The sequence below is a fragment of the Pseudomonas sp. fls2-241-R2A-110 genome (assembly GCF_030209165.1).
Taxonomy (GTDB): domain Bacteria; phylum Pseudomonadota; class Gammaproteobacteria; order Pseudomonadales; family Pseudomonadaceae; genus Aquipseudomonas.
The window spans coordinates 1-57,671 of the sequence record NZ_JARVSN010000019.1 but is presented as its reverse complement, the minus strand read 5'-3'; the positions used below and the strand labels follow the sequence as shown (position 1 = coordinate 57,671).

The following is a 57,671-nucleotide window of genomic DNA, read 5'->3' as shown; positions in this document are numbered from 1 at the left end:
TTGGGCGAGGCGATCGTGTTGGTGTTCCTGGTGATGCTGCTGTTCCTGCAGAACATCCGCGCGACCATCATCACCACGCTGACCGTGCCTGTGGTGCTACTGGGTACTTTCGGCATCCTCGCGGTCGCCGGTTTCACCATCAATACGTTGTCGATGTTCGGCATGGTGTTGGCCATCGGCCTGCTGGTGGATGACGCTATCGTCGTGGTCGAGAACGTGGAGCGCGTTATGCGAGAGGAGCATTTGTCGGCGAAAGAAGCCACGATTCGCTCCATGAAACAAATCCAGGGCGCGCTCGTCGGCATCGCCATGGTGTTATCGGCGGTGCTGTTGCCGATGGCGTTCTTCGACGGTTCAACCGGTGTCATCTACCGCCAGTTTTCCCTCACCATTGTCTCGGCAATGGCCCTGTCGGTGCTTACCGCGCTGGTGTTCACGCCTGCCTTGTGTGCCACGATGCTCAAGCCGCATGACCCCTCACATGGGCTCGCACGGCTCGGCTTCTTCCGTGCATTCAATCGTGGATTTGATCGCGGCGTGCAACGCTACGAGCGTGGCGTCGCCGGGATGCTGCGGCACAAAGCGCCGGCATTTCTGGCTTACCTGCTGATCGTTGCTGGCATGGTCCTGCTGTTCAACCGCATCCCCACCGCGTTTCTGCCCGATGAAGACCAGAGCGTGATCTTTACCCAAGTGCAGACCCCCGCTGGGTCCAGTGCCGAGCGCACGCAGAAAGTGCTCGACAGCGTGCGTCAATACTTGCTCGCCACGCATGAGGAGGGCGGTGAGGCCAACGCGGTGGATGCAGTGTTTACCGTCAATGGATTCAACTTCGCGGGACGCGGGCAAAGCTCGGGCATGGCCTTTGTACTGCTCAAACCGTGGGGGCAGCGCGGTCCTGAGGATGCGGCGCTCGCGTTGGCAGCGCGCGCTCAAGCGAAATACAGAGGCATGCGCGATGCGATGGTATTTGCCGTGGTACCGCCTGCCGTGCGGGAGTTGGGCAATGCTTCGGGCTTCGATTTATTCCTGCAGGACCAAGCGGGTGTCGGCCACGAGGTGCTGGTGCAGGCGCGTAATCAGTTCTTGCACCTGGCCTCTGAAAGCAAAGTGCTGACGGCGGTGCGGCTCAACGGCCTGAACGATGAGCCGCAGTATCGGTTGAATATCGATGACCGGCGGGCGAGGGCGCAGGGGGTTTCACAAACAGACATCAACACCACGTTGTCCGTGGCCTTCGGCGGTAACTACGTCAATGATTTCATCGACCGTGGCCGAGTCAAAAAGGTGTTTGTGCAGGGCCAGGCCAGTGCTCGCATGTCGCCTGAAGATCTGGACAAATGGTACATACGCAACGCCGCCGGGAAAATGGTGCCGTTCTCCGCTTTCGCCTCCGGCGAGTGGGTCTTCGGTGCTCCCAAGCTGGCGCGTTACAACGGCGTGTCGGCGGAAGAAATATTGGGTAGCCCGGCACCGGGTTACAGCACGGGTGATGCGATGGCTGAAGCTCAGGCCATCGCTGCTCAGTTGCCGCCTGGGGTCGCGTTGGCGTGGACGGGTTTGTCGTATGAAGAAAAGCTGTCCGGTTCACAAGCGCCCGTCATGTACGCGCTCTCGCTGCTGGTGGTGTTCCTCTGTCTCGCGGCCCTTTACGAAAGCTGGTCTATCCCGTTGGCCGTGATGCTGGTGGTGCCGCTGGGTGTTGTCGGTGCATTGCTGGCCACTACCTTGCGCGGTCTGTCCAATGACGTGTTCTTCCAGGTGGGCCTGCTGACGACAGTAGGGCTGGCGGCGAAGAACGCCATCCTCATTGTGGAGTTCGCCAAGGAACTGCATGAGCAGGGCATGAGCTACACGCAAGCGGCGATTGAAGCGGCACGCCTGCGTTTGCGCCCGATTGTCATGACATCCCTGGCGTTCATCCTTGGGGTCGTGCCGTTGGCCATCTCTGCAGGCGCAGGCTCTGGCAGTCAGCACGCCATCGGCACAGGCGTGATCGGCGGCATGCTGACCGCGACAATCCTGGCCATCTTCTGGGTACCGCTCTTTTATGTGTCGGTGTCGTCACTCTTCGCCCGTCGATCGTCTGTCGTACCGGCCGCGGCCGCTCATGAGGAGGTTATGTCGTGATCAAGCCTTTCAGTGTTCTAGTCCTCAGTTTGCTGTTGTTCAGTGGTTGCTCTCTGATTCCGGCGTATCAGCAGCCACAGGCGCCTGTGCCGGCCGTTTACCCTTTGGCGCCCTTGACGCGTGATGAAAGTGCGGCAGCGCTCGATTGGCCCGAATTCTTTCCCGATCCGGCGTTGCATCGCTTGATCGAGACGGCACTGGCCAACAATCGGGATATCAGGATCGCAACATTGAACGTCGAGGCCTACCAGGCGCGCTATCGCATTCGCCGTGCGGATCTGTTGCCTGAGGTCTCGGCAGCAGGAAGCGGTAGCCGTCAGCGCGTCCCGGCAGATCTGGCATCTGATGATAAAGCCACAATCGAGAGTCAGTACTCTGTCGGGCTGAACGTAAGCTATGAACTGGACCTGTTCGGCCGTGTTCGTAGTCTCGATCAAGAGGCATTGCAGCGTTATCTGGCCAGCGAACAGGCTCAGCGCTCAGTCCACATCGGGCTGGTTGCGAGCGTTGCGAGCGCCTGGCTCACCCTGCAGGCCGATCAGGCGCTGGAGCGATTGACCAGCGATACACTCGACACTTATGAAAACAGCTACCGAATGACGCGCCGCAGCGCTGAAGTGGGCACGGCGTCGGACTTGGCGCTAAGCCAGTCCCAAACCCTGGTACAAGGCGCTCGCGGTTCGATGGCCCGGTATCGTCGGCTGGTGGCCGAAGACCGTAACCTGTTGGTGTTGTTGATCGGGGCCGAACTCCCGGTAGATTTGGTCGCCGGCGATTGGGAGCGGCAATCCTTCCCTGAGGTCCCCGTAGGATTGCCATCGGATTTGCTCAGTCGTCGCCCCGACATATTGGAAGCCGAATTTCTGCTGAAGGCTGCCAATGCGGATATTGGCGCAGCCCGAGCTGCGTTCTTCCCCCGAATCAGCCTGACGGCGGGCGCCGGCTCCTCCAGCGAGGCGTTGTCCGGGCTGTTCAACGGAGGATCGGGAACCTGGAGCTTTTTTCCACAAATCAGTCTGCCGATCTTCAATGCTGGCAGCTTGCAGGCCAACCTGGATGTCTCTCAAGTCGAGAAAGACGTACAAGTGGCGCGTTATGAAAAGGCCATCCAGTCAGCCTTCAGAGAAGTCAGTGATGGGCTGGCCGCAACCGAGACTTTTGGTCAGCAGATTGAGGCTCAACAAGGGTTGGTCAGCGCGAGTGCCCAATACTATCGGCTCGCGCAAAGTCGCTACCTGACAGGCATCGACAGCTCTTTGACTCTTCTGGACGCGCAACGGACGCTGTTCGCTGCCCAGCAAGCGTTGATCAGTGATCAGTTGGCGGAACGAGCGGCAACCATTGATTTGTATAAAGCGCTGGGAGGAGGGTGGCAGGGCTAACATGACGACCACAGATCCTCCTTTTGGCCATGAAATGGGTTCCCCTACTTCTCCCCCACAAAAACGTCGGCTCTTGATGGACGTTACTGGACTCTCGTAGAGCAGAAAACCGCTGGAGCTCAAGTAAATACTGGCTTGGAAAAATTCCGAGTAAAATTTCGCCGAGCGCATGAAGTTCTCTGCGGCGCTGTGGTTCATGGCGCTGTGGTTCACCCTGGTTTATGCGCCCGTCGCCCACATGGTCTGGGGTGGTTCGGGCGCTTTGATGCATAACTGGGGTGTCCTCGATTTTGCCGGCGGCACGGCGGTGCATATCAATGCTGGTGTTGCCGCGCTGGCCGCGTGCCTGATTCTCGGCAAGCGCAAGGGTTACCAGAATACGCCAATGCCCGCCCACAACTTGAGCTTGACCATGGCCGGCGCGGCGATGCTTTGGGTTGGCTGGTTCGGCTTCAACATCGGTTCCGGCGGGGGCCTGAATGGCACTTCCGGCATTGTCATGCTCAACACCCAGCTGGGTGCTTGCGCGGGGATTCTCGGTTGGATGTTCACCGAGTGGTTCAAGGTCGGCAAACCGAGTGCTTTGGGACTGGCCAGCGGTGCTTTGGCCGGTTTGGTCGGCATTACGCCTGCGTGTGCGTATGTAGGCGTCGGCGGCGCGTTGGCCATCGGCCTGTTGTGCGGGGTGTTCTGCTATTTGAGCGTTACGGTGCTGAAACGCCGCTTCGGTTATGACGACAGCCTCGACGTGTTTGGCTTGCACGGTATCGGCGGAATGATTGGCGCGGTGTTGACTGGCGTGTTCTGCGTGCCGTCCCTGGGTGGACTGGTGGAAGGCGTGACCATGGGCGCCCAGGTCGTGGGGCAGATCAAAGGCGTGTTGTTGACGACTGTGTACTGCTTCGCCGTCAGCTGGATCATTCTCAAGGTGATCAACGCGGTGATCGGCTTGCGTGCCGACGAATCGGTGGAGGAGATGGGCCTGGATTTGGCCGAGCACAACGAGAGTGCCTATAACCACTGATCTTGATCGTAGTCTCGCTTGAACCACTGAAAACCCGGTTGGCATTGCTGACCGGGTTTTTTTGCGATGATCGTTCCCACGCTCTGCGTGGGAATGCCGCCGGGGACGCTCAGCGTCCCGCTATAGACGTTGGACTTGAGTCTTGCGCATTGGTGACGCGGAGCATGGGAACGATCAGCTAACAAGCCAGATTCCGCCCAGCAGCACGCTGCAATTGACTGGCGATCAGGGTGTTCTTCAGCAGATACGCAATGGTCATCGGCCCGACCCCACCGGGTACCGGCGTGATCGCGCTGGCAACGGTGCGCGCACTGGCGTAATCGACATCACCGACCAGACGATTTCCCGACGCGTCGCTAATGCGATTGATACCGACATCGATGACCACGGCTCCGGGTTTGAGCCAGCTGGCGTCGATCAACTCAGGTCGACCCACGGCCGCGACCACGATGTCCGCCAACCTGCACAACGCCGGTGCATCGACGCTTCGCGAGTGCACCACGCTGACCGAACAGTTGGCCTGCAACAACAGGGTCGCCATGGGTTTGCCGACAATGTTCGAACGACCGATGACCACCGCGTGCAAACCACTCAAATCACCGCAGGCTTCATGCAGCAGACGCATGCAGCCGCTGGGCGTGCAGGGTGTCAGGACTTCGATGCCTTGCACCAGGCCGCCGACGTTTTCCCGATGAAATCCGTCCACGTCTTTGATCGGGTCGATGGCGTGAATCACTGCCGCCTCGTCGATATGTCCTGGCAGGGGTAACTGCACCAGGATGCCATTCACCGTGGCGTCGGCATTCAGTTGGGCAATCAGTTCCAGTACTTGCGCCTGGCTGGCGTCGTCTGGCAGACGGTATTCAAGGGAGCGAATTCCCACTTCCTTGGCCCGCAGCAATTTGTTGTGCACATAGACCTGGCTGGCGGGGTCTTCACCGACGAGCAGTACGGCCAGGGCCGGGTAAATCTGCTGTCCGGCCAGGACCAGAACTTCTTCTCGAACTTCGTCGAGAACCTGGGCAGAGATGGCTTTGCCGTCGATAACACGGGCAAGTGCAGGGGTGGTGCTGATCAAAAGAGTCACCGTCATTTTGATTGATAGGGGGCGAAGTGATCATCGAGGCGTCGTTGCGCCCCGATGATCCATCAGAGACCTGCAGGCAAGGACGCTCAGGCTACCAGTTGATGGCAACCGTACACCACCAGTACACCGGCGATCAGCGTGGCATAAGGTAGCCAGCCGGCGCGTTTTTGTCCGGCATCGGTCTGAATGTACAGGTCGCTGAGCATCGCTTCCGGGAAGCGCCCCTTGTCCTGCACATAGTGCCGGAAGCAGAACACCGGGAGGATCAACAATGCCAGCAACAGGCCGGTCACCAGGGTGCCGGCGCCCCAGATATCGGATCCAGCCGGCAACTACGTTCGCTGGGCATTGATAAAGTCTACAAATGCCCTTAGAGGCGAGGGCAGATAGCGTCTGCCAGGGTAATAGAGAAACGGGCCGGTAAAATCCTGCCACCAGGGTTCCAGCACCGGTTCAAGTGCGCCGCTATCCAGATAGGGCTGGAGCCAGCCCTCAAACAGCTGGACAATCCCCAGCCCGTCAATCGCAGCCTGAACAGCCAGGTCCACGGTGCCACCCAAGCTGACAATCAACGGCCCGGTCGGGTCCACGTTAATGATTTCGCCATGACGTTCGTACTCCCAGAGCGGCATTGCGCCACTGGGAAATCTGCCCCGCAGGCAGGCATGCTTCAACAGATCCCGAGGGTGTTTTGGCCGACCTCTGGCATCAAGGTAAGCCGGCGATGCCGCCGTGGCAAAGCGCTGAAATCGTGGGCCGATGGGGACAGCAATCATGTCCTGCTCGAGGCGTTCATCGTATCGGATGCCCGCGTCACAACCCGCGGCAAGCATGTCGACAAAACTCTCCTCGATCATGACCTCCAGGCGAATGTCGGGATAGGTCTGCAGGAAGGGGGTAATGATCGACGGAAGCACTAATCTTGCGGCGCTTGCCGGCACGTTCAACTTAAGTGTGCCGGAGGGGCGCCCGCGGAAGTCGTTGACGACATCAAGAGCAGATTCGACTTCCCCCAATGCGGGCACGATGCGCTCCATCAATCTCGCGCCCGCCTCAGTCGGTCTGACGCTGCGGGTAGTTCGATTGAGCAACCGTACGCCTAGCCGCGCTTCCAGGCGGCGCACGGCATCGCTCAGACTTGAGGCGGATCTGCCACTCGTCCTGGCGCCTTCGCGAAACCCTCCGGCATTCACTACGGCAACAAAGGCGAGCAAGTCTTGAATGTTGGTTTGCATTGTTCTCTCAGCCGTACAACCCGTGCCGATTGCACCCTATTACCTGTGAAGTGGTCAATGCCTATAGTTCGCCACACATACTCTGATAGAGGTAGGCAACATGAGCAAAGTGGCCAAGGCAGGTTCGTTCTTATTGGGCGACCGGTCGGTAAATCGTATGGGCTATGGTGCGATGCAATTGGCGGGACCTCATGTTTTTGGCCCTCCCAAAGACTCGAAAGCGGCCATTGCCGTGCTGCGTGAAGCGCTGGAGGCGGGTGTAAACCACATTGATACTGCCGATTTTTACGGCCCTCACGTGACCAACCAACTGATCCGTGAAGCTTTACACCCTTATGCCGAAAACCTGGTGATCGTGACCAAGGTCGGCGCACTCCGCGGCGCCGATGGCTCTTGGAATCCGGCGCAGAGCCCCGCCGAATTGACCCAGGCCGTGCATGACAACCTGCGCAATCTTGGTGTCGACGTACTGGATGTGGTGAACCTTCGGGCTATGGGCAACCAGCAGTCGCCCGTAGAAGGGTCTATCGAGGAGGCCTTTACCACACTTGCGGAATTACAACGCCAGGGCCTCATTCGCCACTTGGGCGTCAGCAATGTCACGCCATCGCAGGTCAGGCAAGCGCAGGGGATCGCGGACATCGTCTGCGTGCAGAACCACTACAATCTGACTCACCGTGAAGACGAGACGCTTATTTCCGAGTTGGATCAGCAGGGCATTGCTTATGTGCCGTTCTTTCCTCTGGGTGGTTTCACACCGCTACAGTCGCAAGTCCTCTCGAACGTAGCGACACGCATGGACGTTTCACCTCTGTGCTTGGCGCTGGCGTGGCTGCTGCAACGTGCACCCAATATCCTGTTGATACCGGGCACGTCTTCGGTGGCCCACCTGCGGGAAAACCTCACCGCGAGCGAGTTGGTCATTGCGCCGCAGATGCTGGCCGAGTTGGAGGTGCTGGGATAAAGGAACGGCGAGTTCAGCGTGTTTGTCAGAGTTCCGCCAGGGTCGGATAGTCCGTATAACCGCGCTCTTCACCTTGGTAGAACGTCGTTGGGTCGGCTTCGTTCAGGGCCTTGCCGTGTTTGAATCGCTCGACCAAATCCGGGTTGGCCAGGAACGCGGTGCCAAACGACACGAGATCCGCATCGCCTGAGCTGAGCGCCATTTCAGCACGCTCAGCGTCATAGCCCCCATTGGCGATATAGGTGCCGCCGAAACAACGCTTCAGTTCCCTGAAATCGAATGACCCTGCACCGAGTTCCACCACATGAAGGTAGGCCAACCCATAGCGACTGAGCATCTTCGCTGCGTAGTTGAAAGTCGCTTGGGGATTGCTGTCGCTCATGGAGAAATAATTGAAGATCGGCGACAGGCGAACTCCTACGCGGCTGGCCCCGAAGACCTCGATGACCGACTCGACCACCTCCTTGAGAAACCGGGCGCGATGTTCTACAGCGCCGCCATAGGCATCGGTTCGGGTATTGGTGCCATCGCGCAGGAACTGGTCGATCAGATAACCGTTTGCTCCGTGGATCTCAACTCCGTCGAATCCTGCACGTTTCGCGTTTTCAGCAGCCAGGCGAAAATCAGCGACCACATCGGGAATCTCACCGAGATCCAGAGCCCGTGGGATTTCGTAAGACTTCAGTCCCTCAGACGTGTAAATCTCGCCATCAGCCTTGATCGCTGAAGGTGCTACTGGCTGGGCGCTGTTGATCTGCACCAATGGATGTGAGAGCCGTCCGACATGCCAGAGTTGCAGGAATATCCGTCCACCTTCTGCATGAACAGCGTCGGTGACTTGTCTCCAGCCCGCGATTTGTTCGGAGGTGAAAATGCCCGGCGTTCTCATATAGCCTTTGCCTTGTGCCGAGACCTGAGAACCCTCGGTGACGATGAGGCCGGCACCGGCACGTTGCCGGTAATACTCAACCACGGTGGGCGTCGGAGCATCACCTTCACCGGCGCGGCTTCGCGTCAAAGGCGCCATGACCATGTGGTTGTTCAGAGGGAGGGAGCCGATTTGTGCAGGGGACAAAAGCAGGTCGAGATTGCTCGTGGTCATGATGTTTCTCAGTAGGTTTTGGATTGCATGAGTCGTGATCGTCGTAACGATCTTTGCGAAGTGTTGAGGGAGCCCTAGTCAAGTCGTCCTTGCTGTCGCAGGCGCGCGCCAATCCGCTGTATTTCAGTTTCGCCCTGCGCCAGAGCCACCTTGCTTGTGTGCACCGAGTAGTGACCCATTACCAGATCGTGCGGATGCTTCACCGCTGAGCCCAGCACGAACGAGCATTCGCCTTGTGCCACGAAGTCGATGGGTTGCTCGGACTCCTCGAACACGGCGAGTTCGCCGGCATTGATCAGGCTCCCTGTGTCCAGCCGTCCTGCATTAACCGCGAGCCAGGCCACGGTGTGTCCGGCCGGTGGGGTATACCGCCAGCGTTCGCCGTCTTTCAAATTCACGGCGAGATAGTTCATGTCACTCGGCGTTTCAATCAGGCTCTGCGCATGACCGTAGCGGCCCAGGAGCACGCGTGCCGGGCCTGCTTGCGGAACTTGGGAGGGCGCAAGATAGACACTCAGCGCGGGGGCGTTTTCCAACGACGGCGGTAGTGCCACCCAGAGCTGGAATCCCTGCATCGAGGACTCGTTGGCTAGCGTAGCGTCGTGCCAAACCCCGTTGCCGGCGCGCATCCACTCAACACCACCGGCAAGCAACACACCTGTCGCGCCAGTGCTGTCTTCATAGGCGACCTCACCTTTGGTCATGAAGGTAACCGTCGCAATCCCTGAGTGTGGGTGCATGCCGAAACTGGACTTACCGCGACTGGCGTTCAAACTGAAAATATCAAGAAAAATGAAAGGCTTTAAAAGCTCGCCCAGATCGCCCGGGCTCATGAGCCGCGTTATAGGGCCATGGGTGCTGCCTTTGGTGCGATGGACAATGGCGCGTTGCAGAACAGCGACGGTGGCGGTCATATGTTTTCTCCCGTGATTTTGAGCGCCTGAGCCCACCAGACAATGCCATCGAGCAGCGCTTTGGCTGTGGGCAGATGCGGTTAATCGGTCCAGCAGACTGAGGGCTGGCTTCAGCGATGCCTGAAGGATATGCGTCTTCTAATTGCTTTATTAGATGGCATAATTGGAGTGAACTAATCCATTTAACGAAGTGGTGGCGCTAGCATGCTTGACCTCAACGACGTCGCCTTGTTTGTACACGTGGTGCGCAACGGCAGCTTTGCCGAAGCGGCGCGCCAGCTTGGAATGCCGTCCAACACGTTGAGCAGGCGCGTTCAACAACTCGAGGCACAACTCGGCACACGGCTGCTGCAGCGTTCCACGCGCAAGCTCACCCTTACCCATTCAGGTCAGGTTTTTCATGACCGGTGCTCGGGCGCGGTAGAAGGCCTGATCGATGCCGGGCAGCAATTAATGACGGGCAACCAAGAGCCGAGTGGCATCGTGCGCATTGCGGCGATGGCTGATTTCTTCGACTTCTTCCCGATGGAATGGGTGGCCGATTTTCTAGCCTTGCATCCACGGGTTCAGCTTGACTTCGTGCTCAGTGATGCACGCGCCGATCTGATCGCTGACCGGATCGACATCGCGTTTCGAGGGGGCACGTTGCAGGATTCGGGATACGTCGGTCGCCAACTCATTGGAGCGGGCAATGAAGGTTTGGTCGCCAGCCCCAAGTACCTCAGCAACCGAGGTGTGCCCGCTACGTTAGAGGATCTGGTCAATCACGACTGTGTGAGTTTCGGTCATCCTAGCGGCGTCACCACGTGGCGTCTTAAAGGGCCAAACGGTGTTGAGCAAGACGTGCAGATTTCCAGCCGTTTCAATGGCAACACGGCTCAGGCATTGCGTAAGGCTGCGGTGTCTGGCTTGGGCATTGCGTTGCTACCGCCCACGCTCGTTAATTTCGATCTTCAGGCTGGCCGCCTTGTGCCTGTGCTACCGCAATACCATCGCACTGGATACGGCCTGCATGTGCTTTATCCCAGTCGGCAACATTTGCCGTTGGCGGTATCAGCCTTTATCGGGCTGGTGATGGAGAAGCTCAAAATGGAAGCATTCCCGGCAAGGATTTTTCCTGAGCAGGTTTGACACGGTATTTGGGCCAGCCTGATTCGCCCCTGAGTTCGCGGGGTATGACAAAAAGTCATGCCCCCATGACTTTTAATGGTTACAGCCCCCCGAATCCCCAGTGTTAAAAAATCGCAAACACAGCTCATCAACAACAAAAAAGAGCGTTTGCAACCATGACTGATCCCCACTGCCGCGTCCTCGTCAGCTGCGTGCTGCGCTCTTCGAACCCCGACATTTGCCTCGCGATCTTCACGGTCCGCGTGCACTTCTGATCACCCCAAAAAATCCAAAAAGAGTAATGCCCCATGAAAGAACTCGACCTGTACATCGGTGAAGGTTTCGAAGGCCCTGGCGTGAACGCCGCGCACATCAACATTCTGATCGGCCCGCGCAACGGTCCGGCGGGCCAGGCGTTTGCCAATAGCCTGGCGTCGCCGAGCCAGGGACATTGCCCGTTCATGGTGATCGCCCAGCCGAACATCCCGGTCAAGCCGATGACCCTTTACGTCAACAAAGCCGCGATCAGCAGTGATCTGCATGGCAACGCCACGTGGGGCGCGTCCCAGGCCGGGATCGCCAAGGCTGTCCTGGAAGCGTTGCTGGACGGCACCTTGCCGCCGGAAGCCGAGGACGAGTGGGCCATCGTCACGGCCAACTGGGTCAACCCGGCCTGCGATGACCTCGATGCGGTGTACCTGAACAACTACAACGCCTGCCGCACCGCGATCCGCGCCGCCCTGACCGGCAAGCCGGAAACCGCGCAACTGGCGGATGTGGTCGATCACATCAGCAATCCTTTCTACACGCCAAAAGCCTGAGGTCCCACCCATGCAATACATTCGTTTGGGCAACTCCGGCCTGCAAGTCTCCCGCCTGTGCCTGGGCACCATGAACATGGGCACCCCGGACTGGAAACCGTGGATTTTCGATGAGAAACAGAGCGAGCCGATCGTCGCTCACGCCCTGGACAACGGGGTGAATTTCATCGACCTGGCGGACTTCTATTCCGCTGGCGTCGGCGAGGAAGTGGTAGGGCGCATCGTCAAGCGCCTGGCCCGTCGCGAAGATCTGGTGATCACCACCAAGGTCGGCTACGGCACCCGCAGTGGAATCAATGCCAGCGGCCATTCGCGCAAGCACATCATGGACAGCATCGACGCTTCGTTGAAGCGTCTGAACATGGATTACGTCGATGTGTTCATGCTGCATTACTTCGACGTGAACACGCCGGTTGAAGAAACCATGAGCGCGATGAACGACATCGTGCGTTCAGGCAAGGCCCGCTATATCGGCGTGTCGACCATGCTCACCGGGCAATTGGCGAAGATTCTCATGGCCTGCGAGCGCAATGGGTGGGTCAAGCCGATCAACATGCAGCTGCAGCTGAACTGCGCCTACCGCGAAGAAGAGCGCGAGATGATTCCGTTTTGCCGCGATCAAGGCATCGGTGTCTCGGTGTTCAGCCCGTTGGCTCGTGGCTTGCTGACCGGTGACGTGCAATCCACGCGCAATCAGACCGATTTTTTCACCCAGCAGATGTACAGCGACGAAGCCTCGTTCGAGATCGCTCATTCGGTACAACGGGTGGCGCGCGCCCGTGGCGTATCGAACGCACAGATCGCCCAGGCATGGGTCGCCAACCATCCCGGTGTCGATTGCATGTTGGTCGGCGCCGACACCACCGCGCAGTTCGACAGTGCCCTGGCGGCGTTGGAAACCAGGCTCGACGCCGAAGAGCTGCAAGAACTGGAACGCAACTACACCCCGTGCGACGTGATCAACGATTACACCGCCGGCAAACGCATCCTGCGCTCGGCCCGTCCGGGTCTGGAGCGCTTCAATCTGACCGAGGCTGTGGCATGAGCGTGCTGATCCGTAACGGCAATTACATCGATGGCCAATGGTCCAGCGGTGGTGCGACGTACCCGGTGTTCAACCCGGCTAACGGCGAACTGATTGTCGAGGTGCAGAAGGCCGGCACTGAAGAAACCAATCTGGCCATCGCCGCCGCCAACCGTGCCTTGCCGGCATGGCGAAAGCTGACCGCCAAGGACCGCAGCCAGCGTCTCAAGCGCTGGAGCGAGCTGATGCTGAGCAACCAGAAGGACCTGGCGACTTTGCTCAGCCGCGAACAGGGCAAACCGTTGGCCGAAGCAATGGGCGAGGTGGTCTACGCCGCGAGCTTCCTGGAGTGGTTTGCCGAAGAGGCCAAACGTGCCTACGGCGACGTGATCCCAAGCCATAAGGCTGATGCGCGGATCATCGTGGTCAAGGAAGCCATCGGTGTGGTCGCGGCGATCACCCCGTGGAACTTCCCGTTGGCCATGGTCACGCGCAAGGTCGGCCCGGCGCTGGCGGCGGGTTGCACGATGATCCTCAAACCGTCGGAAGAAACGCCATTGTCAGCCTTCGCCCTGGCGGTGTTGGCCGAGCAGGCGGGCATTCCGTCCGGTGTGTTCAACATCGTATCGGGTGACGCGGTGGCGATTGGCGGGGCGCTGCAAGCCTCCAGCATCGTGCGCAAACTGTCGTTTACCGGCTCCACCCGCACCGGTAAATTGCTGATGCGCCAGGCTGCCGACACCTTGAAAAAGGTCTCGCTGGAATTGGGCGGCAACGCGCCGTTCATTGTCTTTGACGATGCCGATCTGGACGCTGCGGTCAAAGGCGCGATGGCTTCGAAATTCCGCAACACCGGGCAAACCTGTGTCTGCGTGAATCGCTTCTTCATTCAGGACGGTGTGTACGAAGCCTTCACCGGCAAACTCGCCGAAGCGGTCGCGGCGATGCGCGTCGGCAATGCGCTGGACGGTGAATCCGAGCAAGGTCCGCTGATCAACGCGGCGGCGTTGGCCAAGGTTGAACTGCATGTTGGTGATGCTCTGGAGAAGGGCGCCAAGCTGTTGTGCGGTGGTCGTCGGCATGCGCTCGGTGGCACGTTCTTCGAACCGACCATCCTCACCGAAGCCCACAGCGACATGCTGATCGCCCAGGACGAAACCTTCGGCCCGGTGGCCGCGTGCTTCCGCTTCAAGGACGAAGCCGAAGTGCTGCAACGGGCCAACGACACGCCGTATGGACTTTCAGCGTATTTCTACAGTCGCGACATCGGCCGCGTCTGGCGTATGGCCGAAGGCCTGGAAGCAGGCATGGTCGGGATCAACGAAGGGATCATCTCCACGGAAGTCGCGCCGTTTGGCGGCATCAAGGAGTCGGGCCTGGGTCGCGAGGGCTCCAAGTACGGCCTGGAAGACTACCTGGAAATCAAATACCTGCTGATGGGCGGGCTGTAAGGCCCACCACACAACCAATGTGGGAGCGAGCTTGCTCGCGATGAGGCCATCACTTTCAACATGGATATTGACTGACACACCGCTATCGCGAGCAAGCTCGCTCCCACAAGTTCAAGAGCTACCGGTTTCATTTCTCCGTCAACAACAACAACTGGAGACGAACATGTCCGCTCAATCGATAAAGATCGATGACCTGCCCATCGGGCGCTTCCACATCAAAATCGCCGGCCTGACGTTCGGCGCACATTTTACCGACGGCTACATCCTCGGTCTGATCGGTATCGCCTTTACCCTGCTCAGTCCACAGATGCACCTCGATGCCTTCTGGCAGGGCCTGATCGGCGCCTCGGCGTTGATCGGCTTGTTCCTAGGCAGCCTGTTCTTTGGCTGGATCTCCGACAAGGTCGGCCGGCAGAAAATCTTCCTGGTCAGTTTTGTGCTGATCACTGTTGCCTCGGTAATGCAGTTCTACGCCGAAACCGCGATGCAGTTATTCCTCTGTCGGGTGCTGATCGGCATCGGCCTGGGGGGTGACTTCAGCGTCGGCCACGCGATGCTCGCCGAGTTTTCGCCGAAGAAACATCGCGGCGTATTGCTCGGCTCGTTCAGCGTGATCTGGACCTTCGGTTACGTGGCCGCGACCTTCGTCGGCACGGCGATGCTCAACCTCGGGGACGACGCCTGGCGCTGGATGCTGGCCTCGTCGGCGATTCCGGCGGCGTTGATTTTGATTGCGCGGATCGGCACACCTGAGTCGCCGCGCTGGTTGGTGAATCAGGGACGCATCGCAGAAGCACGGGCGATCGTCAAAAAGCACCTGGGCGACAACGTCGAACTCGACGAAACCCGCTCCACCGAAACCCGTTCCGGCTACGCGGTGCTGTTCAGCCGTGAGTACCGCAAGCGCACGGCATTCAACTGTTTGTTCTTCGTGTGCATTGTGATGCCGTATTTTGCGATCTACACCTTTCTGCCGTCGATTCTGCAGAAGATGGGATTGGCGGAGGGTTTCGGCACCGAGCTGATGCTGAACATGCTGTTGATCCTCGGGGCGTTGATCGGCATCTGGTGCACGGTGAAGTTCTCGCGTCGAGGGTTCTTGATCAATTCGTTCATCATCCTCGCGGTGGCGCTGTTCCTGTTGGCGGCATTGCCGGGCAGCGCGGCATTTCTGATGGTGCTGGTGTTCGGTGTGTTCACGCTGGTGTTGTCAGCGGTGAGCAACCTGGTGGGGGTGTTCCCGGCCGAAAGCTTCCCGACCGAAGTGCGGGCCAGCGGGATCGGCCTGGCGACGGCGGTCAGTCGTTTGGGCTCGGCGGTCAGTACGTTTCTGTTGCCGGTGAGTGTGGCCGGGATCGGCTTGAGTCCGACCATGGGCATTCTCGCGGCGATTCTGGCCTTGGGAGCGATGATTTCCTGGGCCTGGGCACCGGAGACCAAATCCCTGACATTGAGCCAGGCGTGCAAGGCGCAGAGCCCGGTGGAGAGCGGGGCGCCGGTGGCCGCAAAGGTCGTAGCCCCGGTTTGATGATCGTTCCCACGCTCTGCGTGGGAATGCCTCAATGGACGCTCTGCGTCCGCTTGTGGGACGCGGAGCGTCCCTGGCTGCATTCCCACGCAGAGCGTGGGAATGATCAATGAAAGACCGCGATTGGTGTTTCAGGGGTTGCTGACCAACTCCAACCACTGCGTAAACAACCGCACCTTCGACAACCCCTGCTTGTCGTTCGCCACATCCAGCCAATACCCATAAGGCCCCACCACTTCAACCGGCGTGATCGGCACCAGGCTGCCATTCGCCAGTTCCTTTTCGATCATCTGCCGGTCAATCACTGCCAAACCGCCACCAGCCAACGCAGTGTGAATCACCTGATCCAGGGTGCTGAATTCCAAGCCTTGACCGGCGTCGACATCGTCGCGGCCCATCGCCGCCAACCAGTTCTCCCACACCTTCAAGCGCTTGCCATCGTGCAGGATGTGCAGCAATGGAAACTGCCGCAGGTCCGGCGGCTGGCCGTTGACGAACAATTCCGGGCTGGCCACTGCCATGTGCCGTTCCATCACCAGTAACTGACTGCTGCAATGGCTGGCCGCTTCAAGGCCGAAACGAATGTGGCAGTCGATTTCCGCAAGGCTGTCGTGGCCGGTCTGGTTCGTGACGCTCAAGCTGATGTCCGGATAGCGTTGGCAGAACGCGCGCAAATGTGCCGACAACCAGCGCGTGGCCCAGGTCGGTGGCGCGACGATACGCAGGCGCTGGCGCAGGTTCGGCACGCGCACCGCTTGCAGCGCACGTTCGACGTGGTCGAAAGCATCGCTCAGTTGCGGGGAGAGGGCGAGGCCGGTCTCAGTCAACGACAGGCCCTGAGGCGTGCGAATAAACAGGGCGACACCGAGATAGTCTTCGAGCTGCTTGATCTGCCGGCTGACCGCGCCTTGGGTGACGTTCAGACCTAGCGCCGCCTGGCTGAAACTTCGATGCCGCGCGACTTCTTCAAAGACTCGCAGCATGTTGAGCGAGGGCAGTTGACGCATGAAAGGGTGACTCCATACCAGCCTCTGTTGCGCAGGGCAGGTTTATTGTTTTTGGTGAATGTTTTGTAGGCGTATCTGACTCCTCTGTGATGGGCTGATGCAAGTGTTGTTTGGGCTATTTGCGGGCAGGCTCGCTTCCACTGGTTATGCGCTAAACCTGTGGGAGCGGGCCTGCCCGCGAAGGGGCCTTCAGGAGCGTCAAACAATCCGGATCAGAAGTAGTACCCAATGTTCATATACAGCTGATTCTCCCACTGGTTACTACCCCCAGCCCCCAGACTCTGGGTGTAGCTGCTGCCACCGATGTACGGATCATTCTTGCCATACAGCCACTCAGTGGCGATCCACAGTTTGCTCACCGAAAAAGAGGTGCCGAAGATCATCCGCTGCGAAGTCTTGAAGTCATCGGCGGATTTGTCGAAAGCGCTGTAGTTGGCATACAGCTTCACACCGCTGATCTGGTCGAACAGGTACTTGCCGCTAACGTCGTAGCTCACGTCTGCCACATACAAGTTGCCGCGACTGGCGACGTTGAAGGTGCCGTCGTAACCGCCGAGGGTCACCAGTTCATCGGTGCCGGGGTTGCGCGGGGACATCTGCTGACGCGCCGCTTGCAGTTGCACGCCCCATGGGCCGTTTTTGCCGATGTAGTGCACGGCCACGGCGTTACGACGGCCGTCGTTATTGGTGTCTTTGTTCTCCAGGGTCGAGGTCAGGCCGGAGATCCCGACTTCGGATTTCCACGGCCCCAGGTCCAACGCCTTGGCCACTCGCAGCACGACCGTGTTGCGTTCCTGGTTATTGCTGCCATCGGCGACGTAGCTGTCAGCTTCGGACACTACGCTGGAGTAGGTGTCACCTTTACTGGTGCCTTTGCCTTGCCAGGCCGGACGCAGGTAGTAGCCGGCCTGAATGTTCCAGTCGCCACTTTGCTGGATGTACTTGGCGCCGATTTCTTCCAGGTCTTCCAGGCCCACGACATTGCCCAGGGTTTCATAGAAAGTGCTGCCAAAGTACGGCTGCAAACCGAACGGTACCTGGTTCAGGCCGACCTGGATCTGCTGGTCGGGGTTGAACTTGTAGCCGATCCACGCCGATTCGGCGAACTGGATATCACCGACATTTTTTGTGTACTGGTAGGGATAGGCCCGGCCATAGAAGCGGTACTTGGCGGCGCCGATCCAGGTGTCGGAGTTGTACTTTGCCGTGAGGAACGCGGTGTCGAAGTTGAACTTCTGGATGTCGCGGTCCGGGTCATAGTCCCAACGTGCCCGGACGGCGCCGCCGAGGTCGAGGTTGTCGGTCACTTGAATCGCCATGGCTGGGGCCGCGAAGGCACCGAGCACGGGGATAAGTGCAATGGAACGGATTGCAAGAGGGGTGGTTGTGCGCAAAGTGATACTCCCGTTTTCTGATTTTTATTGAGCAACAGCGGCCCATGCCGCAACGAATGCTGCGGCCTGGGGAAAGGGTTATTGACTCAGTTGGCCTGAGGTCGGATCAGCCTCAACGGGGGGGCAATTGCGGGCGCAACCGGTATCGCCGAAGCGCCGGGTGCTGCTGCCAGCAAGGTCTGGGTGTAGGCGTTTTGTGGACGCAACAGCACCTGTTCCGCCGTGCCGTACTCCACCACTTCGCCCTGACGCATCACCGCGATGTAGTCGCTGATCTGCGCCGCGACCCGCAAGTCGTGGGTGATGAACAAAATGCTCAGGTTGAGGCGCTGTTGCAGTTCTGCGAGCAACTCCAGCACTTGTTTTTGCACTGAGACATCCAGCGCCGAGACGCTTTCATCGGCGATCAACACCTCCGGGCGCATCGCCAGGGCGCGGGCGATGCCGATGCGCTGGCGCTGGCCACCGGAGAATTGCCGAGGCTTGCGCTTGAGGGCGTCACGTTTGAGCCCGACCTGTTCCAGCAAATCACCGGCTTCGGTCCACGCATCCTTGGCCGACAACCCGCGCAATTGCGCGGCACGGGCGATGATGTCGCCGACTCGATGTCGTGGATTCAGCGAGCCGTACGGGTCCTGGAAAATCATCTGAATCCGCCGCCGATTGGCTGCCAATGCAGAACCGCTCAAGGCGAGGAAGTCCGTATCACCGACCCAGACATGGCCGCTGTCGCTTTCCACCAGCCGAATCGCGGCTTTGACCAGCGTGCTCTTGCCCGACCCGGACTCGCCAACAATCGCCAGGGTCTTGCCCCGTGGCAGTTGCAGCGAGACATCCTTGAGTGCCGGCACCAAATGGCCACCGACGTTGTAGGTTTTGGTCAGGTGCTCGATGCGCAGCGCCAACTCGCCATCGGCGCACGGAGCATGCAACTCGGGATGCAAGGCGGGCACAGCGGCAATCAACTTGCGGGTGTACGGATGCTTCGGTGCGTTCAACACCTGATCGCGCTCACCGATTTCCACCAGCACACCGCCCTCCATGACGGCGATGCGGTCGGCGATTTCCGCCACCACGCCGAAGTCGTGGGTGATGAACAGAATGCCGTGCTGACCGCGACCACGCAGGTCTCGCACCAGTTTCAGCACCTGAGCCTGAGTGGTCACGTCCAGCGCCGTGGTCGGTTCGTCGGCAATCAGCAAATCCGGGTTCATCGCCAGCGCCATGGCAATCACCACTCGTTGGCATTGGCCACCGGAGAGTTGATGGGGAAAGCTGTTGGCGATCCGTGGCGGGTCGGGCAGTTGCGTGGAGTCGAGCAGGGTGAGCATGCGTTCACGGCGCTCGGCGGCGGGCATCGTGGGCGCGTGAATGTCGAAGATCTCTTCGACCTGCTGACCGATACGAATCGCCGGGTTCAGCGCCGCCATCGGCTCCTGGAAAATCATTGCGATGCGGTTTCCGCGCAACTGGCGCAGGGCGTTTTCGTCCATTCGGCAAATGTCGTCGCCAAGGAAATCGATCACGCCTTCGCTGTGGCGCAGGCCTTTGGCATAGTCGCCCATGATCGCAGCCGAAAGCACCGATTTGCCGGAACCGGACTCACCGATCACACAGAGAATTTCACCCTTGCGCACGTCAAGGCTGATGCCTTTGACCGCGTGGCTGCGGTCGGCGCCGATGGGCAGTTCGATGGAAAGGTTTTCCACCCTCAATACTTGTTCCTGACTCATGCTCAACTCCTTGTGCCTTTCTGGGCGTGTTCATCCAGACCGTCCGCCAACAGGCTCAGGCCCAGCATCAGGGTGGAGATGGCAATGCACGGGAAGATCACCAGGTGGGGGAAGGCGATGGCCATGCTGCGGCCTTCGTTGATCATGCCGCCCCAGTCCGGGGTCGGTGGTGGCAGGCCCAGGCCGAGGAAACCTAGGGCGCCGATCATGATCGCGGTGTAGCCGATGCGCAGGCAGAAATCGACGATCAGCGGGCCTCCGCAGTTAGGCAGGATTTCCACCAGCATGATCCGCAGCGAACCTTCTCCCTGTGTGATGGCGCTGAGCACGTAGTCCCGGGAACGGATGTCGATGGTCAGTGCGCGCATGATCCGGAAGATCGCCGGGGCACTGGTGAAGGTCACCGCAATCAGGATGTTCAGCGCCGAGGCGCCGAGGGCGATGATGATCACGATGTACAAAACCAGCACAGGGAACGACAGCACGGTGTCGGCGACATACGACAGCAACGCATCGACCCAGCCATTGAAGTAACCGGCACACAGGCCCATGGCGATGCCCACGGTGAACGCGGTCAGCGTCGCCAGGGTCGACCAGAACAACACGGTGCGCGTGCCCCAGATCAGTCGCGACAGAATGTCCCGGCCGATCATGTCTGTGCCCAGCAGAAAGCTCATGCCATTGCCATCCGGGGTCATCGGTGTCAGCAGCGGGGTGAAGCTTTCCAGTGGATCGTGGGGCGCCAGCCACGGCGCGAACAGCGCCATCACCACCCAGCCGCCGACCAGCAGCAAACCGAGCAACGCCAAGGGATGTTTGAACGAGTTGAGGAAGTTCATTGGCCACCTCCGCCAAGACTGCGCAGGGTGATGCGCGGGTTGAGCCAGGTGTAGGCCAGGTCCGAGAAGATTTTAGTTGCGCCGACCACGATGCCGCTGATCATTGCGCAGGCTTCGATCAAGTAGACGTCATGGTTCAGCGACGCGGTGTAAAGCAGCGAACCGAAGCCTTTGTAGGCGAAGAACACCTCGACCACGATCACGTTCGACAACAGCCAAGGGATGTACAGCATGATCACCGTGATCGGCGCGATCAGGACGTTGCGCAAGGCATGGCGCAGCACGATGCGTGAGGTTGACGCGCCTTTGAGGCGGGCGGTACGGATGTACGGCGCCTGCATCACTTCGACCATCGAAGCGCGGGTGATCCGCGCCAGATAACCGATGCCGAAAAGGCACAGCACCATCAGCGGCAGCGCCAGCTCCAGGGCGTTGAAGCCGTCGCTCATGCTGCTCACGCCCGGCAGCCAGTTGAGCCAGAACACGAAGATGGCCGAGACAAACACCGCACTGGCGAAGTCCGGAATCGACGTGGTGACAATCGATAGAAACGACACCAGTCGATCCACCACCGAACCTTGGCGAATACCGGCCAGAATGCCGAGGGTCAACGCCACCGGCACCATCACCAGCAAGGCCAGGCCCGCAAGGATCAGGGTTTGTCCGAGGTTGGGCAGCAACAGGTCAATCACCGGCTCACGAAAGTGCACTGAGGTGCCCCAGTCCCCGCTGAGAAAATCCTTCAGCCACACCAGGTAGCGCCAGACAAAGGGTTGGTTATAACCGTGTTCCACCAGCCACGCGGCGCGTTGGTCAGCGGCAGAGTAGGGGCCGAGGACGTTGATCGCAACGTCCTCGATGTTCAGTTCCAGGGCCAGGAACACGATCACTGACACCGACAGCAAGGTTGCCGCCAGCGCCAATAACTTGCGCAATAGAAATTCAGCCATGCTCACACGCTCCGGCTAATCAAGGGATGTCGGCCCGCCGCACCGTAGTGGGCGAGCTCGTTGTGGGCGCTTGAATCAGGCGCTCAACCAGACTTCATCCATTGGGTAGAAGTCCGACGGGTGAACCGTGAACCCCTGGACCTTCTTGCTCGCGGCGGTGAATTTGTCGCCCCAGAACGGCTGCACCATGACGCAGGCGTCCTGCAGGATTTGCTCGACGCTTTGCATGGCCACGGCCCGTTGTTTCGGGTCGATGATGCCCATGGCCTTGTCCAGCGCGGCGTCGAAGGCCGGGTCGCTGTAATGGCTTTCGTTCCAGGCTGCGCCGCTGCGGTAAGCCAGTTCCAGGGACATCACACCCAATGGGCGATGAGCCCAGTAGGTAAGGCTGAACGCGGCTTTGTCCCAGATCGGCCAGTATTGGGTGGCCGGGATCACTTTCAGGTTGATACGGATACCGGCTTCGGCACAGTTCTGCTGCAGGATCTGCGCGCAGTCCTGTTCATACCGGCCTTGGGTGTTGCCGACGATCAGGTCGATGTCGATGCCGTTCGGATGGCCCGCTTCAGCGAGGAGTTTCTTTGCACCCGCCACATCACGAGCGCGTTTGGGCAACGGGGAGTATTCGGGGTGCGACGGGGCGACGTGGTGGTCTTCGCCCAGAGTGCCCATGCCGCGATAGGCGATCTTGAGCATTTGCGCGTTGTCGGCGCACAGCACCACCGCTTTGCGAATCCGCACATCATCGAACGGCTTCTGGTCGCAGGCCATGCGCATAACGATGGTTTGCGCCGATTTGCAGGTGAGCAATTGCGCCCCCGGCAAGCGTTTGGCCAAGTCCAGTTCGGCCACGGTCACCCGGTACAGCACGTCCACTTGCCCGGCTTGCAACGCCGCGAGATGAGTGGAGATGTCGGTGCCCATGTCGACGTAACGCAATTCGTCCAGGTTGGCCGGTTTGCGCCAATAGTCGGCACGCTTGGCAAAGGTCGCCTGCTTGTTGACCGCGAACGAAACCAGTTTGAACGGCCCAGTGCCCAGCGGGTTTTTCGCCCAGTCGTCACCGGCCTTGAAGCTGCGGTGGACGATGGCGCAGGTGAAGGCGTTGAGCATTTCCGGGATCGCCAGCATCGGCCGCTTGAGCACCAGGCGGAACTGGAAGTCGCCGAGTTTTTCGAATGCGCTGATGTCCTGGAACGCGGTGCGGTTGACCGACTTCGAGTCGGCGGCAATCCAGCGTTCGATGTTGTGCTGCACGTCTTCGACGTTGAAGGTGTCGCCGTTGCTCCATTTGACGTCTTGGCGCAGGTTGAAGGTCCAGGTCTTCAGGTCTTCTGACGGGCTCCAACTCTCTGCCAGGTACGGGTGGGTGATGTTGTCGGCGTCGACCCAGGTCAGGTACTCCAGCGAGTTGCGCAACAGGTTCGAGGCTTCGATCCAGGTGATCAGCATCGGGTCCTGGATTTCCTGGATGGCGCAGGCAAACCGCAGGCTACCGCCCTGGCGCGGCGTCACCGCATCGGCGGCGTGGGCCGCGTTACCGAGCAGCGCAGAACCGAGGAAGGTGCTGGCGCTGGCGGCGGTGATGCCTAGCAGCGCGGCAGTGCGCAGGAACTGGCGACGATTGATCTCGCCACTTTTGACTTGGGTGCACAGGTCGTTTACCGCTGGATGCGGCAGGCTGCCGTCCAGTGTCATTAAGTCTTTCATATGCCTCTCCGATAACGTGCAAAAGTGCGTTTTTCGACTGGCCACAGTTGGGGCAAGCGGCAGACGCGGACGGTTTTCGATGAACCGAAACTGTCAGTGGCAAGCAGCGCGAAAGCGCAGGCGTGTCAGGCGTGAAGCCGGCAGTAGAACAAGGCGCAACGGAATCAGGAGGTCGGAGGCGGGGTAGGACATAGGGCTGCTCTCATGTTGTTTTTATTTGAGATGCCCGCAGTTTTGTCATCTGGGCAAAGATCGACAAACGATAAATTCAACGCTGAAACGTTCGATAAATGCATGTTACTGACCGTAAGGAAGGCTGCCGCTTGAGCTAGACAGGCCGGACGGATGAAAGCGCGGGTACGAAACACTGCGCGGTGGCCACAAACGCCCCTTGTTCCGAGGGGAACAAGGGGAAAAACGGACGGTGTCGAAGGAGGTGACGACGCCGTCCGGGGCAACTCAACGCGGCATCAGGCGCGGATCGAACGGGTAGTCGGAGAGCAATTCGATGCCGTTTTCGTGGATGTAGATCTGCTCTTCGAGCTTGACCCCTTCGCCGCCTTCATCGTGACCGATGTAGCTTTCGACGCAGATGGTCATGCCGGCTTCGAACACACCGTCGTAACCCAGCGAATCAATGTCTTCGCGGTGCACCACATAGGGGTATTCACCAGTCATGCCCACGCCATGCACCAGGGCGAAGTAACGGTTGGCCTTGTAGTTGTCGGGGACCTTCCACGCCAGCTCGGCGTATTCCTTGAAGCTGCGACCGGCCTTGAGCATTTCCATGTTGGTCTGCACTTGCTCGTAGGCCAGTTTGTACAGCTCCTGTTGTTTGGCGGTCGCGGCTTGCTCGCCGCAGAGGAAGGTCCGCGAGAAGTCCGCGTAGTAGCCGAAACGCCCGACCACATCGGTGTCCAGCGCCACCAGGTCACCGGCCTCGATCGGTCGCGTGCTGCATTCCTGAAACCATGGATTGGTGCGTGGGCCGGAGGCGAGCAGGCGGGTTTCCACGTAGTCGCCGTCGGTGGCGATCACGTGTTGATGCAGGTGCGACCACAGTTCGTTTTCGGTGATGCCGGGGGTCAATTTGCTTTCCATCAATCGCACCCCGGCTTCGGTGGCACGCAGGCTGGCGCGGATCATCTTCAATTCGTTTGGCACCTTGATGCAGCGCGCGCGCTCCAGCGGTTCCTGGGCGTCGAAAATCTGATAACCGAGCTTTTGCAGTTCGAAAGCGGCAGCCGAAGTCGCGCTTTCGATGGCTATACGCTTGTTGCCGCCGCCGTATTTGCGCACCAGTTCATCGATTTCGGCCGCCCATTCGGCGGTGACGTTGTTCAAGAAGCTGTCGCAGAAGTAATAGGAAATGGCTTTGGCCGGGCGTACTTCATCGACGGTGTTGAGTTGCTCGGCCAGGTGCAGGCAGCCACCGAATTCGAAGACTACCACCGGGCCTTCTGCCGGGATAAAGGCGTAACGCGCCGGGTTGCGCGCCGAGTACACCTGCATGTTGCGCGAGCCGGTGGCGTAGCGCATGTGGGTCGGGTCGAACAGCACGCAGGCGGCGTAGTCGCGTTTTTTCAGTTCGTTGCGTACCCGTTGCAAACGGTCGAGCTGGATTTGCTGGATCTCGTCATACGTCGGTTCGCAGTCGGCGGGATTGCGGTTTGGGCCGGATAGACTCATGGGGTGTTCCTCGCAGGGCAAATACGGTTGGTTTTTTTCTAAGCGTTTTCAGGGGTAATCAATCGAGCAACTGGTCGCTGCGCACCAGGTTGCGTTCGGCTTGCAGGTGGGCTTCGGACAAGCGTCCGTAAAGCTGCTTGGTGCGCTGGGCACGGCCGATGATTCCGGGCTTCTCGGAGTAGGCGAAGATTGCCGTGTTGCGCTCGGTGGTGCCTTCGACGCGGGTTACCCGGTGCACCGAGAAACGGCCCTTGAAGATCTGCAAGTCGCCAGGGTTGAGTTCCAGTTCCTGCACGCGGCTGCGGTCGTCGCCGCGCACTACTTTGCCGACGGCGCCGAGGTTTTCCTGGGTCCGGGTGCGGATCATCGGCGCGTACTCGAACAGGCCACCGGCTTCAGGTTTCTGGGTCATCATGCTGACGATGAATTCGTTGGTGTCGAAGTGCCAGGGCTGCTCGGTGCCTTGGGGCATGACGTTGATCACCAGGCCAGCGAACGGATCGGCGTATTCGAAAATCTCCGGTTCGTTCAGGCAGGCGCCGATAAAGCGCTTCATCATTGGCGAGACGTACAGGCGATGGATGATCGCGTCCGGGGCGATCATGTCGCGGGTGACGAAGCCGCTGGTGCGCTCCATGAATGTGCGTCGCGGGTCATCCTGGGGCAGGGCGGGGTCGTCCTCGGTGAAGTAGGCATTGACCTTGCGCACGGAGTAAAACGTCTTGCCCGACAGCGCCTGACCTTCGGCGCGGGCCTGTTCCAGCGCTTCGGGCCGCAGGAAATTCTTCAGCAGGCAGCAGCCGTCCTCGGCCAGTTCAGCGCGGGCGTGTTCGATCAGCGCCTGCAATCGGACATGGCCCGAATCATGTATGGGGTACAACTCGGTATTTATGATGTCGCTGATATCGCCCACTTCGGCGTCGGCAAGTTGAAGACTCATGCGGGGCTCCTGGAACTATCAATAAGCGGTGTTTTCGAGAGTGGCTTAAACAGTGTTTTGCGTTGAGTCGATAGTTGCTTAAAGAGGTGCGAAGTGGAAATTACAAGTTGTGATCGAATCCATCGGCAGGTGCGATAGTTATGTCAGGCGAACTGGATGGGACCTTGCTTAAAGTCTTTGTCGCAATTATCGAGTGCCACGGGTTTTCCGCGGCGGCCGAGCGCCTGCATAAAACCCAATCAACCATCAGTCAGAGTTTGCAACGGCTGGAAGAGATCGTCGGCACGCCGCTGGTGCAGCGCACCAGTCGCTCCGTGAGCCTTACCCCGGGTGGCGAGACTTTTCTGATTTACGCCCGGCAGATCCTCAAGCTGCACGCTGATGCGATCAACGCCGTGCACCTGCCCAACGAGCAGGTGTGCATTCACGTCGGTATGCCCGAGGACTACGCCCAGTACTGCCTGGCCTTGGTATTGCGGGACTTTCAAGCACAGTTTCCCCATGTGCGGCCGGACATCTGTTGTGAAATGTCCACGGCGCTGGTCAGCCGCTTGCAACGCGGCGAGCTGGATCTGGTGCTCGGCGTGCAGCATGCCAATTTGCAGCAGGGTGAATACCTGTGCGACGAGCCGCTGGTGTGGGTAGCTGCTGAAGGTTGGCGCGCAGGCGAGGACGAATCAGTGCCATTGGCGGTGTATGCCGAGGGCTGTGCTTTTCGGGCCAACGCCGTGCGGGCGCTGGCCGAAGCCGGGCGGCCGTGGCATGTGGTTTACACCAGCCAGAGCCCGCGTGGCATAGGGATTGCCATTGAGCAGGGCCAGTCGGTGGGTGTGACTGCGAGGCGCCTGGTGCCGCCGGGTTGGCGGGTGCTTGATGAAGCTCAGGGCTTTCCGCCGATAGAGCCGGCGCGCTTGATGTTCTGGCGTTCTACTCAGTGTCAGGCGCTGGCGGTAGAGGCTCTGGTGGACATTCTCTCGCGCCAGTTGGGCAGATCAGAGTGGCTGACCCAACGCGGGCTCACAGCGTTGACGGCGGGCCATCAGCCTCAGCAATAACAGGCTGGCCACCACCCAGCAGGTGATCCAGCCATGCACCAGGGCAAAGTGCCCGGTGGCTTGCAGCAGCCAACCGCACAGCCAATTGGCGGTAGCGCTGCCCAGGCCATAGCCGACCATGCTCAGGCTCACCACTTGCAGGCTTTGCACCGGGCTCAACCGTGCGCTCAGGTAGGCGGCCATCAAGCCCCAGACCGGGAAATAGAACAGGGCGAACAGCCCGGCCGCCAGCCAGGTAAGGCCCAGGCTCGGTTGCCAGAGCAGGGCCAGCATCGCCACGCCGAAAGCGCTGATGCTCAACGCCATGACCCGAAGCGCGCCCCAGCGATCCGCCAACGAGCCCAGCAGCAAACCCCCGACGACTCCGCCGATACCGATCAGCGTCCACAGCGACCCGGTGGTCTGCGCGCCGGCCCCCAGCCGTTCGCTGACAAAGGACGAGAGGAAGTTCAGGAACGGTCCGCTGATGCCGCCGATGAAGGCGCTGAGCAGCAGAATATGTAGCGCCACCGGGTGCTCCAGGCACAGATGCAGCCATTGTCTGAGCACCCGGCGTAACGACGGCGCAGTGCTGGGGTTGATGTGCTGGTCCGCCGCCAGCGGGGCCAGGGCCCAGAACGTCAGCAGGGTAACGATCAGCGTCAGACTGGCGCAAATCAGCCAAAAGTGCGTCAGGGAGATGCCTTGCAACAAGACGATCAACAGACCATTGAGGCAGATCGCAAACGCGGCCCCCGAAGACGCCAACCCCAGCACGCGGCTGCGGTGAGAGGGCGGGATTACCTCACTGGCCAGGGCCGCAATAGCGTTCCAGTTCGACACCGCACAGGCCGAAACCAGCGCCAGGCACAGCGCAAACGGCAGCACCCACGGCGTGGCGACCGCTAGCGCCAACAGCGCCGGGCTCAAGGCAATTGTCAGGCGCACCATGTTGCGCGGGCTGATCCAGGCCGCCGCAATGCCGCTGACAATCGACGCACCCATATAGAACAGTTGCAGCAGCGCAGCGATGAACGCGGCCTGGCTGTAGCTCAGTTCGAACACCTGACGGATCTCGGGTAATAAAGCCGAATACAAGAAAATACTGAAGCCATGGGTGGTGGCGTTACACGCGGTGAAGATGAACGCCAACACTCCAATACTTCTGGTGGGTGAACTTGTAGTTGTTGACATGTGTCCGGCTCGACTAGGTTAATTGCAACAGAGTGGGGCGAAGTTGTAGTGTTCGCCCCATGTAAGTGCGTTGACGTATTAATGTATTTAATTAAAGTCAGACTAACGTTTGTATCAAGAAAACAGCCAGTGCTTAATTGTCATGATCGGGCTGCGAAATACTCATGCTATTTATTCGTTCGCGACGACTTCCAGATCAAAAACGACGATTCATGGGTCAATGAAGCTCGAATGTGGGAGCGAGCTTGCTCGCGATGGCGGCGCATCAGTCAACATAGATTTAACTGACCCACCGCTTTCGCGAGCAAGCCCGCTCCCACACAGGGCAATGCGTAAAGCGGGAATCGCCCTACACAACACAAAAATGCATGTTACTCAGGAAATTTCCTACAAGTCGTGGGATGCTTGGCGCTCGTCAGCCTTGCGCGAGTAACCTCCATGAAACGCAAAATGCCAGCGCTCAATGCGCTCAAAGCCTTCGAAGTGGCCGGCAGCACCGGCAGCTTTACCCGGGCTGCCGAGTTGCTCAATGTCACCCAGAGTGCGGTCAGCCGGCAGGTGCGTCAGCTTGAAGAACAGCTTGGCGAGAACCTGCTGGAACGGCGTCATCACCACCTTGAATTGACCAGCGCCGGGCGAATTCTGTTGCGAGCGCTGCACCAGTCTTTCGACAAGATCGAGCTGACGGTGCGCAGCATTCAGCAGAAAACCCATTCCAATCGCCTGCACATCAACGCGCCGCCAACCTTCACCAATCGCTGGCTGATGCCGCGTCTGGGGCGGCTGCGCGAGAAGCACCCGGAACTGGAACTGAGCATCACCACGCGCTTGCAGGATAGCCTGGCGGAAACCAGTACGCTGGATTGCGCGATCCGTTTTGGCGACGGCGAATGGGACGGTCTAAACAGCTCGCTGCTGATCCAGGAACGGCACATCGCGGTGTGTGCGCCGTCCTTGTATGCGCGGGAGTGGAGCGAGCGGGGCATCGACCTCAATCGCTTGACGCTGTTGCATGTACTGGCCCGGGAGGACCAGCGCTACCTGACTTGGAAGCATTGGCTGGACGCCGCGCGAATCAACGGTGTCGACACCCAGGGTGGTTATGAATTCGATCTGCTGGACCTGGCCATCCGCGCGGCCATCGATGGCTTGGGGATCACCATTGCCGACTGGCATATGGTCGCCTCGGAACTGGCCAGCGGGCAACTGACCCAAGTGCTGAACGTGCATGTGGAAGGGCATCAATCGTATTGGTTGGTGACCCGGCCGGAACAGACGCAGATGCCGCAATTGCAGGTGTTCAGTCAGTGGTTGCAGGAAGAAATCTGGTTGGCGCAAAGGCAGCTCGAACCCTCGACTGCCGCCAACTGAACACCCCAAAACCCCTGTGGGAGCGGGCTTGCTCGCGAAGGCGTAATGTCAGGCAGCATCAATGCTGACTGACCCACCGCTTTCGCGAGCAAGCCCGCTCCCACATGGGGTCTCGGTGTTTTTAAGGGTAATGTGCATTTTTTGAATGTTTCCCCGCTCAATAAATCGTTTGTTCAACCCGCTCAGGATGCCAAGACTGCGGGAACTGGATAAAAACAACGATGGGCGATTCACATGCGACTCGAGCGAAATTTTGTTAACGGTCACTTCATTGAGCCTGCCAGCGACGCGCTGATTGCAGTCTATAACCCGGCGACTGAAGCACTGGTCGGCCAGGTCTCGGCTGCCACGACGGCCGAAGCCACCGCTGCCGTAGACGCTGCCGCCGCCGCCCAGAAAGTCTGGGGCAAACTCACCAGCATCGAACGCGCCGAACACCTGCGCTCGTTTGCCGATGCCCTTGAGGCTTGCGCCGAAAATATCGGTAAAGCCCTGGCCGCCGAATCCGGCAAGAGCGTCAGCGACGCCAGCAACGAAGCCCGTTACGCCGCGCAGATCACCCGATACCACGCCGAGTGGGCACGCCGAATCGAAGGCGAGATCATTCCCAGCGACTCCCCGAACGAAAATCTGTTTCTGCATCGCGAGCCAATCGGCGTGGTCGCCTGCCTGATTCCGTTCAACTACCCGGTCTACACCTTGCTGCGCAAAATCGCCCCGGCGCTGATTGCCGGCAATACTGTGGTCGTGCGCCCAAGCAACAACACGCCGACTTCGGCATTCGAAATCGCCAAGGCCGTGCAGCAATCCGGTTTGCCGGCGGGGGTGGTGAACATCCTGACCATGGATCACGCCACCGCCGCAGCGGTTTGCACCCACAAGGCTGTCGGCTTGATCACCCTGACCGGCAGCGTCAACGCCGGGCGCATTGTGCTCGATTACTGCAAAGCCAACATCGCCAAGCCATCGCTGGAACTGGGTGGCAAGACCCCTGCGATCATCGAGGCCGACGCCGATCTTGAAGCTGCCGCGACCGCGATCATCGCCTCCAAGACCACCCACTGCGGCCAGTTGTGCACGGCGGTCGAACGGGTCTACGTCCAGGAAAGTGTCTACGAACAATTCCTCGCACTGCTTAAAGCCAAAATCAGCGCGGTGAAGTTCGGCGACCGCTCCAGCGACGAAAGCCTGATGGGCCCGCTGGTCAACGCCAGTTCGCAACAGAACATCCACGCCATGGTCGAGCGTGCCATCGCGGACGGTGCTGTATTGGAAACAGGTGGTTTTATCCCTCAAGGAAAGGGTCATTTCTATCCGCCGACGCTACTGAGCAACTGCCGCCAGGACATGGAGATCATCCAGGAAGAAATCTTCGGCCCTGTGCTGCCGGTGCTCAAGTACCACGACATCGACGAAGCGCTGGCCATGGCCAACGATCACCAGTTCGGCCTGTCGTCGGTGCTGTACACCGAGGACTACCGCACCACCATGAAAGTCGCCAACGCCATCGAGGCCGGCGAGTTGTACGTCAATCGCACCCCGGCCGACCCTTACCAGGGCTTCCACGCCGGCTGGAAACGTTCCGGTCTGGGCGGCGATGACGGCAAGCACGGCATGCTCGAATTCACCCAGACCCGACTCGTGGTGATGAAGTACTGATCTATCTGCAACACGCCTCACGCCGCACCCATAAAAACAATTAATTGGGGCGCCCCGACCACAGGGCTGCCCGAGGTCTCACAGATGTCCAAGCCTGCAACCACTGTTGCCGCTGTTCAGGGTTCGAACGCGGGTTCAAAAAGCCACAGTGACAAGGGAAGTCGCTATTTCCAGTTGATGCTATTGGTGCTGGCCGCCGGTGCGATCTACCCGATCCTCTACCTGCGTCAGGTCTACCAGACCACCATGCTCGAAGTGTTCCAGATCAACCACAGCGAGCTGGGTTATCTGTACTCGATGCTGGGCACGATTTTCCTGCTCAGCTACTTGCCTAGCGGGTGGCTGGCGGACCGCATTGCCCCGCGTTTTCTGATTTTCTTTTCGTTGGTCGCCACCGGAGCCCTGGGCCTTTGGTACTCCACTGCGCCATCGATGACGGGTCTGATGATCATCTTTGGTTGCTGGGGCCTGACCACCGGCCTGACGTTCTGGGCCTCGGTGCTCAAGCGGGTGAAGATGATTGCCCATCACACTGAACAGGGAAGGTTTTTCGGCATCCTCGACGGTGGTCGCGGCCTGGTGGAAGCCTTGCTGGCAACCGTCGCCCTGGGGCTGTTTGCTTTTGCCACCGAAACCCGTGGCGAGTCGGCCGCCGAAGGCTTCAAGCACGTGGTCTATCTGTATGCCTTCACCTGTATCGCCATCGGTTGTGTGCTGGTGCTGATCAAGGACCCGAAGTCGATGGAAGAAACCGCGGCGGTGGAGAAGGGCAAGTTCAACCTGCTCAGTGACCTGGCCACATTGGTGAAAATTCCCGAACTGTGGCTGGTGACGGCCATCGTGTTCTGCGGTTATCACATTTTCTGGGCCACCTACAGTTTCTCCGATTACCTGCAGGGCGGCGGCATGACTGCGGTCATGGCCGGCACTATCACCACCATCAAATTGTGGATGCGCCCGATTGGCGGCATCGGCGGTGGCTGGCTCGGTGACAAGTTCTCGAACATCTCGGTGCTGATCGTGGCGCTGTTCCTCGCGACCCTGGCGATGGTCGGCCTGATCGTGTTCCCGGCGCTCAACAACATGGGCCTGTTGGTCGGCACGGTGATCTTCATCGGCTTGATGACCTATGCCATTCGCGGGCTGTACTGGGCGATCCTCGACACCTGCAACATTCCATTGCGCATCACCGGCCTGGCCATCGGCATCGTCTCGGTGGTCGGTTACCTGCCGGACGCCTTTATTCCGTTGATCAACGGCTACCTCACCGAACATTTCCCCGGTGCTGTTGGTTACAAGCTGTATTTCGGCTACATCGCTTCCGTCGGCCTGCTCGGGACCCTGGCGGCCCTGACCTTGCGCGCTCGAATCAACCGTAAATCTTTGATCAAGGCAGGTGCCTGAGATGAAAATCGTCGCCCTTGAAACCCATATCGTCGCCGTTCCGCCACCGCACATCGGGGGCATGTACTGGCTGTTCGTCAAGCTCAAGACCGATTGCGGTATTGAAGGCGTGGGCGAAATCTACGCCGCGACCTTCGGCCCCAAAGCCATGCTGCCGATCATCGAAGACGTATTCGAACGCTATCTGCTCAACCACGATCCGCACCACATCGAGCGTTTTTTCCGTCAGGCCTATTCGAGCGGTTTCACCCAGCGCCCGGACCTGACCATGATGGGCGTGGTCAGCGGCCTGGAGATGGCCTGCTGGGACATCATCGGCAAAGCGGCGAACAAACCGGTGTATGAACTGTTGGGCGGCAAGGTCAACGAACGCCTGCGCTCCTACACCTACCTGTATCCAGTCAACAGCAAGGGCGAATACGACTACGACGACCCGGACCTGGCCGCCGAATGTGCCATCGAGAACATGAACAAGGGCTTCACAGCCGTGAAGTTCGACCCGGCCGGCCCGTACACCGCGTACTCCGGACATCAGATCTCGCTGGAAGTACTGGAACGCTGCGAAACGTTCTGCCGAAAGATCCGCGAAGCGGTGGGCGACAAGTGCGACCTGTTGTTCGGCACTCACGGGCAAATGGTTCCGTCCTCGGCGATCCGACTGGCCAAACGCCTGGAAAAGTACGACCCGCTGTGGTTCGAAGAGCCGGTGCCGCCAGGTCAGGAGGAGGCCATGGCGCAAGTCGCGGCCAAGACCAGCATCCCGATAGCCACCGGCGAGCGGCTGACCACCAAGTATGAATTCTTCAAGCTGCTGCAGGCGGGCGGCGCATCGATTCTGCAGATGAATGTCGCTCGATGTGGCGGTCTGCTGGAAGCTAAAAAGATCGCCAGTATGGCCGAAGCCTATTACGCGCAGATCGCGCCGCACCTCTACAACGGGCCGATTGGCGCGGCGGCGAGCTTCCAACTAGCGACCTGTACGCCGAACTTCCTGATACAGGAAAGCATCATGACTTGGGGCGGTTTCCACGCCGAAGTGCTGACCAAACCGCTGCAATGGGAGGACGGCTACATCATCCCGTCCACCGAGCCGGGCCTGGGGGTGGAGCTGAACATGGACGTGGTGCGCAAGCATTCGCCGTACACTGGTGAGCGCTTGCACCTGCAAATGGCGTCGACCCCGGCGGACGTCAAAGACACATCGCCGGCCAGAGGCTGACGGGATTTCCCGCCCGGTAACGGGCGGGTTCTGTACCAACGACTTACGCGGTAACCGTGCATGACATACGACTACATCATCGCTGGCGCAGGCGCCGCAGGCTGCATCCTCGCCAACCGGCTCTCGGCCTCCGGGAAACACACGGTGCTGCTGCTGGAGGCGGGCGGCAAGGACAGTTCCCTGTGGTTCAAGATCCCGGTCGGCTTCGCCAAAATGTATTACAACCCGACGTTCAACTGGATGTACTACAGCCAGCCGCAAAAACAACTGAACAACCGTGAAATCTATGCCCCCCGTGGCAAGGTACAAGGCGGGTCGGGTTCGATCAACGCGATGGTCTACGTCCGTGGCCAGGCCCATGACTTTGACGATTGGGCTGCCAACGGTAACGACGGCTGGGGCTTCAAGGACGTGCTGCCATACTTTCGCAAACTGGAGAATCATCCTCTGGGTGAAAGTGAGTACCACGGCGGCAGCGGCCCGATCAGCATCACGCCGATGAAGGGCCATACTCATCCGATCTGTGATGTGTTCCTCAAGGGTTGCGACGAACTGGGTTACCCCCACAGTGATGACTTCAACGGACCGAAATTCGAAGGCTCGGGCATCTACGACGTCAACACCAAGGACGGTCAACGCTGCTCCAGCAGCTTCGCGCATTTGCACCCGGCTCTGAGTCGGCCGAACCTGACGGTCGAGCATTACGCCCTGGTGGATCGGGTGTTGTTCGATAACGAGCGTGCGACCGGCATTTGCGTCACACAGCACGGCCTGGTCCGCACGTTCACCGCGCGCAAGGAAGTGATCCTCTGCGCCGGTGCCGTGGACACGCCGAAGATTCTGCAATTGTCCGGTGTGGCGGATCAGGCACTGCTGGCCAAACATCAGATTCCGCTGGTCAAACACCTGCCAGCGGTGGGACAGAACCTTCAGGACCACCTGTGCGCCAGCTACTACTACAAGGCCAACATCCCGACCCTTAACGATCAGCTCAGCTCGCTGTTCGGTCAGTTCAAACTCGGCCTCAAATACCTGCTGACCCGCAAGGGCGCCTTGGCCATGAGCGTCAACCAGGCGGGTGGGTTCTTCCGGGGGAATGACGCGCTGGCCAATCCGAACCTGCAGTTGTATTTCAACCCGTTGTCGTACCAGATCCCGAAAAACAACAAGGCCAGCCTTAAACCCGAGCCTTATTCGGGCTTCCTGCTGTGCTTCAATCCGTGCCGGCCGACCAGCCGCGGGCATATCGAGATCAAGTCAAAGAACCCTCGGGACGCGGCACTGATCGACCCCAATTACCTGAGCACACAAAAGGACATCGACGAGGTCATCCAGGGCAGTCGGCTGATGCGAAAAATCATGCAGGCACCAGCACTCAAGAGCATCACCGTCGCCGAAGTGCTGCCGGGGCCAGCAGTCGAAAGCGATGAGCAGATGTTGCAGTACTTTCGCGAGAACAGCGGTTCGATCTATCACCTGTGCGGTTCGTGTGCGATGGGTGCGGATGAACAGAAATCGGTGGTCGATAAACGGCTCAAAGTCCACGGCCTCGACGGTTTACGCATTGTTGATGCGTCGATTTTCCCCAACGTGACCAGCGGCAATACCCACGCCGCGGTATTGATGGTGGCGGAGAAGGGCGCCGATCTGATTCTGCAGGACGCCTGATTTCCTTGCCATTCAACGCAACCCGACGCACTTGAGTTTGCGCGCCGGGTGCAACTGATCTGTCGTTTCCCGAAAGCCTGCGTGCGGCCGCAATATGAGCCAAACGCAGGCAATCTGATACGGTTTTTTATATTGGATCTGAGCCTTTTTTTCGCTGGTCGGTGCTCTATACAGTGCGCGACCGACGCACTAGTGGACAGTGATCGGCCTCCCACTATTCCAGGCTCTCTGAAGACCGGACGACCTTGAGAGTCTTCAGGAACCACCATGAATACTCGTCACACGGGCTTTCACAGCAAGACGCTCCCCGAGTCTCAACGTGACATTCTCGGTATGATCGCGACCGATCATCATCTAGGCGAAATACTCAGCGCCATCTGCCTGATGCTTGACGATCAAACCCCGGAAACCTTCTGCTCGATCCTGCTCACTGATGCCGAGGGCAAACGCTTGCTGAGCGGCGCGGCGCCCAGTCTGCCGGTCGAATACAGCGAGGCGATTCATGGAATGGTCATTGGTCCACACGAAGGAACGTGTGGCACCGCGGCGTTCCGGCGCGAGCTGGTGGTCACCGAAGACATCGCCCGGGACCCCAACTGGGAACGTTTTCGCGATCTGGCGCTGGGGCATAACCTGCGTTCCTGCTGGTCGGTGCCTTTGCTCTCCCATCAAGGAAACGTGCTGGGTACATTTGCCCTGTACCAGAGCCGCGCGCATGCGCCGGACGAGACGCAGATTCAACGGCTGGCCTGCGCAGCCCAGCTGGCAGTCATTGCGATCCGCCATGAGCGTGACGGCCAACGTCTGGAGAAAAGCGAACAACAATTTCGTTCATTGTTCACTTACAACCCCAACCCGGTGTTCGCCCTCGATCTGGCGGGCAACATCCAGAGTGTGAATCCGGCAGGCCTGAAGCTAAAACCTCATACCGCTGCCGATTTCATTGGTCATCACTTTTCTCATCTGGTGCTCGAAGAGGACCTGCAACGGGTCAGTCAGCATTTTTCCGCAGCACGCGCCGGGGCGCCTCAGCGCTTCGAGGCACGGGTTTTCGACGAGAGTGAAAAACTGCTGACCATGGACATCTCCAACCTGCCGATCATGGTCAACGGAGAGATCGTCGGGGTATTTGGCATTGCCCGGGACATCAGCGAGCAGAAGCATTACGAGCGCCAATTGAGCTTCAACGCCAGCCATGATCGTCTGACTGGTTTGCTTAACCGTGTCTCTCTTGAAGACCGGCTTATGCTGGATTGTCACATCACTCGTCGGCGAAAGCGTCGCCTGGCGGTGATTTGCATTGATCTGGATGGATTCAAATCCATCAACGATTCGATCGGACACTACTTCGGCGATCAGGTGCTGATTGAAGTCGCGCAGCGTATGACCCAGCAGGTTCGTCCCGGCGATACCATCGTGCGCATGGGCGGTGACGAATTTATCGTTCTGCTGCCGGACCTGCTTCGTGATGAGGACGTTGTTCCGGTGGCCGAACGCTTGATGGCCAGCATTGCCAAACCCTACTGCATCCAGGGCATTGACCTGCACGTGAGTGCAAGTATCGGCATCACCCTGAGCGATGGTGACATTGAGCAACCGATGCAGCTGATCCAGCAGGCTGACATGGCCATGTACAAAGCCAAGCAGCAAGGGCGCAACAACTTTCAGTGGTACACCAGCGATCTCAATCAGCGTGTTTGCGAGCACGCGAGCCTGCGCAATGATCTGCAGAAGGCCATCGAAACCCAGTCGCTCAAGTTGCATTATCAACCGCAGATAGACGCGCGTACGTTACGGGTGGTCGGGATCGAAGCGTTACTGCGCTGGGAGCATCCGGAAAAAGGATTTATCTCGCCAGCGGTGTTTGTACCGGTGGCAGAGGACAGTGGTCAGATCATTCCGTTGAGCCTTTGGGTACTCGATACGGCCTGCGCGCAGCTGCGTCAGCTAGGTGATCAAGGCATCACCGGCATCTCGATGGCCGTGAATATTTCGCCGATGCATTTTCAGCGTGGCAATTTCGTCCAGTGCGTCCAGGCCGCCCTGGAGAAACACGGTCTGCGTGGTGAGCAGTTAGAGCTGGAGATCACCGAGTCGCTGATGTTGAACAACGCTGAACAGGCGATTGAAACCTTGCACCGGCTCAAGGCGTTGGGGGTGCGCATTGCGCTTGATGATTTCGGTACCGGTTTTTCCAGCCTCAGCTACCTCAAGCGTTTGCCCATCGACAAGATCAAGATTGACCGCTCGTTCATCCAGGAAATCGTCGCTGGCAATCACGATGCAGCGATCACTCAAGGCATTATTTCAATGGCCCATCACCTCAGCCTGACGGTGGTCGCCGAAGGCGTGGAAACGGCGTCCCAGGTGAATTTCCTGAAGAGCAGTCACTGCGATATTTTTCAGGGGTATTACTTTGCCAAACCGATGCCCCATGCAGAAATCGAAGCTTTCCTGAGCCAACCCGCATCCCATCACTGACCGGCGGTTCTGCCGGGGCCCAGACCTGAAAAATCAGACGCAAAGGCAAATTTTCAGACTCCCGCGCAGAACTCCATCTCCCCAGGCAAGGCGCTCCCCGCGCCTTTCTCACACACTCGGCTCTAACGCTATCGCGCCGCAATACAACAAGAGCCGCGAAAAAATGACTAGTTTAGAACCTGCTACCGAAAGCCAGACCGGCCATATCGGCGCCCGTCAGACCCGTGTCGAGGACGCCGCATTGTTGCGTGGCCTCGGCTGCTACGCCGATGACGCTGCGATCCCTCCGGGCACGCTGCATGCGGCGATCATCCGTTCACCCCACGCTCATGCGCGGATCACCTCGGTGGACTTCTCCAAGGCGCTGCTGATGAAAGGCGTGCACGGCGTGCTGGTCGGCGAAGACGTCAAACGCTGGGCGCTGCCTTTCCCGGTAGGTGTACGTCAGCCGATGGAGCACTGGTGCGTCGCCGTCGACAAGGTGCGTTATGTCGGAGAGCCGGTGGCTGTGGTGATCGCCGAGAGCCGCTATCTGGCCGAGGACGCCATCGAAGGTGTGCGCGTCGAATACGAGACGCTGCCTCCGATCATCGACCCCGAACTGGCCACCGCCGAACAGGCGCCGATCCTGCACGAAGCAGTCGGCAGCAACGTGGTCAACGAACGGCACTTTCGTTACGGCGAGCCGGAGCAGGCGTTCGAGCAGGCGCCGCACAAGGTGTCGCTCAAAGTGAAGTTCCCGCGCAGTTCCTGCACACCCATCGAATGCTATGTGGTGCTGGCTCAGTACGAGCGCGCGACCGGCATTTATGACGTGCTGGCCAACTTCCAGGGACCCTACGCGTTGCACACGGTCATGGCCCGGGCACTGGATGTGCCGGGTAACCGCTTGCGTTTGCGCACGCCGAAAGATTCCGGCGGCAGCTTTGGCATCAAGCAAGGCGTGTTCCCTTACGTGGTGATGATGGGCCTGGCGTCACGCAAGGTCGGCGCACCGGTGAAGTGGGTCGAGGACCGTCTGGAACATCTTCAAGGGGCTTCTTCTGCGACCAATCGGGTGACCGAGATTGAAGCGGCGGTAGAAGCCGATGGCCGTATCACCGCGTTGCGTTATGACCAGATCGACGACTGTGGTGCCTACCTGAGAGCGCCCGAACCGGCGACGTTCTACCGCATGCACGGCAACCTGACGGGGGCCTACGCGATCCGCAATTTGCAAGTGCGCAACCGGGTGGTGCTGACCAACAAAACCCCTTCCGGCCTGAACCGTGGTTTTGGTGGCCCGCAGGTGTATTTCGCCCTTGAACGGCTGCTGCAACACATCGCCGTGCAGTTGAATCTTGATCCGTTGGAGGTGATCCGCCGCAACCTGGTGCCGGCCGATGCCTTCCCTTATCGCGCGGCCGCCGGTGCGTTGCTCGACTCCGGCAATTACCAGGCAGGCATTGCCCTGGCAGTCGCTGATGGCGGTCTCGACGAGTTGCTCAAGCGTCGTGATCAGGCGCGTGCCGAAGGCCGAATCTATGGCATCGGTTATGCCGCCGTCATCGAACCCTCGATTTCCAACATGGGTTACATCACCACCGCGATGACACCCGAAGAGCGGCGCAAGGCCGGTCCGAAAAACGGCGCTGTCGCAACCGCAACCATCAACGTCGGCCCGTTGGGTGACGTCAGTGTGCACGTGTCCTCGGCACCGCAAGGGCAGGGCCATCAAACCACCGTCGCTCAGGTCGTCGCCGAAGTGCTTGGGATTGCGCTGGAATCCATCGTGGTCAACGTCGAACTGGACACCCAGAAGGACGCTTGGTCGATTGCCTCGGGCAATTATTCCAGCCGCTTCGCCGGTGCGGTGGCCGGTGCCGTCTACAAGGCCGCGCTGAAGATCCGTGATCGCCTCGCCGCGATTGCCGCCGAGCAGTTGCAGGCCAGTCCCGAAGATATTCGTTTCGCCGGCGGCAAGATTTTTGTGGTCAATGGCGGGGCGGTAGCGCCATTCCATCGGATTGCCGGTGCGACCCACTGGTCGCCGGGCCTGCTGCCGGAAGGTGAAAGCGGCGGTTTGCGCGAAACCGCTTTCTGGAGCCCGCCGCAATTGGTCGCACCGGACGATCAAGATCAGGTCAATAGCTCGCTGTGCTACGGCTTTGTCTTCGACATCTGTGGTCTGGAAATCGACCGCATGACCGGCGAGATCCACATCGATCGTTATGTCACCTGCCATGACGCCGGCCGCCTGCTCAACCCGGCACTGGTCGATGGCCAGATTCGGGGAGGCTTCACCCAAGGCCTCGGCGCGGCGCTGATGGAAGAATTCGCCTATGGCGAGGACGGCAGCTTCCTCTCCGGGACCTTCGCCGACTATCTGGTGCCGACCGCACCGGAAGTGATCGAGCCGTTGATCTTGCATATGGAAACGCCATCGCCATTCACCCCACTGGGCGCCAAGGGTGTGGGCGAGGGCAACAACATGAGCACGCCGGTGTGCGTCGCCAACGCGGTGGCTGACGCCCTCGGTCGCTCGGACATCCGTTTGCCACTGACGCCATCGAAAGTACGCACGCTGATCGGCATCGACGAGCCGCCACGGCCGGCCGGCATGGAGCTCGATGAAAGCCTGGACGCGGCAGCAGCCGGTGGACCGGCACTGCGGGCCAACGATTCGGTGGTGATTCCTGCGCCGCCGCAACAGGTCTTCGATACCTTGCTTGACCCGCAGACGCTGGCGGCGATCATTCCCGGTTGCCACGACCTCGTGCTTGAAGGCGAAAACCGTTACCGCGCAGACGTCACCGTCGGCGTCGGCATGATCCGTGCGCGCTTCGAGGCCAAGGTCGCCCTGAGTGATCTCGACCCGCCGCATTCGTTGCGTCTGTCCGGATCCGGCAGCAGCTCCATGGGCTCGGCCCAGGGCCAGGCCAAGGTGCGTTTCGTCGAACTGGAAAATGGCCACACACGCCTGGAATACCAATACCAGGTGGCGGTCAGCGGCAAAGTTGCCGCGGTCGGCGGCCGTATGTTGCAAGGGGCCTCGAAAGTGATCATCGGACAAATCTTTACTCGGCTGTCGCAACGGGTCAGTGGCCAGGCCATCTCCACCGGCTGGTGGGCGCGCCTGCGTGCCTCGCTTGGCGCGCTGTTTGGCAAGGGAGGTGCGCAATGAAACCGGCCGCTTTCGATTACGTTCGGGCTGACACCCGTCGTCAGGTGGTTGAGCTGCTCGCCGAGTACGGCCAAGAGGCTCGCATCATTGCCGGTGGCCAATCGCTGATGGCGGTGCTGAACATGCGCCTGGCCCAACCCAAGTTGCTGATCGATATCAATCATGTGGCTGACCTGGCCTATATCGAACTGCGCAAGGATTGCCTGGCGGTCGGTGCCGGGGTACGGCAGGCGCAGTTGCTGGAGCGTTCAACCCTGATGGACGAGGTGCCTTTATTGGCCCTCGCGATGCCCTGGATCGGTCACTTCCAGACGCGTAATCGCGGCACAGTCTGCGGTTCGGTGGCTCATGCCGACCCGAGCGCCGAGTTGCCGCTGTGCCTGGTGACGCTCGGCGGCGAGATCGTTCTCGAGTCGAAAAAGGGCAAGCGCATCGTCAAGGCTGTCGACTTCTTCCAAGGCATCCTCACCACCGACAAGCGTGCGGATGAACTGGTCGTCGAGGTGCGTTTTCCGCTCAAGCGCGAAGGCATCACTTATCGCTTTCGCGAAATCGCCATGCGCCACGGCGACTTTGCAATTGTCTCCCTGGCCGCAGCCATCGGCGCGGATCAGGTCGAACTCGGCATCGGCGGGGTCGCCGACCGTCCGCAACGTCGCAGCCTGCCTCGTGGTGCGGCGCTGCCGGACGCGCTCAATCAAACCGCCTGGTCGCTCGATGCACAAGACGATGTGCACGCCAGCGCTGCCTATCGCCGCCAACTGATTCGCGAGCTGGGTCACCAGCTGATCGAAGGAGTCTGAACATGCGTGTAACTGCCGACCAAACCTTTCCGATTCGCCTGGAACTCAATGGCCGCTCCCGCGAGGCGCTGGCTGAACCGCGGACCCAACTCTGCGACTTCCTGCGCCACGACCTCGGTGCCACCGGTGTCCATGTCGGATGCGAACACGGTGTCTGCGGTGCCTGCACGGTGCTGGTGGACGGGGTCGCCATGCGTTCTTGCCTGATGCTCGCGGTACAGGGGCACGAGCGGCGTATCGAGACCGTCGAGTCCCTGGCCGACGACGACACCCTGAGCGACCTGCAACAAGCCTTTCGCCGTCATCACGCCTTGCAGTGCGGCTTTTGCACTGCGGGCATTCTCATGTCCTGCGTGGATTTCCTGGAACGGGTACCCAACCCGGACGAGACCCAGGTACGCGACATGCTTTCGGGGCATCTATGTCGCTGCACGGGCTACACCGGCATCGTCCAGGCCGTGCTCGAAGTCGCTGCCCAGCGCCAAACGAACAAAGGGGTATAACAAAAATGTTCGATCTCGGACGCAGCTTCCTCGCAGCCGTTGAACGCCGACCGCACGCCGTGGCGGTCAGTGACGGTGCGTTGAAGAAAACCTATGAAGAATGGTTCGTCGATATCCAGAGCGCCGCTTGGGGTTTGCAATGCCTCGGGCTGCAACGCGGTGACCGACTGCTGGTAGCCATGCAAAACCGCTGGCAGATGGCGACCCTGCATTGGGCCTGTCAATTTGCGGGCGTCATCATGACTCCGTTGAACTGGCGTTCGACTGCCGATGAGCTGGGTTACTGCATCGAAGATGCGCAAATCCGTGCAGTGGCTTACGACGACGCTACCGTAACCGCAGTGGCCGGTTGCAGCGCTGCCGCAAGGCTGCCACGGATCGCCGCCGGTCTGCGTGCCGCCAACACCGACCTGAGTTTCGAGGAACTGTGTTCGCAGACCCCCTCCGGCATCATTTTGCAGGCCGACGCCGAAGACTTTTCACTGCTGCTGTACACCTCAGGAACCACCAGCAAGCCCAAGGGCGTGCCCCGTCGGCACCGTAGCGAACGCGCGGCGGCGGTTGCCCACGTAGCGCAAAACCTTTATCGCCAGGGCGAGTGCACGCTGGGTGTCATGCCGCTTTACCACACCATGGGCGTGCGTTCTTTGCTGTCCATGGCGTTGATCGACGGGCATTTCGTCTGTGTGCCGAAGTTCGACGTGGAAGCCACGCTGCAGGCCATCGAGCGGGAAAAGGTCAGCAACCTGTACCTGGTGCCGACGCTCTACCACATGCTCATCGAACACCCGGCCTTTGCCCGCGAGCGAGTCGCCAGTGTGGAGAAAATCGGCTTTGCCGGTGCGCCGATGAGCGACGGTTTGATGCGTCGCGTCGAACAGGCGTTTCAGCCTCAATTGTTCGTCAATCATTACGGCAGCTCGGAGATTTACACCTTCACCATCGACCAGCAAGCCAGCCGCAAACCCGGTTCGTCAGGGCGCAGCGCAATGAACCAGCGCGTGCGCGTGGTGCCGATCGATGCTGAATCGGCGGACGTGCAGGTCAACCCGTTGGAGGAGGGCCAGATCATCGCCGACCTGGCGAGTGACGAGGCGTTCGAAGGCTACCTGAACCGCCCCGAAGCGACCGCCAAGGCGTTGCGTGACGGATGGTATTTCACCGGTGACATCGGCTACTTCGATCTGGAGGGCGATCTGTTCGTCACGGGGCGTGTCGATGACTTGATCATCACCGGCGGCGAAAACGTCAGCCCGGCAGAAATAGAAAACATGCTCTCTCTGCACCCGGCAGTGGAAGAAGTGGTGGTGGTCGGTCTGCCGGACGAGCAGTGGGGCAAGATCATTGCCGCGTTTATCAAGCTGCGCGCCGACGTTTCGGAAGGCGACCTCGATGCCCATTGCATCGCTTCGGGACTGGCCAAATTCAAGCGACCACGGCGTTACCAGTTCGTCGATCAGATTCCCAAATCTCCAGTGGGCAAGGTGCTGCGGCGCGTGCTGCTGGCCCAATTTCAGGAACAGGCCTTGAAGGCCATCAGCTAATCATCCAGAGGACACTCTCATGCAACAGCAAGCGATCCAGCAATTTCTCGACACTCAGTTCGATGGCTTCCAGGTTGAAGTCGATGTGTCCCGCGAGCGCGCGGACATCATCCTCAATCGAGCGCCGTTGAACGTCATTTCCATGGGGCAGCGTGATGAACTGCGCCTGGTCTTCGAAGCCCTCGATGCACACAAAGGCGTGCGCGTCATCGTGCTGCGCTCGGTGGGTGAACACTTCTCCAGCGGCGGCGACATCAAGGGCTTTCTCGAAGCCTCGCCAGAGCACGTTTCGAAGCTGGCCTGGAATGTCGCGGCACCGGCACGTTGCGAAAAGCCGGTGATCGTTGCCAACCGTGGTTACACCTTCGGCGTCGGTTTCGAATTGTCCCTGGCCTGCGATTTCCGCATTGCTTCGCAGACCACTCGCTACGCCTTGCCTGAGCAGAACCTGGGTCAGATCCCGGGCTCGGGTGGCTCCGCACGCTTGCAGAAAATCATTGGCATCACCCGCACCAAGCACATGGTGATGCGCGCCAAACGCATCACCGGCGACCAGGCCTATGACTGGGGTATCGCCACCGAAGTCGTGCCGGATAGCGAACTGGAAAGCACCGTCGATGCATTGGTCGATGAACTGCGTCGTTTCTCGCCGCTGGCTCAGCGCACGGCGAAAAAACTGATCAACGACAACGAAGATGCACCGCTGACCGTCGCGATCGAGATGGAAGGTCACTGCTACAGCCGTCTGCGTAGTTCCAAGGACTTCAAGGAAGGCGTCGAAGCGTTTCACAGCAAGCGTACGGCCGTGTTTATCGGCGAGTAAATCGTACCGGCGAGCAGGCCCGGGAGTATGTCGGTAACGGCGTACGCCCATACGGAGCAGGGCCTGCCGCCCCTTCAATGCAACTGAAAAGGGCACATCAAGGTTTCACCGCTGACCTGCTGATTACTCGCAACCCGCGCACCGGGCTGCAGAACGTTTCGATTCACCGTTTGTGTGAGGCAACCATGACTACGACAACAACAATAACTGCATCACCCACCAGCGCCGCTATCGATACACCACAGATTCCACCGGGCAAAGCCCTGCTCGCGGCATTTGCCTCGACATTCGGTTGGGCGCTGGATTTGTTTGACCTGTTCATTCTGCTCTATGTGGCGCCGATCATCGGCCGCCTGTTCTTCCCCTCGGACACCCCGACACTGTCGCTGGCTGCCGTCTATGCGTCGTTCGCCGTGGCCTTGCTGGTGCGTCCGCTGGGCTCGGCGATCTTCGGCGCGTATGCCGATAAGCACGGTCGCAAGCGTGCGCTGATGGTGTCGATGGTCGGCGTCGGTATTTCCACAGCACTGTTTGGCGCGTTACCGACCATTCACCAGGTCGGCATATTGGCCCCGATACTGTTCCTGGTATTACGGGTCATTCAGGGCATTTTCGTTGGCGGCATCGTCGCCTCCACTCACACCATCGGCACCGAATCCATCTCGCCGCGCTATCGCGGATTGATGTCCGGGTTGATCGGTGGTGCCGGCGCCGGCATGGGCGCGCTGTTGGCGTCAGTCACTTACCTGGTGTTGTCGGAGATCTTTACCGGGGAAGAATTTGACGTCTGGGGCTGGCGCTTCATGTTTTTCTGCGGCCTGCTCAGCACGTTTTTCGGTCTGGTGATGTTTCGTTACCTGGAAGAAAGCCCGGTCTGGCGGCAGCTGCAACAAGCCCGCAAAACCAAGGGGCCGGCAATAGTGGTGGTGTCGCCACTCAAGCGTCTGTTTGGTCGCGAGTACCGCGCCGTGATGATGGTCAATCTGCTGATTACCTTCGGAGGCGGGGCCACGTATTACCTGGCCTGCGGTTATCTGCCGACATTGCTCAACGTGGTCGCCAAAGTGCCTCACACGCAGACTTCGCAGATGCTCATGTACGGCTCGACGGCAACCATTGTCGGAGCACTGGCCTTCGGTTACCTGAGTGACCTGATCGGTCGCAAGAAGACCTTCATGCTGCTGGGTGTGATCAACCTGGTGAGCCTGCCTATGATGTTCCTTGGCGTCGCCGAACCGGGCTCGCTGACCCGAACTGCACTGTATTGCATGGGCATAGGCTTCATGGGCGGGGCGATCATCGCGCCGATTCTGATCTTCCTCAACGAACGCTTTGCCACCGAGCTGCGCGCCAGCGGCACCGGGTTGTCCTGGAACATCGGTTTCGCCCTCGGCGGCACCATGCCGACCTTTGTGTCGCTGGTCAGCAGCAGTCCGGCGCAGATCCCCATGGTACTGGCGATTTTCGCCGCCGTTCTGTCGGTGATCTACCTGATCGGCAGCGTGGTGATTCCAGAAACCCAAGGCAACTTCAAATAACGGTGGGGAGTTGCTCCAGGAATTCGCCGATCAGCTGCAAGGTCCGCTCAGTCGCTTCGGTTTGGGGAAAGTGCCGGCAGTCATCCAGCAACACACAGCGGCACGGTCCCGGCACCTGTCGCTGGATGACCGCCAGTTGCTCAGGCGTGGCGTAGTGGTCTTCGCGACCCTGAATGACCAGCAGCGGCTTTTCGATATGTGCCAGCTGCGCTTCGAGATCATCCAGGGAAAAGTCCGGGTGCAACCAACTGTCGCTCCAACCGTGAAAAGCGCCATCGACATTTGTCCCATGGTGGCGTGCCAGGCGTTCGCGCAATGGGCCCTGATGCCAAACCTCAGTGGTATGGCGAATGCCATCGAGGCTCTCGGCCTCGACAATCACATGAGGCGCCAGGGCAATGCTGCCCAACACGCGTGGGTCGTTGGTGGCGGCATAGGCGAGGACGATGGAGGCGCCGTCACTGTGACCGAGCAAAACCACCTGCGGCAGTTGCAAGGCATCGAGCAATTGCCGCAGCTCGCGAGGGCCGTCGCTGCTCAGGTAGTTCAGCGGACGCGGCAGGGTTACCGGGCTCGATTGCCCATAACCCTGACGGCTGTAAGTGACCACGCCATAACCGCTCATTTGGGCCAGGCGCTGGGGGAAGTCTTTCCACTGTTCGGCGCTGCCGAGGCCTTCGTGCAGCAACACCAGCGTCGGTCGCGATGGGTCAGCCGCAGGCAGTTGGCGATATTCCAGGCGCAGTGGCCCGAGTTGCAAAAATTGTTGTGGCGACATGTCGAATCAACGATTGAACAAGGTTGCTCGCAGGTTACCGTAAACGTAACCCCGCCTGCAGCACCACGCTTTGCTTGAGGTATGCAAAACATGCGTCATCTCGATGTTCAGGTGATCGACCAGGCACTGCAATGGGCTCGCGCCGGGCAGGCCCAGTGGCTGTGCACGGTGCTCTCCACCTATGGCTCGGCGCCGCGTGCGCCGGGTGCGATGTTGGTGACCAATGGCGCGGGCGAACACGTCGGCTCGCTGTCCGGTGGCTGCGTCGAGGAGGAGTTTCTCGAAAGCCTGACGCGCGGTGAATTACGCGAACCGGCGCAAATCGTCAGTTATGGCGACAGCGTCGAGCAACGCCACCGTCTACGATTGCCCTGTGGTGGCGTGCTGATCGTGCTGGTAGAGCACCGCGCTGCCAGTCTCGAATGGATCGCACACCTGGAGAGTCTGCAAGCGGCATTACTCGGCCAGCGACGTCTGCAGCGTCATATCGAGCTGAGCAGCGGTGCGTTGCGCCTGGACCCGGACACAGGACACGGCAGCGAGCGGGTGCAAGTCGACGACGAAAGGGTGCGCATCAGCGTGGGTCCGGCGTTACGCCTGATTCTGGCTGGGCTCTCGCCGGTCGCGGAAGTCTGCGCCAGTTTCGCCCGCGCCATCGGCTGCGAAGTCATCGCCTGCGACCCCCGGGAAGAGACGCTGCATCTACATCTTGAAGGCGTGGAGATGCAGCGTGTGCTGCCCTCGATGTTTATCGCCGCCGGAGGTTGCCACGCGGCGACTGCGGTGGTGGCGTTGACTCACGATCCGCGAATCGATGATCTGGCGCTGATGGAAGCGGTTCACACCCCGGCGTTTTACATCGGCGCCATGGGCTCTCAGGCAACCTCGGCCAAACGCGCCGAGCGGCTCAAACGCATCGGTGGTCTGACGGATGAACAGATCGCCCGTTTACACATGCCCATCGGCCTCGATCTGGGCAGCAAGGCCCCGGCGGAAATCGCGCTGGCGGTGGTCGCCGATATCCTGCGCGTTTATCACGGCAAAGAGCGCCATGCCTTGTAAGGCGGTTTTTCCGACGAACGTGGGGGCTGCGAAAGTCGCGGTAGACGCTCGGTCATTCGCGCGCGATAGTGGCCAGCCAAGTGTTGCTGAACCATGGACCGATCGACGGGCTTGAGAAATAGATAGACGCCCCGATGATATTCATTGAGGCCGATAACGATATCGCTTCAAGCGAGCGGAGGAATCTGATGTCGATTGCCCAACGGGTTTTCCACGGCAGGTTTGGCCGGGTCGCCTTGCTGAATATGGATCGTTCGCTGGTCACCCACACCCATTCCGAATGCCACGTGCTGGTCAAAGTGTCCGGCGAAGACACTTACTTCAACGTCAACGGACGACGAGTTCCGCTCAGCGATCGCACGGCAGTGCTGGTCAACGCCTGGGAACCGCATTTCTACGATCCGCAGCCGGGTGCCGGTGCCACCCTTATCCTGGCGCTCTACATAGAGCCCTCCTGGCTGGCCACTGCCCAGCAATCGCTGGCGCTCAGCGGTCGGCCGGACTTTTTTGCCCAGTCATGCATCGAGCTGTCGAGTCGTAATCGCACCTTGGCCGACATCCTGGTCGCCGAAGCGCATGGCTGCGGGATCGTGCCGAAAGAGCGCATGGAATTTATCCTGTTCGACTTCCTGATCGAACTGATCGAGGACTTTTCCAGCTGGCGGCATTTGTCGCAACTGGGTGCGCCGAACTCAGGTGAGTTCCGGGATGCGCGCGTGCGCCGTGGTATCGCCTGGTTGCTTGAGCACCTCGATGATCCGAACCCGATCGACAACGCCGCACGGGCTTGTGGTCTGTCGCGGGCGCACTTCTTTGCGCTGTTCAAGAAAGATACCGGCATGACGCCAACCCTGCTGCTTAACGACGCGCGCATGCGCCGGGCGTTTACCTGGCTGGAGCGTGAGCGCAGCGGAACGTTGGGTCTGTTGTCGGAGAACCTCGGGTTCTCCGAGCAAGGTCATTTCACACGGTTTTTCCGTCAGCACATCGGCGCTTCGCCCAGCCAGTATCGGCGTGTAGTGGATTGTTATGCGAAGGTTTGAACCGAAAGGAGGGCGGGGGGAATTGGGCAACCTCCCGTTGATAAAGTCAGTGTTTCATCTTGAAAGCCGGCAGCTTGTGTAGACTACGAAAGTTGTAGAGTTCGCTAATCGCCCAGAAAGTCATAAATTTCTTTCATGCGTTCTTCGCGCATCAACTCAAGTTCTTCCTTAGTGTCGGCTACCCATTGCAGAATGAAGTCCCAGCAGTCGCAGTCATGAGCGTCCGCTTCTGCTTCAAATTGTTCTTGCAAAAATTTCAAGCGATATTCTTCTGGTGACAGCCCGCAATTTTCAGCGAGGCTGTAGTTCAGCTCGCTGAGTTCAAGTTGGAGCCATAAGTTGGCGTCCAGGAATTTCTTCAGGGCGAGTTCGGCTCTAAGTTCTTTTGCGATCATGAAGGCTCTCGTGTGGCGTGCAATTAGTAGAGGGTTGTTCGAGGTCGGCCCGGCGTTACATCGGACTATTTCAATTTCCTGCCATCATCCATCCGCGAACGCCATGACTTTCGCTCAACTGCTTCACGACTCGAGCCGCGTCCTGTTTTTGTTTATACGGACCGATGACGACAAAGTTGTTTTCTTTACGCGCTACCGGCAACTGCATTTGCTGAATGGCTTTCAGGGCGCGTTGGCGGCCGGGTGTGTTCAATGCAATTTCGACCACCCAAAGGCCGGATGAAGGAGTGCTTGAAGCTGCTTTTTTGATGTTGGAAATGAAGCCGCCGCACGTCAAACACGGGCGTTCCAGCGTGATGAGCGAGCCTGGCACCGTGCGAAAGAGGTGCCATTGCGGATCAAAGGCTTTTTTGCGGGCGAAGAGCGCCAGGAGCAAGCCGGCAAAAGAAATCAGACCGCTGAGGATAATTGTCCAATTGTATGCCTGCGTGGGTAATGAGGGCAGCGCAAGAGCGTGTGTTTCATCTGGCTTGTCGGCCAAAAACTGTACGGCGTCAGACTCCATTGAATCGGGTATGTGGAATCCGTTTTCCGCAAGGGACGCAAGCTCGTCGGAATGCGTTGTACTGAGCTCCGTCGCAACTTTATGAGCGGTGTCATCAAGTACTTGTTCGATTTTTGTCACTTCTTGCCGGAGGTATGAATTATCGACGTTATTTTGACAAGTTGGGCCGGCAGGTAGGTAAGTCCATAGTAGTACTGATAGTTGCCCCAAAAAGCCAGTGACCAGGAAACCCAAACCAAGCTTTCGCACAGAGACCATCTCCAAATCAAATGAATAGTTATTTGTCCCGTTTTCTTCTGATAAACAGGGTTCTATTTGCTGATCCTGGGGATGGTCTAAATCTTGGGCGCGTCAGTGCGCCCAAGCGCCAAAACTAGTTGGCTGCTTTTTATTATTTGAAAGAGCATCGGCAATGCACTTTATAGACTGTAGGTTGGCGAAGAAGGCTCAGATGTTCAAAAAAAAACCGGATCAGATGGATGTAAAAGTGATCCATTAGAACCGATATTCCGCCGGCACCTCCCGAGCGATGAACTGCTGCATGTGTTCGAGAAAACTGATTTGCAGTTTCGACGCCGGTCCTTGAATCGGCAACAGCATGCTGAAGTCCATTTCGATCGCCGGTTCGAAGGCTCTGAACACGACGCCACTGCCCCGGTATTCAACGGCGCTGATGGCGTCGACCAGCGCGACGCCCAGGCCTTGTTCGACAAAGGCGCACATGGGCAGCGACAGCTGGGTCTCCAGCCGCAGTTCACGCTCCACCCCATGAGCGGCAAATATTGCATCGATGTGTTGGCGTGAACCGATGGATTGCGGATAGGAAATAAACGCCTCGCCTTGCAGATCCTCAGGCCGGATCGTGGTGTTGTCCTGCAAACGATGATTGGCCGGCAATGCGCACAGCATGCGGGTCGCCAGCAGTTTTTCTGCGCGCGGGCTGGGGTAGGTGTTGGGCAGTACGATGATGCCCAGATCACAGCGTTGACCGACCACCAGATCAACGATCTCGCGCGATGAATGCACAATCAGCGATACCTGCACTTGATCATGTTCGGCCATGAACGCGGCGATGGCTCGCGGCATGAAGGACAGGCCCATGGCCGGTGCACAGGCGATGTGCAGTGAGCCGCGTTTCAAGCTGCGGATGTCTTGCGCCGTGCGGGCAATGCGTTCGACCCCGAGCAGCGAGCGTTGCACTTCCTGATACAGCGTCATGGCTTCGGGGGTGGGTTGAAGCCGGCCTTTGATCCGGTCGAACAGGCTGAAGCCGATGTCCTCCTCAAGGCTGGCGATCAGTCGCGTTGCCGCCGGTTGTGAGATGCACAGCATCTCGGCGGCGCGGGTCACGGTCTGGCCCAGAATCACGGCGCGAAAGGCTTCCAGCTGACGAAGGTTCATGGCGCTATTCCTTGAAGGTAAATCCATACCAAAAAGACATGGGCTTGCCAAAATAAAGCATTTTTCAAGCCGTTGTCAGCTCTCTAGGATCTTCTCTATCGGGAATATCCAGTGGTATGGCCTGCGCTGAAGAGGGTTTTCAGCGCCGAGAGAGCGAATGCGCAACTCATGCAAAAAACTGATGTAGTTATCGTTGGAGGTGGTCTGGTCGGGCTGTCGATTGCCTATGGACTGGCCATGCTCGGTCGCCAGGTCAGCGTCCTGGATGAGGGGGACGATGCCTTACGGGCTGCCCGTGGCAACTTCGGCCTGTTATGGGTTCAGGGCAAGGGCTATGGAATGAGTCCCTACGCGCAATGGACCCGCGAATCGGTGGCGCTGTGGCCGCGATTCGCCGCCGCGTTGCAGGCTGACACCGGCATCGATATCCATCTGCGCCAGCCGGGCGGCTTCCAGCTGTGTTTGAGTGATAGGGAGATGGCGCAAGAAAGCCGTCGACTGCTCTGGCTGCGCGAAGCCATGGACGGTGATTATCCGTTCGAACTGCTGGATTCGGCACAACTGCGAACCCGCTTGCCCGGCTTGGGACCGACTGTCGTGGGGGGCTGTTACTCGCCCATGGACGGTCACGTCAATCCGTTGAAATTGTTGCGCGCCCTGTATGCCGCCTGCCGGATGCGTGGGGTCACGATCATCAATGGTCACCGGGTCAGCGCTATTGGCCAGCGAGATTCGGGCTTCGAGTTGCACGCTGGCCAGCAGCGCTGGTTCGCCGGTCAGGTCGTATTGGCTGCAGGCCTTGGCAATCGTGAGCTGGGCGCGCAGCTGGGGATGGACGTGCCGGTGAGTCCCAATCGTGGGCAGATTCTGGTCACCGAGCGACTCAAACCGTTTCTGCATTACCCCACCACCTATGTGCGGCAGACCGACGAAGGCACGGTGCAGTTGGGTGACTCTCATGAGTCGACGGGCTTCGACGACGGCACCAGCAGCGAGGTGATGAGCACCATCGCCCGGCGCGCCGTGCAGTGTTTTCCTCAGTTGGGAAACGTGCGCCTGGTACGGGCATGGGGCGCGTTGCGGGTGATGAGTGCCGACGGTTTTCCGATCTATGAAGCCTCGCAGGCTTGCCCGGGGGCGTTTGTGGTCAGTTGCCACAGCGGCGTGACCCTGGCGGCGATCCACGCTTTGCGCCTGGCGCCGTGGATTGGCGATGAGTTCGACGAGCCGGCTGTGGCGTCTTTCAGTCTGCAGCGTTTCAGTCTCAAACGTGAGGTGCGCCATGCCGGCTGACAGCTTGTTCCGGGCCCTGGTGCCTGCGCAAAAAAAACTGCAGATCGAATTCGAAGGCGCGTCATTGTCGGTGCCGGCCGGTGTTTCACTGGCCACCGCATTGCTGCTCAGCGGCGTCACTCACACCCGGGAAAGTGCCGTCAGCGGCAGGCCCGGCGCGCCCTATTGCATGATGGGCGTGTGCTTCGAATGCCTGGTTGAGGTGGACGGGCAAGCCAACTGTCAGGCGTGCCTGCTGCCGGTTCGAGCCGGCATGCGTGTTCGCAGGCAGCGCGGTGCTCGTGAGTTTCTGGCCTGTGACCACGGTGAGGTGAGCGCTGATGAGTAATCAAACGGTCGACCTGATTGTGATTGGCGCAGGCCCTGCGGGAATGAGCGCGGCGCTGGAGGCCACCCGACACGGGCTTTCGGTTGTGGTGCTGGATGAGCAGGGCAGCCCCGGTGGGCAAATCTATCGCAATATCCTGCAGGCCGACGCGCGCAGCCGCAGCGTACTGGGCGATGACTACACGGCGGGCGCGGGGCTTGTTGCACAGTTTCTCCAGTGCGGGGCCCGGTATCTGGCCAATGCGGCCATCTGGCAGGTGACGCCGCAGCGGCAGGTGCATTACCTGATCGATGGCCGCGCTGAAGTCCTGCAAGGGCATCATCTGTTGATCGCCACCGGTGCGTTCGAACGACCGATGCCCATCCCTGGCTGGACCTTGCCCGGTGTCATGACCGCCGGAGCCGGACAGATCCTGCTCAAAAGCGCTGCGCTGGTGCCGGCCGGGCCGGTGATATTGACCGGCTGTGGCCCCTTGTTGTACCTGCTGGCGGTGCAATACCTGCGGGCCGGCATCGCGATCGAAGCGCTGGTGGACACCAGCGGTCAGGGCGATCTGCTGCGAGCCTGGCGCAAAGTCCCGGGCGCCTTGCGCGGCTGGCGTGACGTGCTCAAGGGCTTGCAACTGCTTATCGAATTGAAGCGCGCCGGGGTCAGGCATGTTCGCGATGCCCGTGATTTGCGTATCGAAGGTCAGGCGCACGCCAGTGCCTTGAGTTTCGACAGTGGCGGTCGGCGCTGGACGATTCCCGCCTCGCTGATTTTGCTGCACCAAGGCGTGGTGCCCAACACCCAGATCAGTTGGTCGCTACGCCTCGAACATGACTGGAGCGAACAGCAACTGTGCTGGATCACGCGTCGCGACAGCCAGGGTGAAACCAGCCTGCCGGGCATTTACATCGCCGGTGACGGTGGCGCCATTGGCGGTGCGCAAGTGGCGCTGCTCGAAGGCCGCCTGGCCGGGCTGGCGATTGCCGCACGCTTGGGGAAAGTCGATGGGCAATCATTGCAACCCTTCGCCGCCCCTTATCGAAAGGCCCTGCGTCGCCAGCGTGCTGCCCGGCCACTGATCGATGCGTTGTACCGCCCGCAACAGCAAAACCGCATTCCCGCCGACGAGGTGATTGTCTGTCGGTGTGAAGACGTCAGTGCCGGTTCGATTCGCCAGCACGTCGAGCTCGGCTGTTTAGGACCCAATCAAACCAAAGCGTTCGGTCGCTGCGGCATGGGGCCGTGTCAGGGCCGTCTGTGCGGTTTGAGCGTCACCGAAATCATTGCCGAGCAGCGCAAGGTTCCCGCCGCAGAGGTGGGGTATTACCGAATTCGCTCGCCACTCAAACCGATCACGCTTGCCCAATTGTCCACCGAAACACCCCTTGCCCAGGAGCATCCATGAGCCCTATCCAACGCATCGAAAGCAATCCACGCCTGAGCCGTAGCGTCGTACATAACGGCGTGGCCTGGCTCAGCGGCATCGTCGCCGCCGATTGCAGTCAGGACATCCGTGGCCAGACGCGTCAGGTGCTGCAACGGGTCGACGAACTGTTGAAGGCCTCCGGCAGTGACAAGAGCCGTCTGCTCAGCGTGCAGATCTGGATGAAAGACATGAGCGCCGATTTCGCCGGCATGAATGAAACCTGGAGCGCCTGGGTCGACACCGGGCAAACCCCTGCACGCGCCACCGCCCAAGTGATGTTCGATGACCCACAGATCCTGCTGGAGTTGATCGTCACCGCCGCCGTCTGACCGATCCCGTTGTCACCGCTGCGCTAGTTCGAATCTTGCGCAGCGAGGAGCAGACGGCCGACAGAGCCGCCACTCCCGTGAGTTCACATTGCTGCTGCCATAACGGATGACTTCGATTGCGGAGCGCCCGACATAAACAACATCGCATCTGGAGCTATGAATGAACGTAAAAAGCATGTTCTTGAAAGTAGGACTCGTCTCTCTGCTGGCCTTGGGCCTCAGCGTGCAGGCGGCGGAGCAACCGCTGCGCCTGGGCATCGAAGCGGCCTACCCGCCGTTCGCTTCAAAAACCCCGGACAACCAGATTGTGGGTTTCGATTACGACATTGGTCAGGCCCTGTGTGCCGAGATGAAAGTCCAGTGCGTGTGGCAGGAACAAGAGTTCGACGGGTTGATACCTGCACTCAAGGTGAAGAAAGTCGATGCGGTGATTTCGTCGATGTCCATGACCCCGGAGCGGATGAAATCGGTCGATTTCAGCAACCGCTATTACCGCATTCCAGCGCGACTGGTGTTCAAGAAGGGCAGCGGCATCAGCGATATTCCGGCACAGCTCAAAGGCAAGCGGATCGGCGTGCAGCGCGCGACCAATTTCGATCGCTACGTCACCGAGAAATTCGCCCCGGCCGGTGCCGAAGTCGTGCGCTACGGCTCGCAGAATGAAATATTCCTCGACCTGCTGGGTGGGCGCCTGGATGCCACCATGGCCAGTTCGGTGGTGATCGATGAAAGCCTGTTGAAGCGCCCGGAAGGGAAGGACTATGAGTTCGTCGGTCCGAATTTTACCGAAGAGCAATTCTTCGGCACGGGCATCGGTATTGCGGTGCGCAAGAGCGATCCCCTGGCCGGTCGTTTCAATCAGGCCCTGGCGGCGATTCGTGCCAACGGCACCTACGACAAGATCCGCCAGAAGTATTTCGACTTCGATATCTACGGCGAGTAACGACCGGGCGTTTTTTCGGCACGCATGCTTGAGCATGCGGCCGTTTTTTTCATTGATTGGAGTCGAGATGCAAACCAAGGCGTTACTCAGCGAACAACACGTTTCGCAAATGCTGTCGGCGGCAAAAGACCTGGCCCACCGTCGCAACTGGCCCGTGGCGATTTGCGTCGGATGCCGAACTGGCCCGTCTAGTGGTTGATGCACTATTTTCAGCGAGATGGGGGAGTTAGTCAGGCATCTCGCGGGGCGTAAACATGGATGACCGCCAAACCATGGAGGTCGGAATGAGCCAAATTCCGACCGCCATGCGTCGCGTCTTTTTTCTGCCCGAAGATTACTTCACCGACGTTTGCAGTACCTCAATCCATAAAGCACCTTTGCCCGACGGCGCCTCACCGACACGTTTCAAGGCGCCGTTACTGCTGACCGAGTAAGTGCCGACTTTTTCGCTTTTCTCGCCCGTCACCAATAACCAGCGTCCGTTGGGTGAAAAAGCGATATTGCGTGGCTGCTTCTCTGCTACCGGATAGTTGTCGAGAAAGCTCAAGCCGCCCGTTGATGGGTCAACCGCGAATGCCGATACCGAACTGCTGGTGCGCTCGGTCATCAACAGTAGCGTGCCATCGGGGGAGATCCGCAGGTCCGCCGCCCAGATACGTGGTGTGGGGTCGTCCTTCAAGTCGTTGTTTCGTGCATCACGCACTTCGCCGTGAGCCAGTTTCAAAGGCTCGGGAACGCCATTGGCAACGGCAATCTGAGTCAATGCGCCAGTGCTGTCATTGATTGAAAACGCTGTGACCGTGCCGCTCATTTCACCGACCACATACAGGTATTTGCCATTCGGGGAAAAGGCCAGGTGCCGAGGCCCGGTATTGGCCGGGACACTGATGTAGCCGCTGCCAATGGGGGTGAGCGCCCCGGTTTTGGCATCAAGGCGATATTGCAGGACCTGGTCCGCGCCAAGATTGCCCGCGTAGGCAAAGCGGTTGCTCGGGTCGGTACGAACCGAATGCGCATGCGGGCCTGTCTTGTAGCTCAGGATGCTGGCAGAGGGCTGATAGGCCTTGTCGATGGCCTGAACGCTGACGGTGTCGGCACCGTAGGATGCACCGAGCAGATAGTGTCCTTTTCTGTCGGTAGACAGGTAAGCCATGCTTTGCGCCAGTGGCGCTTTGGACAGCGGAGTCAGACGTCCGCTCTTGGGATTTATGCTGTAGCCCAGCACCTGGAACGGCTTGACCCGCAAGGCGGCAAACAACACTTTGCCGTCAGGGGTGATGGCCATGGGGTTGACCTGATCACCGGCGTTGACCTGTTCAATCAGGCTCAGCGCGCCGTTGCTCTGGTCAAGACGATACTGGGAAATCAGACCGTCTCCCGGGCTCGAGATATAGGCAAAGGTGGCGGCATTGGCTTGCAGACTGAGGCTGCAGACAACGGCAGCGGCCATGAAAAGGGGTTTAGACACAGTGATTCCTTATTTTTATGATTGTGGTCAGTCATCCTATGACTCAAGTTGAATGGCGTCGAACGGTTTTTCTGATACCGAGGCACTGAGGGAACGCAATGTCCGCTCGGTGGGCTAATGCTGTTCACTTAAGAAAGTTTTGGGGTTGGGGGTTGGGGGCATATCCGTTACTTGGGTAACGGCGGCTATTGGTTCCGCCCTGACGGCGGGTCAC

Annotated in this window: 47 protein-coding genes and 1 pseudogene (1 of these 48 running past the window's edge); 29 read left to right on the top strand and 19 right to left on the bottom strand. The window is 59.5% G+C overall.

Annotation, left to right across the window (positions count from 1 at the left end):
* From QRN31_RS16075 to QRN31_RS16065, 3 genes and pseudogenes are all read left to right on the top strand, one after another.
* A protein-coding gene (locus QRN31_RS16075) for an efflux RND transporter permease subunit (RefSeq protein WP_285433051.1) crosses the window boundary here: on the top strand, positions 1-2,130 show its 3' portion. The gene continues 1,029 nt to the left of window position 1, outside the view; only the last 2,130 of its 3,159 coding nucleotides appear in the window; its start codon lies off the left edge, out of view; it ends in the stop codon at positions 2,128-2,130.
* Complete coding sequence (locus QRN31_RS16070; protein WP_285433050.1) at positions 2,127-3,512, top strand: efflux transporter outer membrane subunit; 1,386 nt, start codon at positions 2,127-2,129, stop codon at positions 3,510-3,512. The genes QRN31_RS16075 and QRN31_RS16070 overlap by 4 nt, the downstream gene beginning before the upstream one ends.
* A 157-nt stretch (positions 3,513-3,669) precedes the next feature.
* A pseudogene (locus QRN31_RS16065) lies at positions 3,670-4,536 on the top strand (ammonium transporter); the annotation flags it as partial.
* A 178-nt stretch (positions 4,537-4,714) separates the two neighbouring features.
* Here the strand turns inward: QRN31_RS16065 and QRN31_RS16060 are convergent.
* The 3 genes from QRN31_RS16060 to QRN31_RS16050 form a co-directional block, all read right to left on the bottom strand.
* Positions 4,715-5,614, bottom strand: coding sequence for a bifunctional 5,10-methylenetetrahydrofolate dehydrogenase/5,10-methenyltetrahydrofolate cyclohydrolase (locus QRN31_RS16060; RefSeq protein ID WP_285433049.1), 900 nt, complete (start codon positions 5,612-5,614; stop codon positions 4,715-4,717).
* A 95-nt stretch (positions 5,615-5,709) separates the two neighbouring features.
* Complete coding sequence (locus QRN31_RS16055; RefSeq protein WP_285433048.1) at positions 5,710-5,955, bottom strand: hypothetical protein; 246 nt, start codon at positions 5,953-5,955, stop codon at positions 5,710-5,712.
* Entirely contained in the window at positions 5,956-6,858 is a 903-nt protein-coding gene (locus QRN31_RS16050) for a LysR family transcriptional regulator (RefSeq protein ID WP_285433047.1), read from the bottom strand.
* A gap of 100 nt (positions 6,859-6,958) precedes the next feature.
* Here QRN31_RS16050 and QRN31_RS16045 point away from each other — a divergent pair, with 100 nt between their 5' ends.
* Positions 6,959-7,822 (top strand): aldo/keto reductase family oxidoreductase, encoded by an 864-nt coding sequence (locus QRN31_RS16045; RefSeq protein ID WP_285433046.1) that lies wholly within the window; start codon positions 6,959-6,961, stop codon positions 7,820-7,822.
* A 25-nt stretch (positions 7,823-7,847) separates the two neighbouring features.
* Here QRN31_RS16045 and QRN31_RS16040 read toward each other — a convergent pair whose 3' ends face one another.
* Together QRN31_RS16040 and QRN31_RS16035 are read right to left on the bottom strand one after the other, a co-directional pair.
* A complete protein-coding gene (locus QRN31_RS16040; protein WP_285433045.1) occupies positions 7,848-8,924 on the bottom strand; it encodes an alkene reductase in 1,077 nt (358 codons plus the stop codon).
* Between the two features lie 74 nt (positions 8,925-8,998).
* Complete coding sequence (locus tag QRN31_RS16035; RefSeq protein ID WP_285433044.1) at positions 8,999-9,838, bottom strand: pirin family protein; 840 nt, start codon at positions 9,836-9,838, stop codon at positions 8,999-9,001.
* Between the two features lie 204 nt (positions 9,839-10,042).
* Here QRN31_RS16035 and QRN31_RS16030 point away from each other — a divergent pair, with 204 nt between their 5' ends.
* From QRN31_RS16030 to QRN31_RS16010, 5 genes are all read left to right on the top strand, one after another.
* On the top strand, positions 10,043-10,969 hold the full coding sequence (locus QRN31_RS16030; protein WP_285433043.1) for a LysR family transcriptional regulator: 927 nt from the start codon (positions 10,043-10,045) through the stop codon (positions 10,967-10,969).
* A 287-nt stretch (positions 10,970-11,256) separates the two neighbouring features.
* Positions 11,257-11,769, top strand: a complete 513-nt coding sequence (fae, locus tag QRN31_RS16025; protein WP_054615233.1) for a formaldehyde-activating enzyme — start codon at positions 11,257-11,259, stop codon at positions 11,767-11,769.
* Positions 11,770-11,779: 10 nt separating this feature from the next.
* On the top strand, positions 11,780-12,814 hold the full coding sequence (locus QRN31_RS16020; RefSeq protein ID WP_285433042.1) for an aldo/keto reductase: 1,035 nt from the start codon (positions 11,780-11,782) through the stop codon (positions 12,812-12,814).
* A complete protein-coding gene (locus QRN31_RS16015; RefSeq protein WP_285433041.1) occupies positions 12,811-14,244 on the top strand; it encodes an NAD-dependent succinate-semialdehyde dehydrogenase in 1,434 nt (477 codons plus the stop codon). Before QRN31_RS16020 ends, QRN31_RS16015 begins: the two co-directional genes overlap by 4 nt.
* A 163-nt stretch (positions 14,245-14,407) precedes the next feature.
* Complete coding sequence (locus QRN31_RS16010; protein WP_285433040.1) at positions 14,408-15,772, top strand: MFS transporter; 1,365 nt, start codon at positions 14,408-14,410, stop codon at positions 15,770-15,772.
* A gap of 131 nt (positions 15,773-15,903) precedes the next feature.
* Here the strand turns inward: QRN31_RS16010 and QRN31_RS16005 are convergent, their stop codons facing one another.
* The 8 genes from QRN31_RS16005 to QRN31_RS15970 all read right to left on the bottom strand — a co-directional run bounded on the left by QRN31_RS16005 (position 15,904) and on the right by QRN31_RS15970 (position 26,034).
* A complete protein-coding gene (locus tag QRN31_RS16005; RefSeq protein WP_285433039.1) occupies positions 15,904-16,779 on the bottom strand; it encodes a LysR substrate-binding domain-containing protein in 876 nt (291 codons plus the stop codon).
* 212 nt (positions 16,780-16,991) lie between these two features.
* A complete protein-coding gene (locus QRN31_RS16000; protein ID WP_208667639.1) occupies positions 16,992-18,173 on the bottom strand; it encodes a hypothetical protein in 1,182 nt (393 codons plus the stop codon).
* 86 nt (positions 18,174-18,259) lie between these two features.
* A complete protein-coding gene (locus QRN31_RS15995; protein WP_285433038.1) occupies positions 18,260-19,906 on the bottom strand; it encodes a dipeptide ABC transporter ATP-binding protein in 1,647 nt (548 codons plus the stop codon).
* Positions 19,907-19,908: 2 nt separating this feature from the next.
* On the bottom strand, positions 19,909-20,745 hold the full coding sequence (locus QRN31_RS15990; RefSeq protein ID WP_285433037.1) for an ABC transporter permease: 837 nt from the start codon (positions 20,743-20,745) through the stop codon (positions 19,909-19,911).
* A complete protein-coding gene (locus QRN31_RS15985; RefSeq protein ID WP_285433036.1) occupies positions 20,742-21,695 on the bottom strand; it encodes an ABC transporter permease in 954 nt (317 codons plus the stop codon). The genes QRN31_RS15990 and QRN31_RS15985 overlap by 4 nt, the downstream gene beginning before the upstream one ends.
* Positions 21,696-21,770: 75 nt before the next feature.
* Positions 21,771-23,405, bottom strand: a complete 1,635-nt coding sequence (locus QRN31_RS15980) for an ABC transporter substrate-binding protein (RefSeq protein ID WP_285433035.1) — start codon at positions 23,403-23,405, stop codon at positions 21,771-21,773.
* Positions 23,406-23,864: 459 nt separating this feature from the next.
* Entirely contained in the window at positions 23,865-25,094 is a 1,230-nt protein-coding gene (locus QRN31_RS15975; RefSeq protein WP_285433034.1) for a M24 family metallopeptidase, read from the bottom strand.
* A gap of 58 nt (positions 25,095-25,152) precedes the next feature.
* Positions 25,153-26,034, bottom strand: a complete 882-nt coding sequence (locus QRN31_RS15970) for a HalD/BesD family halogenase (RefSeq protein WP_285433032.1) — start codon at positions 26,032-26,034, stop codon at positions 25,153-25,155.
* A gap of 140 nt (positions 26,035-26,174) precedes the next feature.
* Between QRN31_RS15970 and QRN31_RS15965 the strand changes: the two genes are divergently transcribed.
* Positions 26,175-27,089 carry a LysR substrate-binding domain-containing protein gene (locus QRN31_RS15965; RefSeq protein WP_285433031.1) on the top strand — a complete coding sequence of 305 codons (915 nt, stop codon included), beginning with the start codon at positions 26,175-26,177 and terminating at the stop codon, positions 27,087-27,089.
* Here QRN31_RS15965 and QRN31_RS15960 read toward each other — a convergent pair.
* Positions 27,027-28,262 carry an MFS transporter gene (locus tag QRN31_RS15960; RefSeq protein ID WP_285433029.1) on the bottom strand — a complete coding sequence of 412 codons (1,236 nt, stop codon included), beginning with the start codon at positions 28,260-28,262 and terminating at the stop codon, positions 27,027-27,029. The two genes, QRN31_RS15965 and QRN31_RS15960, sit on opposite strands and share 63 nt — an antisense overlap.
* A 438-nt stretch (positions 28,263-28,700) precedes the next feature.
* Here QRN31_RS15960 and QRN31_RS15955 point away from each other — a divergent pair, with 438 nt between their 5' ends.
* From QRN31_RS15955 to QRN31_RS15900, 12 genes are all read left to right on the top strand, one after another.
* The gene (locus QRN31_RS15955) at positions 28,701-29,633 is read left to right on the top strand and encodes a LysR substrate-binding domain-containing protein (protein WP_285433028.1); all 933 of its coding nucleotides are present in this window, start codon (positions 28,701-28,703) and stop codon (positions 29,631-29,633) included.
* 234 nt (positions 29,634-29,867) lie between these two features.
* Positions 29,868-31,292 (top strand): aldehyde dehydrogenase, encoded by a 1,425-nt coding sequence (aldA, locus tag QRN31_RS15950; RefSeq protein WP_285433027.1) that lies wholly within the window; start codon positions 29,868-29,870, stop codon positions 31,290-31,292.
* 84 nt (positions 31,293-31,376) lie between these two features.
* Entirely contained in the window at positions 31,377-32,696 is a 1,320-nt protein-coding gene (locus tag QRN31_RS15945) for an MFS transporter (RefSeq protein WP_285433026.1), read from the top strand.
* A gap of 1 nt (position 32,697) precedes the next feature.
* The gene (locus QRN31_RS15940) at positions 32,698-33,915 is read left to right on the top strand and encodes a mandelate racemase/muconate lactonizing enzyme family protein (RefSeq protein WP_285433025.1); all 1,218 of its coding nucleotides are present in this window, start codon (positions 32,698-32,700) and stop codon (positions 33,913-33,915) included.
* A 60-nt stretch (positions 33,916-33,975) separates the two neighbouring features.
* The gene (locus tag QRN31_RS15935) at positions 33,976-35,583 is read left to right on the top strand and encodes a GMC family oxidoreductase (protein ID WP_285433023.1); all 1,608 of its coding nucleotides are present in this window, start codon (positions 33,976-33,978) and stop codon (positions 35,581-35,583) included.
* Positions 35,584-35,850: 267 nt separating this feature from the next.
* Positions 35,851-38,064: a putative bifunctional diguanylate cyclase/phosphodiesterase gene (locus QRN31_RS15930; protein WP_285433021.1), complete on the top strand. Its 2,214-nt coding sequence runs from the start codon at positions 35,851-35,853 to the stop codon at positions 38,062-38,064.
* A 163-nt stretch (positions 38,065-38,227) separates the two neighbouring features.
* Complete coding sequence (locus QRN31_RS15925) at positions 38,228-41,227, top strand: xanthine dehydrogenase family protein molybdopterin-binding subunit (RefSeq protein WP_285433020.1); 3,000 nt, start codon at positions 38,228-38,230, stop codon at positions 41,225-41,227.
* Positions 41,224-42,030: an FAD binding domain-containing protein gene (locus tag QRN31_RS15920; RefSeq protein WP_285433019.1), complete on the top strand. Its 807-nt coding sequence runs from the start codon at positions 41,224-41,226 to the stop codon at positions 42,028-42,030. Before QRN31_RS15925 ends, QRN31_RS15920 begins: the two co-directional genes overlap by 4 nt.
* A 2-nt stretch (positions 42,031-42,032) precedes the next feature.
* On the top strand, positions 42,033-42,533 hold the full coding sequence (locus QRN31_RS15915; protein ID WP_008060977.1) for a (2Fe-2S)-binding protein: 501 nt from the start codon (positions 42,033-42,035) through the stop codon (positions 42,531-42,533).
* A gap of 5 nt (positions 42,534-42,538) precedes the next feature.
* Complete coding sequence (locus QRN31_RS15910; RefSeq protein WP_285433018.1) at positions 42,539-44,077, top strand: AMP-binding protein; 1,539 nt, start codon at positions 42,539-42,541, stop codon at positions 44,075-44,077.
* A 19-nt stretch (positions 44,078-44,096) separates the two neighbouring features.
* Positions 44,097-44,900, top strand: a complete 804-nt coding sequence (locus QRN31_RS15905; protein WP_222585807.1) for an enoyl-CoA hydratase/isomerase family protein — start codon at positions 44,097-44,099, stop codon at positions 44,898-44,900.
* 185 nt (positions 44,901-45,085) lie between these two features.
* A complete protein-coding gene (locus QRN31_RS15900) occupies positions 45,086-46,438 on the top strand; it encodes an MFS transporter (protein WP_285433017.1) in 1,353 nt (450 codons plus the stop codon).
* On the opposite strand, the gene QRN31_RS15895 is transcribed toward QRN31_RS15900, so the two are convergent.
* Positions 46,431-47,216 (bottom strand): alpha/beta fold hydrolase, encoded by a 786-nt coding sequence (locus tag QRN31_RS15895; RefSeq protein WP_285433016.1) that lies wholly within the window; start codon positions 47,214-47,216, stop codon positions 46,431-46,433. The two genes, QRN31_RS15900 and QRN31_RS15895, sit on opposite strands and share 8 nt — an antisense overlap.
* A gap of 90 nt (positions 47,217-47,306) precedes the next feature.
* Here QRN31_RS15895 and QRN31_RS15890 point away from each other — a divergent pair, with 90 nt between their 5' ends.
* Complete coding sequence (locus QRN31_RS15890) at positions 47,307-48,278, top strand: XdhC family protein (protein ID WP_285433015.1); 972 nt, start codon at positions 47,307-47,309, stop codon at positions 48,276-48,278.
* Positions 48,279-48,466: 188 nt separating this feature from the next.
* Positions 48,467-49,321 carry a helix-turn-helix transcriptional regulator gene (locus QRN31_RS15885; RefSeq protein ID WP_285433014.1) on the top strand — a complete coding sequence of 285 codons (855 nt, stop codon included), beginning with the start codon at positions 48,467-48,469 and terminating at the stop codon, positions 49,319-49,321.
* A 104-nt stretch (positions 49,322-49,425) separates the two neighbouring features.
* Here QRN31_RS15885 and QRN31_RS15880 read toward each other — a convergent pair whose 3' ends face one another.
* From QRN31_RS15880 to QRN31_RS15870, 3 genes are all read right to left on the bottom strand, one after another.
* Entirely contained in the window at positions 49,426-49,716 is a 291-nt protein-coding gene (locus tag QRN31_RS15880) for a DUF6388 family protein (protein ID WP_285433013.1), read from the bottom strand.
* Between the two features lie 70 nt (positions 49,717-49,786).
* Positions 49,787-50,401 (bottom strand): SPOR domain-containing protein, encoded by a 615-nt coding sequence (locus tag QRN31_RS15875; RefSeq protein ID WP_285433012.1) that lies wholly within the window; start codon positions 50,399-50,401, stop codon positions 49,787-49,789.
* Positions 50,402-50,776: 375 nt separating this feature from the next.
* Positions 50,777-51,682: a LysR substrate-binding domain-containing protein gene (locus tag QRN31_RS15870; protein ID WP_285433011.1), complete on the bottom strand. Its 906-nt coding sequence runs from the start codon at positions 51,680-51,682 to the stop codon at positions 50,777-50,779.
* Between the two features lie 168 nt (positions 51,683-51,850).
* Here QRN31_RS15870 and QRN31_RS15865 point away from each other — a divergent pair, with 168 nt between their 5' ends.
* The 5 genes from QRN31_RS15865 (at position 51,851) to aotJ (ending at position 55,989) form a co-directional block, all read left to right on the top strand.
* Complete coding sequence (locus QRN31_RS15865; protein ID WP_350310386.1) at positions 51,851-52,975, top strand: NAD(P)/FAD-dependent oxidoreductase; 1,125 nt, start codon at positions 51,851-51,853, stop codon at positions 52,973-52,975.
* Complete coding sequence (locus QRN31_RS15860) at positions 52,965-53,303, top strand: (2Fe-2S)-binding protein (RefSeq protein ID WP_285433009.1); 339 nt, start codon at positions 52,965-52,967, stop codon at positions 53,301-53,303. Before QRN31_RS15865 ends, QRN31_RS15860 begins: the two co-directional genes overlap by 11 nt.
* A complete protein-coding gene (locus tag QRN31_RS15855) occupies positions 53,296-54,696 on the top strand; it encodes an NAD(P)/FAD-dependent oxidoreductase (RefSeq protein ID WP_285433008.1) in 1,401 nt (466 codons plus the stop codon). The genes QRN31_RS15860 and QRN31_RS15855 overlap by 8 nt, the downstream gene beginning before the upstream one ends.
* The gene (locus tag QRN31_RS15850) at positions 54,693-55,046 is read left to right on the top strand and encodes a RidA family protein (RefSeq protein WP_285433007.1); all 354 of its coding nucleotides are present in this window, start codon (positions 54,693-54,695) and stop codon (positions 55,044-55,046) included. Before QRN31_RS15855 ends, QRN31_RS15850 begins: the two co-directional genes overlap by 4 nt.
* Before the next feature lie 160 nt (positions 55,047-55,206).
* Positions 55,207-55,989, top strand: a complete 783-nt coding sequence (gene aotJ / locus QRN31_RS15845) for an L-arginine-binding protein AotJ (RefSeq protein ID WP_285433006.1) — start codon at positions 55,207-55,209, stop codon at positions 55,987-55,989.
* Between the two features lie 334 nt (positions 55,990-56,323).
* Here the strand turns inward: aotJ and QRN31_RS15840 are convergent, their stop codons facing one another.
* Entirely contained in the window at positions 56,324-57,439 is a 1,116-nt protein-coding gene (locus tag QRN31_RS15840) for a lactonase family protein (protein ID WP_414923343.1), read from the bottom strand.
* Positions 57,440-57,671: the final 232 nt, after the last annotated feature.

Bases quoted from the DNA above. Each gene is read 5' to 3' on its own strand.
- QRN31_RS16050 (WP_285433047.1), bottom strand. From the start codon at position 6,858: ATGCAAACCAACATTCAAGACTTGCTCGCCTTTGTTGCCGTAGTGAAT.
- QRN31_RS16045 (WP_285433046.1), top strand. From the start codon at position 6,959: ATGAGCAAAGTGGCCAAGGCAGGTTCGTTCTTATTGGGCGACCGGTCG.
- QRN31_RS16040 (WP_285433045.1), bottom strand. From the start codon at position 8,924: ATGACCACGAGCAATCTCGACCTGCTTTTGTCCCCTGCACAAATCGGC.
- QRN31_RS16035 (WP_285433044.1), bottom strand. From the start codon at position 9,838: ATGACCGCCACCGTCGCTGTTCTGCAACGCGCCATTGTCCATCGCACC.
- QRN31_RS16030 (WP_285433043.1), top strand. From the start codon at position 10,043: ATGCTTGACCTCAACGACGTCGCCTTGTTTGTACACGTGGTGCGCAAC.
- fae (WP_054615233.1), top strand. From the start codon at position 11,257: ATGAAAGAACTCGACCTGTACATCGGTGAAGGTTTCGAAGGCCCTGGC.
- QRN31_RS16020 (WP_285433042.1), top strand. From the start codon at position 11,780: ATGCAATACATTCGTTTGGGCAACTCCGGCCTGCAAGTCTCCCGCCTG.
- QRN31_RS16015 (WP_285433041.1), top strand. From the start codon at position 12,811: ATGAGCGTGCTGATCCGTAACGGCAATTACATCGATGGCCAATGGTCC.
- QRN31_RS16010 (WP_285433040.1), top strand. From the start codon at position 14,408: ATGTCCGCTCAATCGATAAAGATCGATGACCTGCCCATCGGGCGCTTC.
- QRN31_RS16005 (WP_285433039.1), bottom strand. From the start codon at position 16,779: ATGCGTCAACTGCCCTCGCTCAACATGCTGCGAGTCTTTGAAGAAGTC.
- QRN31_RS15995 (WP_285433038.1), bottom strand. From the start codon at position 19,906: ATGAGTCAGGAACAAGTATTGAGGGTGGAAAACCTTTCCATCGAACTG.
- QRN31_RS15990 (WP_285433037.1), bottom strand. From the start codon at position 20,745: ATGAACTTCCTCAACTCGTTCAAACATCCCTTGGCGTTGCTCGGTTTG.
- QRN31_RS15985 (WP_285433036.1), bottom strand. From the start codon at position 21,695: ATGGCTGAATTTCTATTGCGCAAGTTATTGGCGCTGGCGGCAACCTTG.
- QRN31_RS15980 (WP_285433035.1), bottom strand. From the start codon at position 23,405: ATGAAAGACTTAATGACACTGGACGGCAGCCTGCCGCATCCAGCGGTA.
- QRN31_RS15975 (WP_285433034.1), bottom strand. From the start codon at position 25,094: ATGAGTCTATCCGGCCCAAACCGCAATCCCGCCGACTGCGAACCGACG.
- QRN31_RS15970 (WP_285433032.1), bottom strand. From the start codon at position 26,034: ATGAGTCTTCAACTTGCCGACGCCGAAGTGGGCGATATCAGCGACATC.
- QRN31_RS15965 (WP_285433031.1), top strand. From the start codon at position 26,175: ATGTCAGGCGAACTGGATGGGACCTTGCTTAAAGTCTTTGTCGCAATT.
- QRN31_RS15960 (WP_285433029.1), bottom strand. From the start codon at position 28,262: ATGTCAACAACTACAAGTTCACCCACCAGAAGTATTGGAGTGTTGGCG.
- QRN31_RS15955 (WP_285433028.1), top strand. From the start codon at position 28,701: ATGAAACGCAAAATGCCAGCGCTCAATGCGCTCAAAGCCTTCGAAGTG.
- aldA (WP_285433027.1), top strand. From the start codon at position 29,868: ATGCGACTCGAGCGAAATTTTGTTAACGGTCACTTCATTGAGCCTGCC.
- QRN31_RS15945 (WP_285433026.1), top strand. From the start codon at position 31,377: ATGTCCAAGCCTGCAACCACTGTTGCCGCTGTTCAGGGTTCGAACGCG.
- QRN31_RS15940 (WP_285433025.1), top strand. From the start codon at position 32,698: ATGAAAATCGTCGCCCTTGAAACCCATATCGTCGCCGTTCCGCCACCG.
- QRN31_RS15935 (WP_285433023.1), top strand. From the start codon at position 33,976: ATGACATACGACTACATCATCGCTGGCGCAGGCGCCGCAGGCTGCATC.
- QRN31_RS15930 (WP_285433021.1), top strand. From the start codon at position 35,851: ATGAATACTCGTCACACGGGCTTTCACAGCAAGACGCTCCCCGAGTCT.
- QRN31_RS15925 (WP_285433020.1), top strand. From the start codon at position 38,228: ATGACTAGTTTAGAACCTGCTACCGAAAGCCAGACCGGCCATATCGGC.
- QRN31_RS15920 (WP_285433019.1), top strand. From the start codon at position 41,224: ATGAAACCGGCCGCTTTCGATTACGTTCGGGCTGACACCCGTCGTCAG.
- QRN31_RS15915 (WP_008060977.1), top strand. From the start codon at position 42,033: ATGCGTGTAACTGCCGACCAAACCTTTCCGATTCGCCTGGAACTCAAT.
- QRN31_RS15910 (WP_285433018.1), top strand. From the start codon at position 42,539: ATGTTCGATCTCGGACGCAGCTTCCTCGCAGCCGTTGAACGCCGACCG.
- QRN31_RS15905 (WP_222585807.1), top strand. From the start codon at position 44,097: ATGCAACAGCAAGCGATCCAGCAATTTCTCGACACTCAGTTCGATGGC.
- QRN31_RS15900 (WP_285433017.1), top strand. From the start codon at position 45,086: ATGACTACGACAACAACAATAACTGCATCACCCACCAGCGCCGCTATC.
- QRN31_RS15895 (WP_285433016.1), bottom strand. From the start codon at position 47,216: ATGTCGCCACAACAATTTTTGCAACTCGGGCCACTGCGCCTGGAATAT.
- QRN31_RS15890 (WP_285433015.1), top strand. From the start codon at position 47,307: ATGCGTCATCTCGATGTTCAGGTGATCGACCAGGCACTGCAATGGGCT.
- QRN31_RS15885 (WP_285433014.1), top strand. From the start codon at position 48,467: ATGTCGATTGCCCAACGGGTTTTCCACGGCAGGTTTGGCCGGGTCGCC.
- QRN31_RS15880 (WP_285433013.1), bottom strand. From the start codon at position 49,716: ATGATCGCAAAAGAACTTAGAGCCGAACTCGCCCTGAAGAAATTCCTG.
- QRN31_RS15870 (WP_285433011.1), bottom strand. From the start codon at position 51,682: ATGAACCTTCGTCAGCTGGAAGCCTTTCGCGCCGTGATTCTGGGCCAG.
- QRN31_RS15865 (WP_350310386.1), top strand. From the start codon at position 51,851: ATGCAAAAAACTGATGTAGTTATCGTTGGAGGTGGTCTGGTCGGGCTG.
- QRN31_RS15860 (WP_285433009.1), top strand. From the start codon at position 52,965: ATGCCGGCTGACAGCTTGTTCCGGGCCCTGGTGCCTGCGCAAAAAAAA.
- QRN31_RS15855 (WP_285433008.1), top strand. From the start codon at position 53,296: ATGAGTAATCAAACGGTCGACCTGATTGTGATTGGCGCAGGCCCTGCG.
- QRN31_RS15850 (WP_285433007.1), top strand. From the start codon at position 54,693: ATGAGCCCTATCCAACGCATCGAAAGCAATCCACGCCTGAGCCGTAGC.
- aotJ (WP_285433006.1), top strand. From the start codon at position 55,207: ATGAACGTAAAAAGCATGTTCTTGAAAGTAGGACTCGTCTCTCTGCTG.
- QRN31_RS15840 (WP_414923343.1), bottom strand. From the start codon at position 57,439: ATGGCCGCTGCCGTTGTCTGCAGCCTCAGTCTGCAAGCCAATGCCGCC.